Source organism: Desulforhabdus amnigena, from assembly GCF_027925305.1.
Classification (GTDB): domain Bacteria; phylum Desulfobacterota; class Syntrophobacteria; order Syntrophobacterales; family Syntrophobacteraceae; genus Desulforhabdus; species Desulforhabdus amnigena.
In genome coordinates this window covers 1,601,442-1,659,112 of the sequence record NZ_BSDR01000001.1, presented here as the reverse complement: position 1 = coordinate 1,659,112, position 57,671 = coordinate 1,601,442, and the positions used below count along the sequence as shown (strand labels likewise).

At 51.8% G+C, this 57,671-nt stretch carries 50 protein-coding genes and 2 pseudogenes (2 of these 52 cut by a window edge); 34 read left to right on the top strand and 18 right to left on the bottom strand.

What is annotated here, in order from left to right:
• The 18 genes from QMG16_RS07145 to QMG16_RS07065 form a co-directional block, all read left to right on the top strand.
• Window positions 1-456, top strand: the final stretch of a protein-coding gene (locus QMG16_RS07145) for a hypothetical protein (RefSeq protein WP_281793285.1). Its footprint begins 624 nt before the window's first position; the window shows 456 of its 1,080 coding nt (coding positions 625-1,080); its start codon lies off the left edge, out of view; the stop codon is at window positions 454-456.
• A gap of 617 nt (window positions 457-1,073) precedes the next feature.
• Entirely contained in the window at window positions 1,074-1,934 is an 861-nt protein-coding gene (locus tag QMG16_RS07140; protein WP_281793284.1) for an HDOD domain-containing protein, read from the top strand.
• Window positions 1,935-1,947: 13 nt separating this feature from the next.
• A complete protein-coding gene (locus QMG16_RS07135) occupies window positions 1,948-4,068 on the top strand; it encodes a PAS domain-containing hybrid sensor histidine kinase/response regulator (protein ID WP_281793283.1) in 2,121 nt (706 codons plus the stop codon).
• A 90-nt stretch (window positions 4,069-4,158) separates the two neighbouring features.
• Complete coding sequence (locus QMG16_RS19560) at window positions 4,159-4,338, top strand: hypothetical protein (protein ID WP_373878722.1); 180 nt, start codon at window positions 4,159-4,161, stop codon at window positions 4,336-4,338.
• A 1,008-nt stretch (window positions 4,339-5,346) separates the two neighbouring features.
• On the top strand, window positions 5,347-6,522 hold the full coding sequence (locus tag QMG16_RS07130) for a retron St85 family RNA-directed DNA polymerase (protein WP_281793282.1): 1,176 nt from the start codon (window positions 5,347-5,349) through the stop codon (window positions 6,520-6,522).
• A complete protein-coding gene (locus QMG16_RS07125) occupies window positions 6,510-7,268 on the top strand; it encodes a 5'-methylthioadenosine/adenosylhomocysteine nucleosidase (RefSeq protein ID WP_281793281.1) in 759 nt (252 codons plus the stop codon). The genes QMG16_RS07130 and QMG16_RS07125 overlap by 13 nt, the downstream gene beginning before the upstream one ends.
• A complete protein-coding gene (locus QMG16_RS07120; RefSeq protein ID WP_281793280.1) occupies window positions 7,268-8,650 on the top strand; it encodes a tetratricopeptide repeat protein in 1,383 nt (460 codons plus the stop codon). The genes QMG16_RS07125 and QMG16_RS07120 overlap by 1 nt, the downstream gene beginning before the upstream one ends.
• Complete coding sequence (locus QMG16_RS07115; protein WP_281793279.1) at window positions 8,647-13,179, top strand: RHS repeat-associated core domain-containing protein; 4,533 nt, start codon at window positions 8,647-8,649, stop codon at window positions 13,177-13,179. The genes QMG16_RS07120 and QMG16_RS07115 overlap by 4 nt, the downstream gene beginning before the upstream one ends.
• Window positions 13,180-13,194: 15 nt before the next feature.
• Window positions 13,195-13,548 (top strand): hypothetical protein, encoded by a 354-nt coding sequence (locus QMG16_RS07110; protein WP_281793278.1) that lies wholly within the window; start codon window positions 13,195-13,197, stop codon window positions 13,546-13,548.
• A 552-nt stretch (window positions 13,549-14,100) separates the two neighbouring features.
• Window positions 14,101-14,391 carry a hypothetical protein gene (locus tag QMG16_RS07105; RefSeq protein ID WP_281793277.1) on the top strand — a complete coding sequence of 97 codons (291 nt, stop codon included), beginning with the start codon at window positions 14,101-14,103 and terminating at the stop codon, window positions 14,389-14,391.
• A gap of 815 nt (window positions 14,392-15,206) precedes the next feature.
• A complete protein-coding gene (locus QMG16_RS07100; RefSeq protein WP_281793276.1) occupies window positions 15,207-16,484 on the top strand; it encodes a bifunctional folylpolyglutamate synthase/dihydrofolate synthase in 1,278 nt (425 codons plus the stop codon).
• 197 nt (window positions 16,485-16,681) lie between these two features.
• On the top strand, window positions 16,682-18,802 hold the full coding sequence (locus QMG16_RS07095) for an LPS-assembly protein LptD (RefSeq protein ID WP_281793275.1): 2,121 nt from the start codon (window positions 16,682-16,684) through the stop codon (window positions 18,800-18,802).
• Window positions 18,803-19,234: 432 nt separating this feature from the next.
• Window positions 19,235-19,663 (top strand): 50S ribosomal protein L13, encoded by a 429-nt coding sequence (rplM, locus tag QMG16_RS07090; RefSeq protein WP_281793274.1) that lies wholly within the window; start codon window positions 19,235-19,237, stop codon window positions 19,661-19,663.
• A 31-nt stretch (window positions 19,664-19,694) separates the two neighbouring features.
• Entirely contained in the window at window positions 19,695-20,087 is a 393-nt protein-coding gene (gene rpsI / locus QMG16_RS07085) for a 30S ribosomal protein S9 (protein ID WP_281793273.1), read from the top strand.
• Window positions 20,088-20,290: 203 nt separating this feature from the next.
• Window positions 20,291-21,328 carry an N-acetyl-gamma-glutamyl-phosphate reductase gene (gene argC, locus QMG16_RS07080; RefSeq protein WP_281793272.1) on the top strand — a complete coding sequence of 346 codons (1,038 nt, stop codon included), beginning with the start codon at window positions 20,291-20,293 and terminating at the stop codon, window positions 21,326-21,328.
• A 74-nt stretch (window positions 21,329-21,402) separates the two neighbouring features.
• Entirely contained in the window at window positions 21,403-22,182 is a 780-nt protein-coding gene (gene truA, locus QMG16_RS07075; RefSeq protein WP_281793271.1) for a tRNA pseudouridine(38-40) synthase TruA, read from the top strand.
• Window positions 22,183-22,201: 19 nt separating this feature from the next.
• Window positions 22,202-23,398 (top strand): pyridoxal phosphate-dependent aminotransferase, encoded by a 1,197-nt coding sequence (locus tag QMG16_RS07070; protein WP_281793270.1) that lies wholly within the window; start codon window positions 22,202-22,204, stop codon window positions 23,396-23,398.
• Between the two features lie 335 nt (window positions 23,399-23,733).
• On the top strand, window positions 23,734-25,647 hold the full coding sequence (locus QMG16_RS07065) for a S8 family serine peptidase (RefSeq protein ID WP_281793269.1): 1,914 nt from the start codon (window positions 23,734-23,736) through the stop codon (window positions 25,645-25,647).
• A 251-nt stretch (window positions 25,648-25,898) separates the two neighbouring features.
• Here QMG16_RS07065 and QMG16_RS07060 read toward each other — a convergent pair whose 3' ends face one another.
• Window positions 25,899-28,829 (bottom strand): insulinase family protein, encoded by a 2,931-nt coding sequence (locus QMG16_RS07060; RefSeq protein ID WP_281793268.1) that lies wholly within the window; start codon window positions 28,827-28,829, stop codon window positions 25,899-25,901.
• Window positions 28,830-29,398: 569 nt separating this feature from the next.
• On the opposite strand from QMG16_RS07060, the gene QMG16_RS07055 reads away from it, so the two are divergent.
• A complete protein-coding gene (locus tag QMG16_RS07055; RefSeq protein ID WP_281793267.1) occupies window positions 29,399-30,163 on the top strand; it encodes an MBL fold metallo-hydrolase in 765 nt (254 codons plus the stop codon).
• Between the two features lie 292 nt (window positions 30,164-30,455).
• Here QMG16_RS07055 and QMG16_RS07050 read toward each other — a convergent pair whose 3' ends face one another.
• The 3 genes from QMG16_RS07050 to QMG16_RS07040 all read right to left on the bottom strand — a co-directional run bounded on the left by QMG16_RS07050 (window position 30,456) and on the right by QMG16_RS07040 (window position 33,549).
• Window positions 30,456-30,803 (bottom strand): PAS domain-containing protein, encoded by a 348-nt coding sequence (locus tag QMG16_RS07050; RefSeq protein ID WP_281793266.1) that lies wholly within the window; start codon window positions 30,801-30,803, stop codon window positions 30,456-30,458.
• 22 nt (window positions 30,804-30,825) lie between these two features.
• On the bottom strand, window positions 30,826-32,511 hold the full coding sequence (gene ettA / locus QMG16_RS07045; protein WP_281793265.1) for an energy-dependent translational throttle protein EttA: 1,686 nt from the start codon (window positions 32,509-32,511) through the stop codon (window positions 30,826-30,828).
• A gap of 450 nt (window positions 32,512-32,961) precedes the next feature.
• On the bottom strand, window positions 32,962-33,549 hold the full coding sequence (locus QMG16_RS07040; protein ID WP_281793264.1) for a PilZ domain-containing protein: 588 nt from the start codon (window positions 33,547-33,549) through the stop codon (window positions 32,962-32,964).
• Window positions 33,550-33,956: 407 nt separating this feature from the next.
• Here QMG16_RS07040 and QMG16_RS07035 point away from each other — a divergent pair, with 407 nt between their 5' ends.
• The 8 genes from QMG16_RS07035 to QMG16_RS07000 all read left to right on the top strand — a co-directional run bounded on the left by QMG16_RS07035 (window position 33,957) and on the right by QMG16_RS07000 (window position 41,379).
• On the top strand, window positions 33,957-34,157 hold the full coding sequence (locus QMG16_RS07035) for a hypothetical protein (protein ID WP_281793263.1): 201 nt from the start codon (window positions 33,957-33,959) through the stop codon (window positions 34,155-34,157).
• 21 nt (window positions 34,158-34,178) lie between these two features.
• Entirely contained in the window at window positions 34,179-34,925 is a 747-nt protein-coding gene (locus QMG16_RS07030) for a histone deacetylase family protein (RefSeq protein ID WP_281793262.1), read from the top strand.
• Window positions 34,926-34,955: 30 nt separating this feature from the next.
• Window positions 34,956-35,798 carry a rhodanese-like domain-containing protein gene (locus QMG16_RS07025; RefSeq protein WP_281793261.1) on the top strand — a complete coding sequence of 281 codons (843 nt, stop codon included), beginning with the start codon at window positions 34,956-34,958 and terminating at the stop codon, window positions 35,796-35,798.
• Window positions 35,799-35,864: 66 nt separating this feature from the next.
• On the top strand, window positions 35,865-36,284 hold the full coding sequence (locus QMG16_RS07020) for an NFACT RNA binding domain-containing protein (RefSeq protein ID WP_309298895.1): 420 nt from the start codon (window positions 35,865-35,867) through the stop codon (window positions 36,282-36,284).
• A gap of 305 nt (window positions 36,285-36,589) precedes the next feature.
• Entirely contained in the window at window positions 36,590-37,141 is a 552-nt protein-coding gene (locus QMG16_RS07015; RefSeq protein ID WP_281793260.1) for a glycine cleavage system transcriptional repressor, read from the top strand.
• A gap of 9 nt (window positions 37,142-37,150) precedes the next feature.
• Window positions 37,151-38,524, top strand: coding sequence for a PFL family protein (locus QMG16_RS07010; RefSeq protein ID WP_281793259.1), 1,374 nt, complete (start codon window positions 37,151-37,153; stop codon window positions 38,522-38,524).
• Window positions 38,525-38,621: 97 nt separating this feature from the next.
• Complete coding sequence (locus tag QMG16_RS07005; RefSeq protein WP_281793258.1) at window positions 38,622-40,427, top strand: glycosyltransferase family 39 protein; 1,806 nt, start codon at window positions 38,622-38,624, stop codon at window positions 40,425-40,427.
• Window positions 40,390-41,379, top strand: a complete 990-nt coding sequence (locus QMG16_RS07000; protein ID WP_281793257.1) for a glycosyltransferase family 2 protein — start codon at window positions 40,390-40,392, stop codon at window positions 41,377-41,379. The genes QMG16_RS07005 and QMG16_RS07000 overlap by 38 nt, the downstream gene beginning before the upstream one ends.
• A gap of 26 nt (window positions 41,380-41,405) precedes the next feature.
• On the opposite strand, the gene QMG16_RS06995 is transcribed toward QMG16_RS07000, so the two are convergent.
• The 4 genes from QMG16_RS06995 to QMG16_RS19555 form a co-directional block, all read right to left on the bottom strand.
• On the bottom strand, window positions 41,406-42,377 hold the full coding sequence (locus QMG16_RS06995) for a lysylphosphatidylglycerol synthase transmembrane domain-containing protein (protein ID WP_281793256.1): 972 nt from the start codon (window positions 42,375-42,377) through the stop codon (window positions 41,406-41,408).
• Between the two features lie 85 nt (window positions 42,378-42,462).
• Window positions 42,463-44,112, bottom strand: coding sequence for an AGE family epimerase/isomerase (locus QMG16_RS06990; protein WP_281793255.1), 1,650 nt, complete (start codon window positions 44,110-44,112; stop codon window positions 42,463-42,465).
• 386 nt (window positions 44,113-44,498) lie between these two features.
• The gene (locus tag QMG16_RS06980; RefSeq protein ID WP_281793254.1) at window positions 44,499-44,711 is read right to left on the bottom strand and encodes a hypothetical protein; all 213 of its coding nucleotides are present in this window, start codon (window positions 44,709-44,711) and stop codon (window positions 44,499-44,501) included.
• Window positions 44,609-44,908: a site-specific integrase gene (locus QMG16_RS19555; RefSeq protein WP_373878721.1), complete on the bottom strand. Its 300-nt coding sequence runs from the start codon at window positions 44,906-44,908 to the stop codon at window positions 44,609-44,611. The genes QMG16_RS06980 and QMG16_RS19555 overlap by 103 nt, the downstream gene beginning before the upstream one ends.
• A gap of 193 nt (window positions 44,909-45,101) precedes the next feature.
• On the opposite strand from QMG16_RS19555, the pseudogene QMG16_RS19550 reads away from it, so the two are divergent.
• The 6 genes and pseudogenes from QMG16_RS19550 to QMG16_RS06955 all read left to right on the top strand — a co-directional run.
• Window positions 45,102-45,353 (top strand): annotated as a pseudogene (locus QMG16_RS19550) (hypothetical protein); the annotation flags it as partial.
• 605 nt (window positions 45,354-45,958) lie between these two features.
• Window positions 45,959-46,390: an IS200/IS605 family transposase gene (gene tnpA / locus QMG16_RS06975; protein ID WP_281793253.1), complete on the top strand. Its 432-nt coding sequence runs from the start codon at window positions 45,959-45,961 to the stop codon at window positions 46,388-46,390.
• 223 nt (window positions 46,391-46,613) lie between these two features.
• Window positions 46,614-47,354, top strand: a complete 741-nt coding sequence (locus tag QMG16_RS06970; RefSeq protein ID WP_281793252.1) for a class I SAM-dependent methyltransferase — start codon at window positions 46,614-46,616, stop codon at window positions 47,352-47,354.
• A 284-nt stretch (window positions 47,355-47,638) separates the two neighbouring features.
• Window positions 47,639-48,457 carry a protein NO VEIN domain-containing protein gene (locus QMG16_RS06965; protein ID WP_281793251.1) on the top strand — a complete coding sequence of 273 codons (819 nt, stop codon included), beginning with the start codon at window positions 47,639-47,641 and terminating at the stop codon, window positions 48,455-48,457.
• Between the two features lie 381 nt (window positions 48,458-48,838).
• Window positions 48,839-50,286 (top strand): annotated as a pseudogene (locus tag QMG16_RS06960) (IS3 family transposase).
• A gap of 98 nt (window positions 50,287-50,384) precedes the next feature.
• Window positions 50,385-50,747: a hypothetical protein gene (locus QMG16_RS06955; RefSeq protein ID WP_281793250.1), complete on the top strand. Its 363-nt coding sequence runs from the start codon at window positions 50,385-50,387 to the stop codon at window positions 50,745-50,747.
• 131 nt (window positions 50,748-50,878) lie between these two features.
• On the opposite strand, the gene QMG16_RS06950 is transcribed toward QMG16_RS06955, so the two are convergent.
• Both QMG16_RS06950 and QMG16_RS06945 read right to left on the bottom strand, forming a co-directional pair.
• On the bottom strand, window positions 50,879-51,133 hold the full coding sequence (locus tag QMG16_RS06950; RefSeq protein WP_281793249.1) for a Txe/YoeB family addiction module toxin: 255 nt from the start codon (window positions 51,131-51,133) through the stop codon (window positions 50,879-50,881).
• Window positions 51,130-51,381 carry a type II toxin-antitoxin system Phd/YefM family antitoxin gene (locus tag QMG16_RS06945; RefSeq protein ID WP_281793248.1) on the bottom strand — a complete coding sequence of 84 codons (252 nt, stop codon included), beginning with the start codon at window positions 51,379-51,381 and terminating at the stop codon, window positions 51,130-51,132. Before QMG16_RS06945 ends, QMG16_RS06950 begins: the two co-directional genes overlap by 4 nt.
• 267 nt (window positions 51,382-51,648) lie before the next feature.
• On the opposite strand from QMG16_RS06945, the gene QMG16_RS06940 reads away from it, so the two are divergent.
• The gene (locus tag QMG16_RS06940; RefSeq protein ID WP_281793247.1) at window positions 51,649-52,104 is read left to right on the top strand and encodes a hypothetical protein; all 456 of its coding nucleotides are present in this window, start codon (window positions 51,649-51,651) and stop codon (window positions 52,102-52,104) included.
• Between the two features lie 81 nt (window positions 52,105-52,185).
• Here QMG16_RS06940 and QMG16_RS06935 read toward each other — a convergent pair whose 3' ends face one another.
• The 8 genes from QMG16_RS06935 to bioA all read right to left on the bottom strand — a co-directional run.
• On the bottom strand, window positions 52,186-53,373 hold the full coding sequence (locus QMG16_RS06935) for an aminotransferase class I/II-fold pyridoxal phosphate-dependent enzyme (protein WP_281793246.1): 1,188 nt from the start codon (window positions 53,371-53,373) through the stop codon (window positions 52,186-52,188).
• Window positions 53,360-53,857, bottom strand: a complete 498-nt coding sequence (locus QMG16_RS06930; RefSeq protein WP_281793245.1) for a hypothetical protein — start codon at window positions 53,855-53,857, stop codon at window positions 53,360-53,362. Before QMG16_RS06930 ends, QMG16_RS06935 begins: the two co-directional genes overlap by 14 nt.
• Window positions 53,854-55,086, bottom strand: a complete 1,233-nt coding sequence (locus QMG16_RS06925; protein ID WP_281793244.1) for a beta-ketoacyl-[acyl-carrier-protein] synthase family protein — start codon at window positions 55,084-55,086, stop codon at window positions 53,854-53,856. Before QMG16_RS06925 ends, QMG16_RS06930 begins: the two co-directional genes overlap by 4 nt.
• Window positions 55,083-55,739 carry a nitroreductase family protein gene (locus tag QMG16_RS06920; RefSeq protein ID WP_281793243.1) on the bottom strand — a complete coding sequence of 219 codons (657 nt, stop codon included), beginning with the start codon at window positions 55,737-55,739 and terminating at the stop codon, window positions 55,083-55,085. The genes QMG16_RS06925 and QMG16_RS06920 overlap by 4 nt, the downstream gene beginning before the upstream one ends.
• The gene (locus tag QMG16_RS06915) at window positions 55,736-56,152 is read right to left on the bottom strand and encodes an acyl carrier protein (protein ID WP_281793242.1); all 417 of its coding nucleotides are present in this window, start codon (window positions 56,150-56,152) and stop codon (window positions 55,736-55,738) included. Before QMG16_RS06915 ends, QMG16_RS06920 begins: the two co-directional genes overlap by 4 nt.
• 77 nt (window positions 56,153-56,229) lie before the next feature.
• Complete coding sequence (locus QMG16_RS06910) at window positions 56,230-56,958, bottom strand: SDR family NAD(P)-dependent oxidoreductase (protein WP_281793241.1); 729 nt, start codon at window positions 56,956-56,958, stop codon at window positions 56,230-56,232.
• Window positions 56,955-57,293 (bottom strand): ApeI family dehydratase, encoded by a 339-nt coding sequence (locus tag QMG16_RS06905; protein ID WP_281793240.1) that lies wholly within the window; start codon window positions 57,291-57,293, stop codon window positions 56,955-56,957. Before QMG16_RS06905 ends, QMG16_RS06910 begins: the two co-directional genes overlap by 4 nt.
• Before the next feature lie 276 nt (window positions 57,294-57,569).
• Window positions 57,570-57,671, bottom strand: the final stretch of a protein-coding gene (gene bioA, locus QMG16_RS06900) for an adenosylmethionine--8-amino-7-oxononanoate transaminase (RefSeq protein ID WP_281793239.1). Its footprint extends 1,248 nt past the window's final position; only the last 102 of its 1,350 coding nucleotides appear in the window; its start codon lies beyond the right edge, outside the window; it ends in the stop codon at window positions 57,570-57,572.

The window sequence follows — 57,671 nt, the reverse complement described above, 5'->3', positions numbered from 1 at the left end:
AGGGAGCTTGCCGACTTTTTCAGCAGCATGGAGCGCCGTCTGCACCGGGACGTGAAGAACACCCGCGAATACTACGAAGCCCTGAAAAGCGAAATGGAGGCGAGTCTTGCCCACCCCAACCTCACGGACATGCAGCGTCGGGAGAGGACGGAGAAGATCCGGGAGCTTCCCCTGGAGATGGAGCGCAAGATCCGGGACCTGGAACAGAAGTACCAGGTGCAGGTGAATGTGACCGCAAGGGCTGCCACACGCTTGCTCGTAGACGTTGTGCAGCTCATGGTGGAGGTCAAACATCGCAAACTGCGCCGTCAGATCCGCCTCATCTGGAATCCTGTCACCTACCGCATGGACCCCCTCGTATGCGAACGCTGCGGTGCGACAATCACCACGATCCATCTCGAAGAAAAAGGAAGCGAGATAGAATTGCTCTGCTTTCCCTGCAGCAGGAAGAAATAGGGCGAAAGAAATATCCAAATTTCTTTTTTTTCCATCAAAACCGCATACATTTTTATCGCTTTCCGGATCACTTTGTGCTACTTCGTTTCAACTGAAAGCAAGAATTATTTCCTGCCATTCGGGATAAAATCTCGTTCCTAAATTTTTTGCAATAAGTCAAAAAAATCTCTCCTCTTCATGCCGCCTTGGATGAAGTAGAGATTTCTCGATCAGGGAGAGTCTATCGGCTGGTTCCGGTTGTGCTTCTGCGACCGAATCCCGTTTCCCTGGAATCGCTGTGGTCCGCATGGAGTGGTGCTGTTCCGCATCCTCCATGTCTCCGTGGTTAATGTGACAATATTGCAATAAATCTCACCAAATCGTTCAAGGGTGATGGAATAAGTGCCGACTAATAGCCTACAAAAGTGGATAAGCCTTCATATGAACTTCCATGACCGGGATAGTCACAACAAAAAATGGAAAGGCAAAGAGACATAAGGCAATAGGGAGAGCAGGAAACGCTCTTGGAAAGCGATGTTATTACGGGCTATGAGCTATGAACCATGAGCTTTTTTTCATATGAAACGGATATCCGGTTGATTTGCTCCCGCCAATAACCATCAGAGGAAAAAGTTGGAATGGCCTTACCTCAATTGGACGAAAAGGAAATTCGATATCGAATTTTTCAAATCAACGATTTTCCCCCCATGCCCATTTCATTGGAACGCCTTTTGGAAGTCATACAGAATGAAGTCGCTTCCATTAAGGAACTTGAGAGTATCGTTCAGTATGATCAGACCTTATCGGCCAAAATAATGCGTATTGCCAATTCCAGCTACTACGGGTTTAGAGGAAAGATCTCTACACTTGCAAGGGCGATGGTGTTGATGGGGTTTGAAGAGGTTCGATCCATTTGCCTTTGTACGCTCCTCAGGGAAATGATTTCAGGAAAGATGCCGCTGAAGGCGCGCGAGAGAGAGACCTTCTGGAAACATGCGCTCGTTGTTGGTCGTGTCGCGGCATTGATTTCGCAGAAAAGGCCCTGGATCAGTAAGGCGGAGGCTTATACTCTCGGGCTTCTCCACGACCTTGGTCAGGTGATCATGGCCGCCTACCTGAGTGACCATTATCATTTTATTCTGAAACTTTCCAAAATGAGAAATATCCCCATGTGGTGCGCCGAGTCCGCCTATGAAGTGACACATACTGTCGTAGGGCGATGGCTGGCTGTGAAGTGGGGATTGCCCGAAGTGTTTCAAAGAGTATTGGAATTTCACCATGCCCCAGAAGGCGCTCCTTCTTATAAATCTGAAGTCAAAATGATTTATCTGGCGGATGTTTTGAGCAACTCTAGGGAATATCCGGAATTTCTGAATGACGATGTCACTCTTTTCTATTGCAGTGACTTGTGTGTGACCGAAGAAGAATGGGAAGAGTATCGAGAGGAGCTGGACGCCATTTGGTCGGAAGTGGATCAGATATGGAACTTATTGAAATAAGCGGAGAGGACCGATGGATTGCTTGCCTAAGGGTGTGATCGAGATGGGGCTGAAAAGATTTGAATCCCTGCGAGAGGACATGACTCAGATACTCGGGATGATCCAACGTTTTGAAGAAGTATTGTCGGGTGAGCAAGGCCTGGAGAGCACGTGCAGGGGATTTGCGCAGGTCATTATCGAGGAAAGCAGTTTTGAAAATTGCTCCATTCTTGTTTGGGATCACAAAAAGGGCGCTCTCTCTACGGCGGGTGGGTTCAGCCTGGAAGATCTGCTGGATGAGAAACCTCCTTCGAATGGAGATGGGCATTTGACTTGTGCTCTGCTGGAGGATCTGGCCGAGAAGACCTACTCCACACAGAAGGCGGTTTTTATCGAGGAGGTAAAAGATTCATTTCTTGTCGGGACGAACCTCATTTTCAGGCCTGTCAGCGTTGCGTGCCTGCCTCTGCTGGAGGTGGGCGTAATGACCTTGAGCACCCGGCATCCTACCCATTTTTCAACCCCCTTCAAGCGCAACTGGGAAATATTGAGCAGATTGATCGGACATATTCTACTGGGAGTTTGTCACAGGGGCGGATTGCGGAGCGAGGGTGCCGTCGTTCAGGAACCGCCACCGCCGATAAGACTTGTGGAACGTACTGTTTCAAAGGATGGATTCCCGTTGGAGAGGAGTTCGATGCTGGAGCGGGCCATCCATTTGGCTCCCCAGGGGATATGCCTTCTGGATCCCGAGGGGTCTGTCGTACAAATCAATGCGAGCCTTCAAAGGTTGCATGGAGAAAGCGCTACGGAAATCATCGGGCGCTCACCCGCCGTTCTCTTCCAGGACTCCTCCATTTGGGGGAAGATACTCAAGAAAATGGAAGGGTCTGAACAGGAAGAATTGACAGATATTTCTTTGATTAATTGCGAGGGGAAAGTCTACCTGGCCGATGTTCACCTGGTTCGATTGTCCGATGATCAAGGTGCGGTGAATGGGTATCTCCTGATGATCACCGATATGACCAAGAAAAAGGCCTTTGCCGAAAAGATCCTGCAAACGGAGAAGCTGGTCGCTTTGGGAACCATGGCGGGAGGTGTGGCCCACGACTTCAATAACCTCCTGATGGCCGTTTTAGGACATATCCAGCTGCTCCTGCTCCATACCACGGATGGAGACGTACGCTCTCGCCTGCAAAATATAGAAAAGGCGGTGCATGACGGTTCTCATACCATCAGAAGGTTGCAGAAATTTACCGAAAGAGACCGGGAAACGCGCGGAGCGTTGAATGCAGTGGATGTGGCTGAAGCCGTTCAGGATGTGGTGGAATTAACGCGGCCCAAGTGGAAGAACGGCATGGAGAAATATGGACATACCGTTCAGTTCCAGATGGAGCTGGAGACGAACTGTGTTGCCGCCATTCATGCATCGGATTTACGGGAAGTCCTGACGAATCTTGTTTTTAATGCCATCGATGCTCTGCCGGAAGGCGGTACGATCACCCTGCGCTGTAAATCGGTCAAGGATTCGGTGGTGATAGAGGTGGCCGACAACGGCATCGGGATGAGCAAGGAAGTGGTCTCAAAAATCTTTGATCCTTACTACACCACAAAGGGAGTCGGAAACTCAGGGCTGGGGCTGAGTGTGTCATGGAGCCTGGTGGTCCGATGTGGTGGAGAGATTCAAGTGAAAAGCAAGCCCGGCAAGGGGACGGTTTTCATCATCACCCTTCCCAAAGGGGAGACAGCCAGGAAGGTCATTTCCGATTCGAAAAGAAACGGCACCGACCGTTCTCACCGGATACTGGTCCTGGATGATGATCAGGAAATTTTGGGAATCCTTCGCGATATGATTCGACTCAAGGGGCACAAGGTCACTGCCACCGATGACGGAAAGAAGGCGCTTGAACTCATTCAAGAGCAGGATTTTGATCTCGTCCTGACGGACCTCGGCATGCCGGAAATCAGTGGGTGGGAGGTCGCCCGGGAGGTGAAATCAAAAAATCCCCAAGTCCCCGTCATTCTGATCACGGGCTGGGGAACTCAATACGAAGATGAAGATCTCTCGGATCGGGGCGTCGACCTGGTGCTTTCAAAACCTTTCAGCTGGGAAAGATTATTGGATGCCATCGGCAAGATGCTCAGCCTTTCTTGACGCAATTTCGCAACAACAGGGGTCAGCCCTTGACATAGGACAAAATCAAAAAGTGGGCCCCTACGCGGTCAGAAAAACGTTGGGGAACCCATCGATATCGCCACAGACAATGTCTATTCGGAAGAAACGGATTTCGCATCCATCGCCTTGGGAATCCATTCCCGGCTGAATCTCACCTTCCAGCGCACCTACAACAGCCGGATCGATTACTGCGGCCCCCCTCGGCTACGGCTGGACACACAATTTCGACATGTCGATAATTTCCGGTAATCCTGTTGGAATAGCACATAATTTCATGGGTGTCCCCTCTTATGGTGGTCTCTAATAGTCCTGCGAGCACAGTCAATTTGTTGGCCGTGTCATCCAGGGAATGCACCACGCCATTGCAATCTTTGGGGCTTACAAGTTCAGCTTCAATGCTGCATTGTTCCAGCATTCGACTCTTTTTTTTTGCATCAGTACCTCAAAAATTCCTAAAGAAAACTTTCGAATCGGACGATACAACTGTTCAACTGATGCGCTTTTCAGGCAAATCCGGCTTGATGCAAGAGGAAGCAACATCATAAGAGATTGGGATCATTTTGAGACGAAGAACTTTCATAAAGGTTTCCGGGGCTGTCATTGCAGGCGTGCTGCTTCCCGTCATGCCGTCCAGTGGAAGTTCGACCTGCCCGAGGTGCAAATCGCTGAGCCTTCTTCCGGCTGGATGTTCCAGCTGTGGATACGGAATGACGGAGGAGATGGGTTGCCGCGACTGTACAGAGGGATTTCGCTGTCTTCAAATACCGTTTCCCAATCCCGAGTTTACGATCAAAACGGATAAACCTTTTTTGGCTTTGGAGAGCCTCATTTTCTAGGGCATCCTTCTTAGACAGCCTCAGGCTGGGATAGTGTTACGCTATCCGCGCAATTTGAAACAATCAGGCCGACCGCGTGATCGCGGTCGGCAACGGGTGATTCCGGTAAGAAGGATCCCTGGACCTCTCCTCCCACTGAAGCTGGAGCGAAGAGTCATTGTTCGTAAAAAGCTGAAAATACCGACCGCGTCGCATTTCAGGCCAATCCGCTGATTTTGCACGTCAATGATCATCAAACGTTCAGGGAACGGTCTTCAAGCAAAATCCATTATGCCAAATGTGACCTTGTCGAGTCATCGGAAACGGCATCCCCGTGAAAAGCGTTCCTGGGTTCCGGGTTTTATTCGGGAAAGCCTCAAACAGAAACCGATCTCATCCATTTTAAAAACAATGACATACTATAAGAATTGGAGGCCGGGCAGTGGAATGTTCCCATGAAGAATTCGTTTCAAACCTGGTCGAGATCAACCAACGGGCCGGCACTGCCCCTGAACTGATCGACCTCCTTGGCGCTTACACCCGGTTGTGTCTCAAGCGCTCAAAAGAGATAGAATTTTACAGCGACAGTCTCACCCTTTCGACAAACAAGGCCGCCATCAGGAAATTCATCTCCCAAAATCGGCATATCGATCCGAGAAGCCTCTCCTTCCTGGTTTCCTACGCGGAAATGATGCTAGATCGGAACCTTCCCTTCATATTCAACATCGCGCACCTGGCCCGGTTCCTGGATCTCGACAAGGAAAACCTGCTCCGCCTCATTCAAAACAAGGAAAGCTATTACCACTCGTTCTACATACCCAAAAGCCATGGCGGCAAAAGGCATATTTGCGCTCCCAAAGCCGAATTGAAGGCAATACAAAAAGGGATACTCACCGAGATCCTTGAAAAGGTCTTCGTTCACCCTTGTGCAAATGGTTTTCGAAGGGGAAGATCCATCGTGAGCAACGCCCAAAACCATGTGGGACAAGAGATAATCATCAAAATGGATATCAAGGATTTTTTCCCTTCCATAACATTTGCCAGGGTGAAAGGGGTGTATCTGGACCTTGGTTACCCTGAAGGGACGGCTGAGGCATTGACGGAACTATCGACCTACAAAGGGCGACTGCCCATGGGCGCACCTACGAGCCCTTACCTGTCGAATATCGTGAGTTCAAGAATGGATAGAAGGTTTGCCGGCCTCGCCCAAAAGATGGATTTCCATTATTCGAGATATGCCGACGACCTCGCCTTTTCTTCCAATGACCCGACCTTCAACAGATGGATTCCATTTTTCAGGCACATCATCGAAGACGAAGGATTCGAGGTGAACGAGAAAAAGGTGGCCATTGCCAGAAAGGGAGGACGGCAAAAGCTGACCGGCGTAGTTGTGAACAGGAAGATAAATACGCAAAGAGACGAATACAAACGCCTCCGGGCCGTTATTCACAATTGCTTGAATGGAGACATCCAGGAACAGATGAAAAGATGGGGGGTATCGGAACTCGATCGATTCAAGAACTCGCTTCGGGGCAGGATAAGTTTTGTAAGAATGGTGAACAGGGAAAAAGGGAATAAACTTCTCAGCGGTTTCGAGCGGATTTCATGGCCGGCTTGAGATCCTCCGCTGTCATCTTCGCGATCATTTTAACTTTATGGGTGCCACGCCTCGCCTCCGCGGACATAGGCCTGATCTGCACCCTTCAGGGAGAACTGCAGGAAGCCCTGGGCCACATGAAAACAGAACAAAGATTCCATGAGGCTGAAAGGGATTTCTACAGGGGGATTATGGAGGGCAAGAGAGTCGTCCTGGTACGCTCTCCCATGGGAAAGGTGAACAATGCCATCACAGCGCAGCTTCTGGCGAGCCGGTTCCATGTGGATAGGATCGTATCCATTGGTTTTGCAGGCGCAATCGATCCATCCCTTGAAGTTGGAAGCGTGGTCGTCTCAGAAAGGACCCTTCAGCATGATTTCGGAGTCACCAAGCCCTATGGGGACGTATGGGAACTCCCACCGACACTGGGAAAGCCTGCGGAAGCCGAAGCCGGGGGCTGGGCATCTTCCAGGGGATACGCCTACGGTACGATTTTGACCGGCGATCGATTCGTTGCAGCGAAGGAAAAGAGGGATTGGCTGAGAAAGAAATTCAGTGCATCGGCAGTGGACATGGGCGCTGCCGCAATTCAAGAAGTATGCATACAAAATGGCATTCCATGCCTCTTCATCAGGATCATTTCCGACAAGGCCGGCAGCGATGCGCGGGACCACTTCGATCGGTCGGCTCAAAGTGTAAACTACAAGAGTGTTGAAGTTTTAAAGGAATTCCTTGGGCATTCAAACCTTCCCCGAAGGAGCCGGTGATGCAGGTGAAAATCACTTTGTTTTTTATCCTGTTTGTTCTCATTTTTTCAGGCTTTTCCTCTGCTCAAGCGCATCCATTAGATGAAGCCCGACAGGCTGAAAAATCCGGTGATTTTGACCGGGCCCTGCAGATCTACGGAGAAATGTTGAAAAGGTCTTCCAATGATCCAAACCAGACAAAATCCGTTTTGAAGGTTTATGACCGGATGCTCAAGATCCACGCAATGAGAAAGGAAGCTCCGAAGATAAAAGAGGTGCTGACCCATTTGAGGGCAAATTGTCGGGAAGAATCTCTTGAATTGAAAGACCAGGAAAAGCTCTCCCTCATCTATTCCAGGTATGGGGAAACCGGTGAAGCGCTCAAAATCCAATGGAAAATCATCGATGCTCCCTACTCGTCCCTTCAAACCAAGGCCGTACTGAGAACGTACGGCCGCCTCCTGAAATACTACACGGACAAAAAGAACCCCAGCGCCGCAACAGATCTTCTCAGCCGCATGGCCTGCCTGCCCGTAAGCGATTTTGACGACAGGGATATCTACAGATACGCCATGCTCCACCTCAAATACGGCGACAGAGAGGAATCTTTCAAGATCCTCAAAGGCATCGTGCAGGATCACCCAGATTCGACTTCCTCCCAACGCGCTCTTTTCGTTCTGGCAAAAGAGGCTCAGAGGGCCAGGGATTACTCCGGGGCTATCAACTACTATGGGATGTATATTAAGAGATATCCGAAAAACACCTACTTTGTTCAAAAGGCCTGCCAGAGGATAGTGGACTGTTATGTTTCGCAGAAAGACAAAACGCTGTCCAAGGAATTCATGAAACAGGCCGCCGACTGGGTGAACGGCGTTTCCGATTACCGCAGTCAACTGGATCTCGCCAGAGATCTGAAATTCAAGGGAATGGATCAGATGGCCGAAGCCGTGTTCCATACGGGGCATGCCGCTGCGATGCAGGTCATAGACAACCAGCCCCAATCAGAGGAAGCCCTCAAGGCCTACCTCGAAATCACCAGGACGGCTCATGAACTCGAGCAGTACACAATCGCAGAGAATGCTGCACAGGCAATGCTCAACGATTTCAATGAACAGGGTGACGAAAGCGACGCAGGCAAGAGCATGAGATACATGAAATCGCAGGCGTATCTCTGGCTTGCCAAGATCTACAAGGAAAATGAGCAGTATCATGATGCTGCGGTAATGCTTGAAAATTTCCTGCGACTCTACCCGAAAAACAAGGACACGGATTACGCCCTCTCTGAACTCAGCCTGGTATATGAAAAGATGGGAAATATGAAAAAGGCGAGTGAAGTCTTTGCAAAGGTGCAATCTCAATTCTGGAAAGAGGCGACGGAAAAAAGACTGGCCGATCCCAGATGAAAAAAAACATTTTTCTGAGCCTTGCTTTGATCCTTTTGATTCATCCGAATACCCTCTTTGGTTGGGGGGACTGTACCGTAGATATCTTGGGTTCCAAGACGGTTCCCGTGGGAGAAACCATACTGCTGGAGGCGGCCGCATCCCCTGCGGGGGGAGAGTGCTCGTGGTCGCAAACCCCGGGACTCAACGGCGCGGGATGCACCGCCTCCTTCACTGGGCTCCAGGAAGGAATATTCTGGGTCACGGCCACCTACAAAAAAGAACCTTCCGAATTCAGATGCAGCGACAGAACGAGGATCACCGTCGTGGATGCCTGCCAGGATAGAGACGGTGACGGATATGATGAGAAGACTGATGACTGTCCACAAGGTAACGACTGCGACGATGAAAACCCCGGAGTTCATCCCGGAGCACAAGAAATCTGCGATGGCAGAGACAATAATTGCAACGAGGAACCGGATGAAGGCCTGAGCGAGGATGCGGACGGGGACGGCCATTATGCACCCGGTTCCTGCAGAACGCCCTGCGAGGACTGCGATGACAACGATCCGCACACTTACCCCGGAGCTCCGGAAATATGCGACGGGCGCGACAACGACTGCGATCAGGCCATAGACGAGTCGGATTGTAGGCAGGACGAGAACATCGGCCCCGGCCCTCAGAAGGGAGACGGGCCTCCCCGCGGTCAGAACAACGCCGGGGAACCCATCGATATCGCCACAGGCAATGTCTATTCGGAAGAAACGGATTTCGCATCCGTCGCCGTGGGAATCCATTCCCGGCTGAATCTCACCTTCCAACGCACCTACAACAGCCGGACCGGCTATTGCGGCCCCCTCGGGCACGGCTGGACACACAATTTCAACATGTCGATAATTCCCGGCAATCCCGTTGGAGTGAGGCGGGAAGGCGGGGGGATCATCTATTTCCATGAAGAAGCAGACGGGACGTTTACACCTCCAAAAGGGGTTCACAATACCCTCACCAGGGAGGACGGCCTCTTTCGGTTCCATACCATCGAACAGATCACCTACACATTCGGCCTGGACGGGAAACTTCTAGAAATCAGAGACGCCCCCGGCAATAAGCTCACCATGCAATTCGAGGCGGGCAGGCTCGCTTCGGTCACGGACGACTTCGGCAGATCTATCCGTTTCGAATATGACGGCGTGCGAATCAGGAAAGTAACCGACCCCGGAGGCGGAGAATACCTCTACACTTACGATGATCCTCTCGACCCGAATCCCAATCTCATTTCCGTGAGCTATCCTTCAGGGGGCAATCCCTCTGTGAGACGGTATTTATATGAAGATACACACGACAGCCACAACCTCACCGGAGTCGTGGATGAAAATGGCAGCCGCTGGCTTACCTTCGGGTACGACAATGAAGACCGGGCCATTTGGGTGGACTCACCGGGCAGGGCAAATCACATCGATGTGGACTACTCCGGCGGCGATAAGATCCTCGTTACGAACGCTCTGGGCAAAAAATCCGTGTACACCCGGGAAACCGCAGACGGCATGGCCTATATAACCCGCATTGAAGAAGCTTCGGAAAATGGAGGGCGCTGTTCCACCTGCGGCCCTTACGGAATCTTTCAATATGGGGAAGATCATAAGCTTGTCGGCGTGAGCGATGCGGGCGGGCATCACACCACCTATACTTACGATGAGTCGGGCAACATCCTCTCCGAAACGGAGGCAAAGGATAGTGAAGTCGAGCGGACCACCAGCTACACATATCACGGTGTTTTTCGAAAACCCCTGACGGTCACTGTCAGCGGAGTGGATACTCCCGGCAAGAACAAAGTCACGGAATTTCGTTACGACGATGCGGGCAACGTGATCCAAAAGACTGAGAAGGGCTATGCGAACGGCCGGCTGCAGGTCAGGACAAGCACTTTTGAATACAACGAAAGAGGACAGATCACCACGATAGACGGCCCGAGAACCGACGTCGAGGACATCACCCGGCTGACCTATTATCCCAATGAAGCCTCTTACGGCAGCAAGAGGGGAAGGCTGCATGAGATCATAACCCCCTCTGGGATCACCGAGTTTCTCGATTATGACCCTTGCGGCCATCTTTTGAAGCTGAGGGACCCAAACGGAGTCGTATCCTCGTACTCTTATTCCCCCGGGGGCAGGCTCGAATCGAGAGAAATCGACGGCCGGACTTATCACTACTCCTATGATGGGGTGGGGCAACTGATCCGAAGCCGGGACTCCGAAGGCCGTACTCTTCTTTTTCGCTATGAGGGGGCACACCGGCTGAAGGAAATTGAAGATCCCCTGGGAAATCGAATCCGCTTCACGTTGGATGCCGAAGGCAACCGGGTCGGGGAGGAGATTTTGGATCCCGGCGGGGTTGTGGTCAGGAAAGTCTCCATGGAATACGACCGGCGGAACCGGCTGGAGCGGCTGCGGCATCCGGACGGAACCTTCCGGCATTTCATTTACGATCCCAATGGAAATCCGACAGCTCTCACGGATGAAAACGGGCGGGAAACCCGTTACGAATACGACGGCCTCGATCGGCTTTTGAAGTCCGTGGAGTATTTCAACGAAGGCGCGGCCATTACTCAATACCACTACGACCTTCATGACAATCTCATCGGCGTCACCGACGCGGAAGGCCATGTCACCACCTATGATCACGATGATTTCAGGGACCTGCTGACCGCCGTCTCACCGGACACGGGAAAAACCGTCTATCGCTACGACGAGGCGGGAAACATGGTTTCAAAAACGGACGCCAAAGGGGTCACGGTTCGCTACGAGTATGATGCTCTCGACCGGCTCACCAAAATCGACTATCCCAACGATCCCGATGTGATCTATTCGTACGACGAGGGATCGAACGGCAGGGGACGGATGACGGGAATGCGGGACGGGAGCGGAACGTATTCGTTCGGCTACGATTCCCTCGGCAATCTTATTCGCGAAGAAAAAACCATAGGCAATGTCACTTACACTACCGAATACCGCTACGACGGATCGGGGCTGATCACCGGACTCACCTACCCGGGCGGCAGAACAATCGACTACGATCTGGACGAAGCGGGAAGGGTGAGGATGGTCACCAGCCGGGACCGGGAAATGAACGTACTGGCCGACAACATCTCCTACCGCCCCTTTGGCCCGATGACGGCCCTTACCTATGGCAACGGCCTCGATTTTTCATTGAACTACGACCTGCGCTACCGGCTCAGAAAGATGAATATGGTCGGCACGCTGGATTTTTCTTACGATTACGACGGCGCCGGCAGCATTCAATCGATCACCGACCACATGGAACCCGGTGGAAGTCAGACCTTCAGCTACGACGGGCTCAAGCGGCTGGCCTATACCGAGGGGGCCTACGGCCCCATCGGCTATGCTTATGACAGGGTGGGCAACCGGATGACAGAACGTGAAGGGGAAAATACCGATGCCTACCTCTACACCCCGGGGACCAACCGCCTGAGCTCCATCACCGGAGCCAATCCCTTGAACATTTCTCACGACGCCAACGGCAATATCGTTTCCATGGGGAACAGGACCTTCACCTACGGGGAGAACAACCGGCTGATCGAAGCATCGGAAAACCGAAAAGTGACCGGCCGCTATGTCTACAACGGTTTCGGCCTGCGAACGATCAAGGGTTCCACCCATTATCACTATGATCTTGAAGGCCGCCTGATGGCGGAGACGAATGCAAAAAACGGCAGGACGCTACGCGAATACATTTACGTGAACAGCACGTTGCTTGCGGTCATGGAGAAGGGAAAAGCGCTCTATGTGCACACGGATCACCTGGGCACTCCCATCAAGGCAACCGATGAGAGGGGGAACCTGGTCTGGGACGCGGCATACAAGCCCTTCGGTGAAGGAGTGGAAGATCGGCATTCGGCCCCAAAGGGCAAAACACTCCCCATGAACCTGCGATTTCCCGGCCAGTATTACGATGAAGAAACCGGGCTGCATTATAACTGGAACCGATACTACGATCCCAAATTGGGGAGATATCTGACGCCGGATCCGATTGGATTGGCGGGGGGGATAAACCCATATGTGTATGCCCAAAATGATCCAATTAACGCGGTTGATCCACTCGGCCTCTTTGTTCTGGGCAGCTACGACAGATCTACTGGTCAGCTATCCATTACCGATTTGGACAAGGGCAACAGTGTGACCATACTAGCTGAGTCTGGTGGGAAACCTTTTGGTGATCCAATTCCTTACGGAACGTATAACATTCTTGAACGGCAGGGCCGTTTAGACTTTTATCGACTCGATAAGGAGGATGTCAGCCCGTATGACGATGTCGACGATGCTACTGGTAGGAGCCACTTCAGATTACATCATCCTGGCAGAACAATTGGCTGCATTGCAGCTAAGGATTGGGAAGGATGGAAAAAAGTCAATAACTTAATCAAGAACACTCAGCACACGGACAAGGTCCCTGATAACTTCAAGCCTTGGTGGAAATTCTGGCCTACTGCATCAGGGCAGCTTACTCGTTACGGGACACTCAGAGTATATTAAAAGGGGTGTCAGCATATGGGTAAGAGAACTCGATCTGTAGAATTGATTGGCACGCTCCTGGTTGTGACGGCGGCATTCGTCCAGTGGGCTGTCTTGTTGGAGCAGACTTGGGCTGTTATTTGGGCTTGGTATAAATTCTATGGATATGGTGGAGGCGGCCATATCACAGTTGGGAAAGACACACAGCTTCTCTTCTATATGCTGTCCAGCCTAACGGCCTTCATTGGATTGATTATTTCACGCTTGCCTAATAATGATGCTACGTCCTGTATCCAAAAGCGGCTAAGTCGCATTGGATCTTTTGCTCTAGTGACCGGTATGCTTTTCTGGACCACGATTTTGATGAGTCCATTAGTTGTGTTCCGGTAGCCACAAGCCGGTGGGGGTCAGCCCTTGACATAGGACAAAATCACAAAGCAAAAGTGATTGCGCAAGAAAGCAATCTACCCAAATCCCTACAGTTCCCGTCATTCTGATCATGGGCTGGGGAACTCAATACGAAGATGAAGATCTTTCGGATCGGGGCGTCGACCTGGTGCTTTCAAAACCTTTCAGCTGGGAAAGACTATTGGATGCCATCGGCAAGATGCTCAGCCTTTCTTGACGCAATTTCACAACAACCAGCATTCGACTCTTTTTTGCATCAGAACCTAAAAAACTCCTAGGTTCTGTTGACATTTCAGATTGGAACGTTCTCGTAGAGATCGAATCCATAAGGCATTGCACCGGAAAGGACCGCTTCGAGGCAGATCAAGCATCTATCTGAAAATGTGGAACTTTCAGCAAATGTCAACAGAACCTAAAGGTACAGCTGTTAAAGTTGGACTCAAAGAAGGTAACATTTGGAGAACAATCGAGAAACCTATATTAAATTGGAGAAATATTTCAATAAGATACATTCCGTAGATTAATGAGGTCTACATGTCAAGAAAGAAAACTTTTGACGATGGCAGTTATGTCGAATGGGTTGATAGAGAGACTTTAAAATACACAAGTGGAGATTTTTCTGTGCTTGTATGGGTAGATTTTGAACCGGGTCTTTTCTCAGGTGGAAGAATTATAAAAGCTTCATCCATTAAAAATTGGGATGCTAAACCTGCTGGTTCACCAGCAACAATTGATGAAGATATCAAACAAGATATTATTAATAAAATACAACAATATTACAAATCATTTAAGAAAAAATATCGTGTAGAAAAAAGCTCGGATTAAAGTGAATGGCATCGACAAATCGTTACTCATTCCGCTCTTGTCCTTCGTGGAACGATGGCTACTGCAGTTCGTCCTGTTTTGTCATCTCCGTTTCAATACGTTGCAGGTCCGAGAAGAGTGGCACCCCAACCCCAGTGGGGGCAGACTGGTGGAGGCATTGAATATCGCATTGGAGGGTTCTGATGGTTCTCTTGAAAGTATTGACTGCATTGGCTCGCTTGATTGGTTGGTCGCCAGTTGGCAAATCTGTTTTACTTAAAATAGACGATGCATCGGAGACAATGCTGAACAAACGCCAATTTGCCGAAAGACTGTGGTCCTGAATCCAGATGGAACCGCAATGATTGAACTTGAAACGCCGCTTGCCCTAAAAAACGTTATCATAACACGTGTGTTGGCCGTGCCACGACATCAAAGCTATGATTTTTATTGTCTAAGCCGGTGGGGGTCAGTCCTTGACATAGGACAAAATCACAAAGCAAAAGTGATTGCGCAAGAAAGCAATCTACCCAAATCCCTACAGTTCCCGTCATTCTGATCATGGGCTGGGGAACTCAATACGAAGATGAAGATCTTTCGGATCGGGGCGTCGACCCGGTGCTTTCAAAACCTTTCAGCTGGGAAAGACTATTGGACGCCATCGGCAAGATGCTCAGCCTTTCTTGACGGAATTTGGATGATCATTCTCTAATCCCCTTCCACAATATATTCTCCATTTTTTATATTGCAGAACTGTGGTAATAAAGACCGACTGTTCTGTTGTTTGCCCTTTCGCTGAAAGCTTCCAAGGGGAAAATATAAGGGAGAATGTGGCCTTGTCCGGTTACCATGAATCCATTGATTATCTGTACGGTCTCCAAAAGTATGGCATCAAGTTTGGTCTGAATTGTACTGAAAACATACTGAACCGCCTGGGAAATCCTCACCAGCGTCTTCGCTGTATTCATATCGGTGGGACGAATGGAAAGGGATCCACGGCTGCCATGTTGTCGAGCATTTTAAGGGAACACGGGCTGCGGGTGGGGTTGTACACTTCCCCGCACCTGGTGCGCTTTACGGAACGATTCCGCATCAACGATGTAGAAGTATCCCAGAAACGTATCCTGGATGTTTTTGCCAAGGTGCGGCGGATTCTGGACGATCAGGAACCTCCCACCTTTTTCGAAGTCGTGACCGCCATGGCTTTTCTCTATTTCATGGAGGAAGGAGTAGATTGGGCCATCGTGGAAGTGGGGATGGGGGGGAGGCTGGATGCAACGAATGTCATCACGCCCAAAGTGAGCATTGTCACCAATGTTTCCTCCGACCATCAGGAGTTTCTGGGAAACACTCTGGGATCCATTGCCCGGGAGAAGGCCGGAATCATCAAGGATCGCGTTCCCGTGGTGACCGGCGCACAGCAGGCGATCGTGCAGGGAATTCTCAAGGCGACCTGTCTCAGGCATCATGCGGAACTGCTTTGCTTGGGCAGGGATTTTCGTGTGAGGCGTAATGCCGATGGGTCTTTTCAGTATATGGGATTGAAGCGGCGTTGGCCTTCTTTGAAAATGAATCTGACGGGTCTGCATCAGTTCGGGAACGCCGCGCTTTGTCTTGCCGCCCTTGAAGTACTGGAAAGAGAGGGCGATCTTTCCCTCGTTCCCGATGCCGTCCAGAAAGGATTGCTCCATATCCATTGGCCGGCCAGGCTTGAAGTTCTTCAAGAAAACCCGCTCATAGTTCTGGACGGCGCGCACAATCCTCAGGGGGCCGAGTCTTTGAGAGAGGCTCTCAAGCGGTGTTTTCCGCACCGGCGCCTGCATCTTGTCCTCGGAATTATGGCAGATAAGGATATTCAGGGGATTTTCCGCAGACTGCTGCCCCTGGCGGAAACGGTCATCTTCACACAGCCCAGGTATGCCCGGGCCGCACGTGCCGAAGATCTGAAGAATCTCGCCCTGCCCTATGTTAAAGAGCATTATGTCATACCCGATGTCGCCTCCGCCATTGAGAAGGCCAGAGAACTGGCTGGGCCGGAAGATATGATTTGCATTACTGGTTCGCTCTATTTTGCCGGTGAGGTGAAAGAGTTGTTTGGAGAACCGACCCTGTAGAAGGTGTAGCGGAAGGTGCAATGGATATCTAACGATTCGAAAGAGGGAAGATGTTCTGCATAAGATGTCACCGCGTTTTCAGGATCTTCGTCGCGTTTTTATCTGTATGCTGCATCTCTTGCTTTCCGCTTGCCGATTCGGAGGGGTTTGCTGAGACGACGGGTACGATGAAGATCGGCCTGGATCAGGGTGCATTTATGGATTCAAAACAGGGTCCATGGAATATCAGTGCCGCAAAAATTTCCTATGACCAGGAAAAGCAGGTATATGAAGCGGAAGGGGACGTTCGAATCTCCTCCGGCGACCGTTCGATCGAAGCCGATTGGGCTCTGCTGGATACGGAAAAACAGGTGGCTGACCTGCGGGGCCATGTGCGGTTGCGTTATGGAAAGGATTGGCTGGAAGGCGAACACGTCCTTTGGAACCTGAAAGAGGAAACGGGGACGGTGGATGAGGGAATGGTTTTTTTTTCGGAAAATCATTTTTATGTGCATGGGCAATCCATCAACAAGACAGGACCGATGGAATATGCGTTGAAGCAGGGTTTCATCACCAGTTGTGATCCATACAAACCCGACTGGAAGCTCCGGTACGGTGAAATGAAAGTGAACCTGGAAGGAATAGCTTGGGCGCGGGATACGTCGTTCTGGGTTCGCAATGTGCCGCTTCTCTATACGCCTTTTGTTGCACTTCCCGTCCAGCAGAAGAGACAATCCGGGTTCCTGCTTCCGTGGGCAGGGTTTTCGGAATTGAATGGGATGGAGCTGGAAGTCCCCTTTTACTGGGCCTTTCGGGAGGATATGGATGCGACTTTTTACGGGCGCTACATGACCAAGCGGGGATGGATGAGCGGTTTGGAATATCGCGTGGCAAGTCCCAGATGGGGGGAGGGAATCTGGCTTTTCAATTATCTTTCCGATGAAGCGGACAAGTCTCACCTTGAGGCGCAAGGCTATCCGTTTCAGACGGCGGATCGTTATTGGGTTCGTTCCCGCCACTCCTTTGAACTTCCCTATGAAATTCGAGGACGCCTGGATCTGGATCTTGTCAGTGACAGCAACTACTTGAAGGAGTTTGAAAAGGGATCCTCTTCGTTTGACTTTTCAGACAATATGTTTCGTGAGTTTTTTGGGCGGGGCATACTCAACGACGAGACGATCCTGGCCCGCGAGTCCAGCCTTTATATGGACCAAAGGCATGAATCCGCGCTTTTGGGTCTCGATGTACGGTATTGGGATCAACTGGACCGCTCCTTGAATGAGTTCACTCTCCAGAAACTGCCTTCCCTCTCGTTTTCAGTGATTCCCAGCCGCTTTTTGGGAACTCCCCTCTTTTACTCACTGGATAGTTCCTGGGTGAACTACTGGCGCCAGGAAGGGGACCGGGGAAACCGCTTCGATGTTTTCCCCCGTATTTCTTACCCTATGCACTGGAAATCCTATCTGGATATCGAACCGTCTGTGGGGGTCCGGGCCAATTCTTATTCGGTGAGCTGGCAGGAAGATGACCGTAATTCATGGCAGGGAAGACTGCTTTCCGATGTGCGTTTGGAAATGAGCAGCCGTCTGAACCGGGTTTACGCCTTCAATATGGGGAATGTGGTTGCCATGCAACATTCCATTCGGCCGGAAGTGGTGTATGAGTATGTCCCAAAGGGCCTTGGGCAGGACGATATTCCCCAGTTCGATCCACTCGATGCGGATCAGACCTTCAACGAGATTCGCTATGGCGTGACCAACTTTTTCACGAGCAAGTCCGTCCTCAGGGATGCCGATGGCAATCAGGCGACGACCTATCATGAGTTTGCGCGCCTTCAGTTGTTTCATGCTTTCAATTTCCAACCTTCGGAGCCCAACCTGAATTTTGACTTTGAGAGAGGGGAAGGGGCTTCTTCCGTTGGCATGAGGTTGGATTTGATGCCTCAAAAGTATGTCATGCTGACCTATGATACGGATTTTTATTCCACCGTGAGCAGTCAGGCCAATCATGATCTCATCATGACGCTCGACAGCGGCCGGGGGCATTTGTTTCGAGTGGATTATCAATTCAGAAAAGATTATCCCATCGATGAGCTCATAACGGAATTCAGTGTGAAAATCATGCCCAATGTATATGTAAATACATATCATGATTATTCCTTCGACAAGGATGAGCTGTACAAGCAGGGATACGGAATCAAATACATACAGGGATGTTGGGGACTTGGTCTCACATATGAAAAAGAGGAGGAAGATCAGCGGGTTGCTCTTTCCATTAATTTACTGGGCCTGGGTTCTTTCGGGGGAACATATGCCTACAGTTCTCAGAACTCATTTTAATGTGGCATCGTCACATTAACCACGGAGACACAGAGGATACGGAGAACGACCTTCAAATAAAATCTCGGTGTTCTCTGTGTCTCCGTGGTTAGATGAAATCCGACAATGTCGAGTTAAATAACCGATCGGAAGATATCTCTAACATTCCTGGTCCTTACTGATCATGTCATTCCGGCATGTTTCCAGCCGGGATCCAGCCATGCGGCAAATTCTCTGGATACTGGCTTTCACCGGTATGACGGTATGAGAATGTTGAGAAGGTTTTGTTCAGGTGTTTGGAGCCATGTTTACCGTTCCGATTCCTCCAGAGGATTAAGGAATCAATGGGGAGAAGTGTTGAAATCTTTACGAACTCCCTTGACAAGGCACGGAAGATTTTTTATACAACGATGCTTCGGGTTTGACATTTTTCTTAGAGGTGGAGAGTAATAAATGAAAACAATCAGCGCAAAATTTGAAGCAGATCAGCGAAAATGGATTCTGGTGGATGCCGAGGATCAGGTGCTGGGGCGGCTTGCCACTCAGATCGCCATGCGGCTGAGGGGAAAACATTTGCCTCATTTCACACCACATGTGGACTTGGGTGACTTTGTGGTGGTGATCAACGCTGAAAAGGTGCAATTAACCGGCAATAAATGGGATAAGAAAATTTATTACCGCCACACTGGATATATGGGTGGTGTAAAGGCTACGACTGCTCGCAAGCTCAATCAGGAAAAGCCTGAAAGGCTCATCCGCATGGCTGTTTGGGGTATGCTCCCCAAAAACCGCTTGGGACGTCAGTTGATCAAAAAGCTCAAGATTTATAGTGGCGTGGAACATCCCCACGAAGCCCAGCAGCCGGAGAGAATGGCGTTGTAAGGTGCAGTAAGCAGATGAGGAGATGGTAACGATGGCGGAACAGCGTTTCAGTGCAACAGGAAAACGAAAGACAGCGGTTGCTCGGGTATGGTTGCAGCCCGGGTCGGGGGTTGTTGTTATCAACAAGAAACCCATGGACAGTTATGTCGACCGGGAAACCAGCAAAATGGTTATTTTTCAGCCCCTGGTTCTGACGGGAACCTATGGGAAGCTCGATGTCTCTGTGAATGTTCAGGGAGGCGGTGGTTCCGGGCAGGCTGGAGCGATTCGGCACGGTATTTCAAAAGCCCTTCTGGAGTACAATCCGGAGTTTCGTGAAGTTTTAAAACGTGCGGGCTTTCTCACGCGTGACTCCCGGGTCAAGGAAAGAAAGAAGTACGGGAAGCGCAGTGCACGTGCACGATTCCAGTATTCCAAACGTTAAGATTATCTTCATCCTGTACCGGATTGAGGATGAATGACATCTGCATGCATTCCACATGGGGTCGGAGTGTTTACGTCCTGATCCGCAGGCAGAATATCTTGAAGTGCATTCCGTGGCGGTTTGGTGCTTTATGCCGCACAACCAATATTAGGGGCGTTGCGCCTGGGGCGTGGTGCCCCTACATTTATTGAGCGAGGGCTATCATGGTGCGTGTCGCCATTGCCGGCGCGTCCGGTTATACGGGTTTTGAACTCATTCGGATTCTCAGTCAGCACCCCCAGGCTGAACTTAACATGATCACGTCGCGCGGACAGGCAGGTCAAAGGTTGGACGCATTTTACCCCGCGTTCAGAGGCCATTGTTCTCTCACCTTTGAATATCCGGACCCGGACAAGTTGGCATCGGAAGCAGATTTGGTCTTCACCGCCCTGCCGCATCAGGCCGCCATGGATTTGGTTCCGGAACTCCTGAAGCGGAACCTGAAGGTCGTGGATCTGAGTGCCGACTACCGTTTTCGCGACGCCGGCGTATATGAATCATGGTATCAAAAACACAAGACTCCCGAATTGCTTCCTGGGGCGATTTACGGCCTTCCCGAGCTCTACAGGGAACATATCAAGACTGCAAGGCTTGTCGGGAACCCTGGTTGCTATCCGACCAGCATCATTTTAGCCACAGCTCCATTGCTTTCAAAAGCGCTCATTGACCCCGGGACATTGATCGCCGATTCCAAATCCGGAGTATCGGGGGCGGGGCGTGGTGCTTCTCTGGGAGTTCATTTCTGTGAAGTGAATGAAGGTTTTAAGGCCTACAAGGTGGGAGAGCATCGGCATACACCGGAAATCGAACAGGAACTGAGTTTCCTGGCGGGACAGAAAATAAATATCACTTTCACACCTCATCTGGTTCCCATGACCCGGGGGATACTCAGCACCGTCTATTCAAGCCTTCAGGATGGGGTCACACCTGCAATGGTGGACGAAGCATTCCATTCTTTTTATGCAAACGCGCCCTTTGTAAGACTTTGCGGGTCCAAAGCATTTCCCGATACGCTTCAGGTGCGTGGCAGCAATTATTGTGACTTGGGGTGGAGGGTGGATGAACGCACGAGGCGGGTGGTAGTGGTTTCCGTGATCGATAACCTGACGCGCGGTGCCTCCGGCCAGGCCGTATGCAACATGAATTTGATGAGTGGGCTGCCCGAAGAATCGGGACTGGATACGGCCCCTTGGCAACCCTGAAAAAGGGGAAGGCCTGGACGGGAAAGCGAGCGTTTTGACCTGGAGAAGCGACTTAGCAGTCAGAGTTTTGTCTCATGAGCCATGAACATCGGCCAAAGCGCAATTTCAAGCTTGTTTTGGAGTATGATGGTTCCCAGTACCATGGATGGCAACGGCAGCAGGGAGTGCTGACCATCCAGGAGGTGTTGGAATCCCAGCTGGAAGTGATGCTGGGGGGGGCTATAGGGGTCAGAGCTTCCGGCAGAACGGATGCCGGAGTGCATGCCAGAGGACAGGTAGTCAATTTTTATAGCCGGACCGCTCTCAGGGTTGAAGAAATTCATCGTGGGCTCAACAGCTTGCTGCCGCCCGATATCGTTGTCCTCCATGTAGAAGAAGTGCCCGATTCTTTCCATGCGCGGTTTTCAGCTGTAAGCAAAACCTATGAATATCACATCCTGAACCGGGTGGTGCCTTCGGCTTTGGAGAGGGGGTTTGCATGGCACATTCGCAGGACTCTCAGCGTGGAGCCCGTTTTGGAATGCCTGGAAATGTTAAGGGGTTGTCATGATTTTTCCGCATTCATGGGAGCTGGATCTTCCGTGAATTCGACGGAAAGGCACATCTACCGGGCAGAACTGGAACATCGCGCAGCCGATCTTTTGGTGTTTGTCTTTGAGGCCAACGGCTTTCTGAGACATATGGTGCGAAACCTTGTGGGGACTCTGGTCGAAGTGGGGGTAGGGAAACGGACACCTCATGAATTTTCAAGCATCATGGTAAGCCGGAATCGATGCCGGGCGGGGATGACCGCTCCGGCACACGGATTGTATTTGATTGCTGTCCACTATGAAAGTGATGACAGGTCCTTATAAACGTAGAGGGGTTAAAAGAATGAAACTGGCTCAACGGGTTGCCCGAATCCAGCCGTCAGCAACTTTAGCGATCAACGCCAAGGCAAGGAGATTGAAAAAACAGGGCGTGCATATCGTCAATTTTGGAGTGGGCGAACCCGACTTCGATACTCCTCTCCACATTCAGGAAGCCGCGATCAATGCCATAAAAGACGGGCAGACCCGCTATACACCGGTGAGTGGAATTGATGAACTGAAAGACGCTATTTGCTATGTGATCCGGAACGATTATGGCCTCTCCTATGCGAGGGAAAACGTCCTGGTTTCCTGCGGAGGAAAACATGCCATTTACAATCTGCTCCAGGCGCTGCTGGACCCGGGCGACGAGGTGATCATTCCTTCCCCTTACTGGGTTTCGTACCCCGAGATGGTGTCTCTTATAGGGGGGAAGCCCGTAACGGTCCCCTGTGCCGAAGAGTACGGGTTCAAGCTGCATCCCGACGCTCTGGAAAGTGCCATCACTCCCAGGACCCGCCTCTTGATCATCAACAGTCCCTCCAATCCCACAGGCGTACACTACAGCCGGTCCGAACTGGCCGGCCTCGCTGAGGTTCTCTTGAAACACGAGGATGTGGCCGTCATCACGGATGATATCTATTACCGAATTCTCTTCGACGGCCATGAATGGTGCAACCTGGCAATGGTCAGCGAAGCGCTGCGGGATCGCACTTTCATTATCAATGGCGTGAGTAAAACCTACTGCATGACGGGTTGGCGCATTGGCTATGTGGTGGGGAATGCCGATGTGATCCGGGCAGCTACCAAGATTCAGAGCCAGTCCACCAGCAATCCGACTTCCATTTCTCAGTGGGCCAGCGTTGCTGCTATGCGAGGAGATCAGTCCGTTGTGCAGGAGATGGTTAAGGTCTTTGAACAACGCTGTCGCTATGTGCTGGAATGCCTGTCAAAATTACCTGGAGTCACCTGCCCGACCCCGGCCGGTGCATTCTACGTTTTTCCAAATTTCAGCCATTATTACGAGAAAAAAGTCGGGGACCGCAGCATAAAAAATTCCCTCGATCTGGCCGACTATCTCATGGAGATCGCCCATGTGGCCGTAGTTCCCGGCAGTGCTTTCGGAGAAGATCACTGCCTGCGTCTGTCTTACGCCCTTTCCATGGAAGATTTGCAGGAAGGATTTGCGCGTGTGGCCAGGGCACTGGAGAATCTTTCATGATTCCCCGGGCTCAAAAGCGCTGTCACGCGAGGAATATGTCAGGCATGGCCTGACGATCTCATCTCTGCTGCTCGAGGACCCATGCCGCTTATGCGGGCATGGGTTTTTCTTTTTGCAGACAACAGGGCATTTATGGGAAAAAGGGTGTCCTTGTCCTCATTTCCTTCGAGACCGATGAAAAGGTCTGCAGCTTAAGAGAGTGAGTCGCTCATGAAATCCCCATTTACCACGGAGGCAGAGACCACACAGGAATTCCGAAATCTTCTCCGTGCTCTCCGTGTCACCGTGGAATGGGATATTGGAATCCGCCAACTCCCTTAAGGAGAGAGATGAAAATGTCATGGTTTGCATGGGTGATGACTTTTTTTGTTTTGTTCCTGGTGCCGGCGGTGAATGCTGCGGTTCTCAATCCTGATGTGGCTTCCAGTTTAAAATCCAGGAGGCCGGATGAAAAGATTTCGGTGATCGTCACTCTTGCCGACCAGGCTGTAATCGGCCAGTTCAGTGAAATGCCACGAAGGCTTCGAAGGGCAGCCATCATCAAATCTCTTAAAGAAAAGGCGGAGCATTCGCAAATGCCCTTACGCACCTTCTTGCAAAATCGGGGCATCAAGAAATCCATTCAGTTGTGGCTGATCAATGGGATGGCTCTCACTGCAGGAGCGGATGTCATTCGCGAACTGGCGAACGATCCTCGCGTTGATGAAATCAGAATGGATGCCGTGATTCCTTTGGCCCATGTCACATATACCGCCACAACGGTGGCGGAGTGGAATATCGATCGGATTCACGCCAGGGATTTGTGGGACCTTGGTTTTGAAGGACAGAAAATAACGGTTGCGACTATGGACTCCGGTGTGGATGGAAGTCATCCGGATCTGGCCGGGTGCTGGCGCGGAGGAAGCAACAGCTGGTTTGATCCCTATGGTCGATACGCCCAGCCCCATGATTCCGATGGCCACGGAACGCTGGTTACGGGCATCCTCGTAGGGGGAAATGGTGGTGGAACGGCTATCGGTGTGGCTCCAAAAGCGAACTGGATTGCTGTCAAGATATTTGATGACGACGGAAACGCCAGAGCCAGCGCCATCCATCAGGGCTTCCAATGGCTTTTGGATCCGGACGGCAATCCTGATACGGATGATGCCCCGGACGTTTTAAACAATTCCTGGGGCTTTTCCAAGGCGGAGGACTTATGCATCAAGGAATACGAGTCTGACATTCATGCTTTGAAGGCGTCGGGAATCGCAGTGGTGTTTTCGGCAGGAAACGATGGTCCCCAGCCCGCAACGAGTTCGGCTCCGGCCAATAATGCCGGCATTCTTTCTGTGGGCGCCATCGATAGATCGAATCATCTCTCCGATTTCAGCAGCCGTGGTCCTTCCTCCTGTGATGGCTCCATCTATCCCCGGGTGGTGGCCCCGGGATCTGCCATCACATCTTCAGACCTCTCTCTTGGCGGGATTCCGGGATCGTATGCCGTTGTATCCGGAACTTCATTTTCGGCTCCCCATGTGGCTGGAGCCATGGCCTTGCTCCTGAGCGCATTCCCCGGTTTGCCGGTTCAGACCCTGGAGCAGGCGTTGACTTTTTCTTCGACCGATTTGGGAAGCAGTGGACCTGACAACAAGTATGGTTACGGACTGATTCATGCGCTCAACGCTTATTATTTCGTCAAGTCGAAGACGGTAACCACGACTCTTTACTCGCAGGCGGACCGGGATGGTTGGGTAAGGGAGTCTTCCGAGGGTTCTCTTAGAGGAGGGGCCATCAGGAAAAATGGCAGTTTGCGCGTTGGAGACGATGCGGCCAATCGTCAACTCAAGAGTATCCTTTCCTTCGATACCAGCGATATCCCGGAGAATGCGGTGGTCACCTCCGCCAAGCTCATCCTGACGCGGATGAAAGCATCGAAAACCGATCCCTTTGAAACTTTCAGAACCTGCTTTGTAGATGTCGCTTCAGGTACTTTCGGTTCAGCGGGACTTGAAAAGAGTGATTTCCAGGCGGAGGCGGCGGTGCGGCGTGCCGCCCGTTTGACTCGCCCGAAGAAAAATGGTTTTCGTTCCAAAGGGTTGTTCAATGAGGAAGGGCTTCGGGCGATCAACAAGGGAGGTTTGATACAGTTGCGAGTCCACTTTTTACCCGCCACGGATAAGGGTTCTGCTCATGATTTCATACAATTTCACGGGGATGACGCTTCATCAGCCGAAGCTCCTCGGTTGAAGGTAACCTATGTCGTACCCTGACCACCTGTACGTATCATCCTGACCGGGCAATCGATTGCCGTTCTCTTCAGGATACGTGGAGTACACGGCTGGCATAATGAAAATCGGAGGATGGCAGTAAAACTTTTTCATCCCATTCTTATCCGCAGATCACGCAAATTTTCGCAGATAAAAAAACCTTTTATCTTGGGTTGGTAGAAGACTGTTCAGCCTGTGCAATCTACGTAATATGCGGATCGATTTAGCCTGATTTTCACCTCACCATTACACGGCTATAGTACTTTCAATAGGTTGAGCCATCCAGGGCGTTCGGAATCGGTTTCTTCCATCGCAGACTGGGAGCCCAGCACCTTCACAATGCCTCTTTTCTTCACCTCGTCGAGTATATCGGCGAAGGCCCTGAAGTCCGCGGCGGTGGTCGACAGCACTTCATCCCGGATCTTCTGGCGGATTTCGTCTGTATCGCCCGTGATGTGGCGCAGCATGGACATGTACCCCTTGGCGTCGGGCAGATAGTATGAGTCCATGTTTCCGATGGCTCCAATGATGCCCTTGGTGAGCTCGTCTTCGTTCAGATCCGCATGGCGCAGGAATTCCGAAGCCTGATCGAAATTATTGAGGGTTTTCAAGAGATTGGGATCGCGATAGGAAACGAAGGTGAACATCCCCGAATGCCGGTCGAAAAGGCAGAAAGCCCCATAGGCGCCGCCCTGAACCCGGATGCGTTCCCACAGCCAGGACGTCCTCAGATATCCCGTTATCACTTGAGTCGAGCCATGAAAACGGTAACCCAGATCGTAAAGGTTGGCGCCTTTTCCGACGTAGTTCACCTGGGCGGGGATCATCAGCCCTTCGAATTCGGGCGGGTGTTCCGGTGCCCATTCGACTTCGGAGGAGGCAGCAGCGGGGAGGGTCTCCATAAAGTTTGCCAGTTGCGGTTCAAACCGCGAAAAATTCGATGCATCGAGAGTCACATTGAAAAGCATCTCATTGCGGTTGACCAAAATGCGCCGGATTTCCTCGAGGGTGTGGAGCACGCCCGGCCAGTCCGAATCCACCTGGCGGGCAAGTTGGCGGATGAAAAACAGGTAGCTGATCCCGCTCATCTGTTCCGCAGCCCAATCCGCTTCGCCGAAGTGAGAACGCAATCGGATATTGACGATCTGATGCCCATTGGGGACTAGCTTCTGTTCCTGCCTGGCCTTCTCCTCCATGACCATTTGTCGAAAGCGTTCGCGATTGTCCAGTTGCCCCCTGAGGAGCACATCCTGCAAAATGTTCAGAAGATCTTCTGTTTGCGTCAGCATGCTTTTGCCCCGCAGTATCATGCAGGTTCTGGCCTTCTTGCTGTCCTGGACCGCTGAGGTGAAGACTTCGGTTCTGAGCCCGCCGGTTTTGGCGCTGATCCGCTGGCTAAGCGCCACGAAATCTTCTTTTTCCGTGCCCATTTCCACCAGGCTGCGGCCAAAGAGGGGGATGTACGGCAGATACTTCTGGGGGAGTGTGTGCAAATTGAAAGCGATATCCAGGTAAACGATGCCGCTGGTGAAAATGTCGTGAAAGAGAATTTCCCTGCCGTTTTTTTGCAGGACTGTCTTGGGAATCACCTTGTTTCGCTTTTCGAGATCGGAAATCTTGAGCGTCGGGATCGTGGCCAGGGCTTCGGGTGGATCCGGAGTCTCCTGCAGCCTTTGCAGTGCGTGTGTGTTTTCAACGACGTTCTTCAATTGTTCGGATGTCATGGATTCCCGAATGGCTGCAAGCCGGGCGCGTTCGTCTGCCTCTTCCTTTTCCGCCAGCTTGGGGTCGGGGGTCAGAACCAGCGTGGTGCGGTGAGAATTGTTCAGAAAATATTCCTCGATAAGCTTTTCGAAATAGGGAGCGCCGGACTTCAAACGGGATTTTACCGCGGCGAGGGGAGCTTCAAAGGCCAGCAAGGAGAAAGGATTGCCGTCATAAAGCCATGTGGTAAGGGACCGAAGCATCAGAACGAGGCCCCTTGGGAAGCTTCCCGTGTTGTTTTCTCGGAGGCGAAATTCGATGGTATTGAGTGCGGCCTCGATCGTTTGGCGATCAATGCCGTCTTTTGCCATCCTTGACAGAGTGTCCAGGATCAGAGCTTCGATGCGGTCTGCATTCTCAATGGCAATCCCCTTTAGCCCCGTAGAGAAATACATCTGGCGCAGATCGCTTTCCAGCCCGACACCGGCCAGGTCGTCGCCGAGGCCCGAGTCGATGAGTGCTTTACGCAGAGGGGAACCCGGCATTCCTAGAAGGACGTACTGCAGGATCTGAAAGCTGAGATTCAATTCCGGGTCCGTCGTCTCGGGGAGCAGCCAGTTGACGGTAATCATTCCCTTGGAAGCGGCTTCACCGCCGGCGGAATCCTCTCTACCGGAGGCGAAAGAACGAACGATGCGTCGAGGAGCGTCGAAAGGCCGCTGTAGTTGAACCTGGGAGTCGGGGGCGATCTTCTGAAACTCCTTGAGATATTCGTTCACCAAACGCAGCCGTTCGTCCGGATCGTCGTCCCCGCAAAAGAAAATGCGGGCATTGGACGGGTGGTAATATTTTTCATGAAATTCCTTGAATTGTTCGAAGGTGAGATTGGGAATCTCCTTCGGGTTTCCACCTGAATCCAACCCGTAGGTATTATCGGGAAAAATGGATTGCTGAGAAAATTCGGCGAGCACATTGTCCGGTGAGGAGTAGGCCCCCTTCATTTCATTGTAGACGACGCCTTTATAGGTAAGAGGAAGGTCGGGGTTTTCCAGTTCCAGGTGCCAGCCTTCCTGCTGAAGAACGAAGGGGGTGATCCTCGGATAAAAGACCGCGTCCAGATAGACGTCCACGAGATTATAAAAATCCTGAACATTCTGGCTGGCTACGGGATAGCAGGTTTTGTCGGGATAGGTGAAGGCGTTCAGAAATGTCTTGAGCGAACCTTTCAGAAGCTCCACAAAAGGCTCTTTGACAGGGTACTTGCGTGAACCGCAAAGTACGGAATGTTCCAGTATGTGCGCCACACCGGTAGAGTCTTTTGGGGGAGTGCGGAAGCTGATTCCAAAGACTTTGTTTTCATCGTCATTTGAAAGAGAAAGGAGTTCCGCTCCCGTTTGGATGTGGCGATAAAGTCTGGCCCGAGTTTTCAACTCTTCTATGTTTTCTTCACGCACCAGTTCAAAGCCGTGAGTGATGGTCATCTATTCCTCCAACCGTTTGAGTGATTGTTCAAAAATGAGTTCAGAAGCCGTTGGATTTCCATGCGAAGCCGGGATACTGTCCTGCATCCCGGCTGAGGTGTCTGAAGGAAAAGGGGGTATATGAGGAGTTTAGGAATGATTTGATTTTTTATAGCCCCGATCCTTTTCAACTCTGTCCTTCCAAAGGCATTACGATTTTATTATTCTATAGATCGATGACGGTTTCAAGGCTTCATGCCCTCTCTCCAGCAATTCTCATTATGAAAAGTGGACACCTTCCATGCTCTTCTCGAGGGCAAAATTCCTGGAGTAAAGTCACCCTCCTTATGAGGAGGGATTAAGAAACTATCTCAAAACGATCCGAATACCCTCGATCGTCATTCCGGTGAAAACCGGATCCAGGCATTCCCGGCAGGGCTGGACACTGGCTTCGCCAAGGTGGCAGTGTGAGCGAATTTTGTGATAATTTTTAAAAGGGGATGTCTGAAGTGACAACACCGTGAAGGCCGTCAAAAATGAGAATTGCTGCTCTCATTTGAAATTTTTACAGCCATGAAAGGAACGATAGCATGAGGGTTGTTTTTTTGGGAGTCGGCGAAGCTTGTGACGAAAGATACGCCAATACCTCCATTTGGTTACGGACGGAAACGGACGGTCTGCAACGCTCTGTTTTGCTGGACTGCGGATTCACCGTGCCTTCGCTTTACTGGCGGCAGACGACGAACCCGGATGATCTGGATGCCCTTTGGATTTCACACTTTCATGGAGACCATTTTTTCGGGGTACCGGCTCTGCTCCTGAGATTCTGGGAAACAAAGCGCGAAAAGCCTTTGACGATTTTGGGGCAGTCGGGAGTCGAAGATATGGTACGCCGGACCATGGAACTTGCTTATCCCCATTTCCTGCAAAAACTCATGTATCCCCTGGAGTTCATCACAGCGGAACCGACTCGTGAAATCCTTGCCGTGGGACTCAAATGGCAATTTGCACTCAACGGCCACGGTCAGAGGGACCTGGCAGTACGCATAGAAGATGGAGCGCATTCCGTTTTCTATAGCGGCGATGGTCTGCCGACTCCTGAAACGGCTGCGCTGGCGGAGGGATGCGACCTCGTGATTCACGAGGCCTTCCGCATGGAGGGGGTGACCCCCGGACATGGGACTGTGAGGGAATGCATCGATTTTTCCCGCCGAGCCCGCGCTGCATCCCTCGCCCTCGTGCATCTGCAGCGCGACGAAAGAAAAGAGCGTTTCTCGGACATCCTGAATCTGCTGAAGGGGATCGAGGATATTCAGGTATTGCTCCCGGAACCGGGGGATGAATTGAATCTGTAGCCGTGCTTGCAGGCTGCCTCGCATTACTCCTTTCAGACTAATATGACATTGTCATATTCACCTCACAGATATGGAGAATACAAGGATTTCATCTGAAAGTCTTTCTCCGTGGTTCGGATGAAATCCGACAATTTCAAGTTAGAAACCTATCCGGAAACCTCCTGTGGACCTTGGCCCCCCCTTAATCCCCCTCGAGAGGGGGATTTGAACCTTCGAGAGCAATTTTATGCTTAACCTGACGTCAATCTGCCTGTTTCTGATGGAAATCTTCTGTGCTTTCTCTGAAAATGGTTCAGGTGTTGTCCCTTACGAAATGGGGAATCTGGGCGGGGATTTTTAAAGAGAATTCCACAAAGCCGCGGTATTCGCCATTTTCATACCATGGAACCTGATGGATGAATTTCTTTACACCGTTTTTTTCGATGGTGTAGGTGTTTTCCCTTTGTGTGGCCAGGAGTTTCTTGAGTTTTGACCTTGCGGGTTCCGGGTGGCAGTCCAGCAGATTGGTGCCGATGAGCTTTTCCCCTCCATTTTTCTTGAAGGCTTCTATTGCCGCATCGTTCATCTCCAGAATGATGCCTTCGGAGTCGCAAACGGTGATGGTACCCGGAAATTCTTTTACCCATTCGTGATTTGACATGATGCCCTCGTTCATGATTGACCTAATCTCTCGTCATCTGGCGGTATTTGATGCGGTGAGGCTGTTCGGCGGCAGCGCCCAGGCGCGCCTTACGGTCGGCTTCGTATTCGGAATAATTCCCATCAAACCAAACTACTTTGCTGTCGCCTTCAAAGGCCAGGATGTGAGTGGCGATTCTATCCAGAAACCAGCGATCGTGGCTGATCACAACGGCGCATCCGGCGAAGTTCTCGAGGGCTTCTTCCAATGCCCGCATAGTGTTTACGTCCAGATCGTTGGTCGGTTCGTCCAGAAGGAGCACATTGGCGCCGGACTTGAGCATTCGAGCCAGATGGACCCGGTTGCGTTCCCCACCCGACAACATGCCTACCTTCTTCTGCTGATCGGCTCCGGAGAAGTTGAACCGGGCTGCATAGGCGCGGGCATTGACCTGCCTGCTTCCGAGCTGAATGGTGTCTTCGCCGTCCGCGATCGCTTCCCAGGTGCTTTTTTCCGGATTGAGCGCCTCGCGGCTTTGATCCACATAAGCGAGTTTCACTGAATCGCCGATCCGGAAAGTTCCTGAATCGGGCTGCTCCTGGCCGGTGATCATACGAAAAAGAGTGGTCTTGCCGGCGCCGTTGGGGCCGATGACCCCTACAATACCTCCGGGAGGGAGGTTGAAAGTCAATCCTTCCATGAGGAGCGTATTTCCGAATGCCTTGCTGACGTTTTCCACTTCGATGACCATTTTCCCCAGCCGCGGCCCAGGGGGGATGTAGATTTCAAGGTCCTTGGAACGTTTTTCGCCTTCCTGTCCGAGAAGTTCCTCATAGGACTTGATGCGCGCCTTGGCCTTGGCGTGGCGGCCCTTCGGGGACATTCGAATCCATTCGAGTTCGCGTTTCAGAGTCTTCTGACGCTCGCTTTCGACTTTTTCCTCCTGTTGCAGGCGGGCTTGCTTCTGTTCCAGCCAGGAAGAATAGTTGCCCTGCCAGGGGATCCCCTGACCCCGGTCGAGTTCGAGAATCCATCCGGCGACATTGTCCAGGAAATACCGGTCGTGGGTCACGGCAATGATGGTTCCTTCGTACCGCTGAAGGTGGTGTTCCAGCCACGCCACCGATTCGGCGTCCAGGTGGTTGGTGGGTTCGTCCAGGAGCAGAATGTCCGGCTTTTTCAGGAGAAGCCGGCAGAGGGCGACTCGTCTCTTTTCCCCACCCGAAAGGACTTTTACAGGAGTATCTCCGGGAGGACAACGCAAGGCATCCATAGCCATTTCAAGACGGGAATCCAAATCCCACGCATCGAGAGCGTCGAGTTTTTCCTGCACTTCACCCTGCTTCTGAATGAGCCTGTCCATTTCCTCATCGGACATGGGTTCGGCAAATTTTTCGTTGATGAGGTTGTATTCTTTCATCAGGTCAACGGTTTCCTGGACACCCTCTTCGACGATTTCCCTGACGGTTCTGGATGGGTCGAGCTGTGGTTCCTGCTCCAGGTAACCTACTGTATAGCCCGGCGAGATCACGGTTTTTCCGTTGAATTCCTTGTCGACTCCCGCAAGAATCCGAAGCAGGGAACTCTTTCCTGAACCATTGAGTCCGAGAACGCCGATCTTGGCGCCATAAAAATAGGACAGGTAGATGTCTTTAAGGACCGGTTTCTTATCGTAATACTTGCTCACTCCAATCATGGAGTAGATGACCTTGTTTGGTTCGTTGCTCATGGGATCTGAAATCCTCCTCGGTGATGATGCATTTGAAATGAACCTGAATGAACCTTATGGGCTTTTGAATGAATAGCGAAAAGAATTCAAACCCGCCAGGCATAAAATCAGTCTGCTAAAATAACAAAAATATCAAATCATGGCACCCTGTCCGACGCCGTTTCTTTCCAGGGTGTGTCAGGAAAAACGCCTGCGGTTGATGATTGGCCGCGCAACGGCGACTCGTCATTTCGATCGCTTCGTGAATCAAAGACGGTCTGAAAGTCAATGCCGCGTATCTGTTTTGCGTCGAATAGTCAAGGAGATATTCCCGGAGGTTGGTCTTCTTGGAAACGGGAGACGACTTGCTCTTTTGTCAATCATCGCTTGGGGTTTCAATCTATAGTTTGAGGGAAAGAAGGAATCACGGGATCTGTAACTTAGCCAGGGACATGCTCCTTCCCTGTGCCGTCACATGCATTCCAGGTCTCGTGTTCTGATGATTTCTCTCTGCCGCTTGAGAGTGTATTGAAAAATTTTATCTCTTATTTCTTCGTCCATTTCGCAGAAGCGTACGGCCACTTCGTACTCGTTTGGGGAGATTTCTTTATTCCTCATGACCTTACCATACACTGCAATCCACAATGGAACATTCGTTGGGAGATATATTCCGATTTCAACGAAATCCCCAATTTCAAAACGCTCAGATGCCTTGGTTCTCAGGCCCGAAGCGCTGAGAGAGACCACTTGCCGTTCCACCTTATTCAATCCCTCCCTCTCCAGACAGAATTGATCCAGTATAAGATTCAACTTGGTGTTGATCTCTACAAGCATTTTCCATATTTTGGGATTCACTGAGTCTTGCAGCATGTCGTCATAGGCTGTCGATGCATCCGATCCCGAGCGAAAACCGGAAATTATTCTTGCTTTCATGCAGGAGCAGTCGCCCGAAACCTTCTTGAGGGTCACTGGCAAGAAATCGTCCACGCGGAAGTGGTGCCGTTTTTCTCCTTGTCGTGCGTTCTCAACAGGCGTGTTTGGTCTGTCATCCTTTGGCATCGTATCATCCTTTCAGCGCAATCATTGGGGAACAGGCTATCGCCCTTTCTCCCTCATTTTTTCTTGACATTGTCGGATTTCATCCGAATCACGGAGACACAGAGGGCACAGAGAAGGACCTTCAAAAGAAATCTTTGTGCTCTCCGTGTCTCTGCGGTTAATGTGACAATGTCGCATTGTCTATGTAATATGAAAGAATCGGGAAACTCGCAATATCTTTCTCCTCGGTTCATGTCCACAATGACTGCGATAGATCTTCATTCTTGCAAGTTTTGTATTCTCCTCTAAAATCTTGTATTTGCCCTTTAAGATCATTAACCTTACTCATGCGATTCAATCTTATGGCTGCGAAAAATTAGAGTTTCCAACATTTGGATCATTGGATCAAATGAAAGGGGGGAGATGGAATGAATTCGCAAAATGTCACAGAAGTGGTTGTTGTAGATATTAAAATGAAATTCTGGTCCATGGTGATATTTATGGTGAAGTGGGTGATCGCGTCCATTCCGGCCTTCATCGTCTTGGCTTTGATCGGTACATTGATCATGGCATTCTTTCAAGGCTTTTTTGGAATGGGAACCATGTGGTGGCAAGGCCGGATGCATTGAAGATCTTCAAAAGGAGGGGATATGCAGGTCATAACACACCAGGATTTCCTTGAAGAATATACGATGGATCCTGCGGCGGCGCCGGGGCGGATTGAATGCATCTTGAAAGCCGTCGAGGGGGAAGTCGTCTTTGAAGAAGCCTTCCCCGCAGGATATGACGACATTCTTGCTGTTCATACGAAAGGGCATGTGCAGAGTGTGGAGCGCAGAAGATTGTACAACATCGCTGCATTGGCTGCAGGCGGGGCCGTTCAGGCCGCAGAGAAGGGACTCTCGGAACCCTGTTTCGCCCTGGTGCGTCCTCCGGGGCACCATGCATCGGCGGACAGTTCCTGGGGATTCTGCTATTTCAACAATATGGCCATTGCCCTGGAACATCTGAAACGAAACGGCCTCATAAAGACTGCCCATATCCTGGACTTCGACATGCATTACGGCGACGGCACTGTTTCCATTTTAGAGCATAAGGGTTATGTGACTATTCATAATCCCGATTCGGATGACCGGCTGATCTACCTCGATGAAGTTGCAAGAAAGCTTGCGTCGGTAGAGGTGGATATCATCGGCGTGTCCGCCGGGTTCGACAATCATGTGGAAGATTGGGGGCGGGTACTGCTTACGGAAGACTACCGGACCATGGGGCGCATGGTTCTGGAACGATGCAGGAAGCTGGGCGCGGGGTGTTTTGCGGTCCTCGAAGGGGGGTACAATCACGAAGTGCTCGGGCAGAATGTGCTCGCTTTTTTGAAAGGCCTCAAAGGTGATTGATGTCCGCTTCGGGAAATGAGGAGAAATGGAATGCAGAGGAGAAAAGATCCAGACCGCCCCGGCAGCATGTTTCCCGATGATGCCAGGGAATTCATGGAAAAAAACAAGGAGGGGACATACATCCTGCTGGATGTGCGCCAGCCTGTCGAGTATGAAGAAGCCCATCTTCCCGGCGCCAGGTTGATGCCTTTGCCCAGCCTGGCGGATTCACTGGATGCACTGGATCCCACGAAGCCGATCCTTGTCTATTGCGCCGTGGGTGGAAGGAGCCAAATGGCGGCGCAGATGCTGGTTCACCAGGGGTTCAAGGACGTCTACCACTTGCAGGGAGGGATCGATGCCTGGGAGGATGCCACTGCCGTGGGGCCTGTGGAGTTTCATTTGAAGTTCGTGCGGGGAGATGAGACGCCTGAAGAGATCGTCAAGCTGGCCTACCGCATGGAGGAAGGGCTGAAAAAGTTTCATGAGGCCGTGAGATCGAGAACGGACGATCCGGTGTTCTCCGATCTTCTGAGTGGTCTCATCAAAGCCGAAGAAAGCCACGAAAGGACACTGCTTGGACTGCTGCCCACAGAGGAAGAGAGGGAAATGGTACTGAAGGCTCTTTCTGAAAATGCGGACAAGGACCTGATGGAAGGGGGCATGAACATTGCCGACTTCATGAAAGAGAATGAAAAGTTCCTACAGTCCGTTTCCGGGTACCTGGAACTGGCCATGATGATCGAGACTCAGGCATTGGATCTCTACCTGAGAATGGCCAATGAATGCGCCAATGCGGAAACGAAAAATGTCCTCCTTCACATCGGCGATGAAGAGAAGGCGCATCTCTCGCTTCTGGCCGGTGCTCTGGAGGAAAAATGGCAGTCCCGATGATCCAACCCGTCGCCGCCCTTTTGCAAGGGATTTCAGGGCGCCGGAAGATTGCTGAAAAATAAGATCATGCAGAATATGGAAAAAAATTTCAAACCCAGGGGACCTCAGGTTCATGAGTATGAACTCCCCGGAGGTTGGGTTGTGATGGCTGGAAAAACCGATGAGGACAACGACCGGCTGAGCATCAAAGTTGCCAAACCTGACGATTGGTGGTTTCATGTGCGCGGTATGCCTGGAAGCCATGTGATCCTGAGGGCAAAGCCCGGAGAGGAGCCGGACCGGGAGACACTCAAGAGGGCTGCCGCCATTGCAGCGTATCACAGTAAGGCGCGCGCGGGGGGAGTTGTGGCCGTTTCCTGCACGCGGGCCCGCTATGTCACCAAGCCGGCGGGAGCCAAGCCGGGGATGGTGCAGATCCGCAGGGAGACCCTCATCAAAGTCAGGCCGGGCTTGCCTGAAGGCGGGCAATCTATGGATGCGGAATGATTCCTCGCACCAAGAGCCATGAGCCATGAGCTATGAGCCATGAGCTATGAGCCATGAGCTATGAGCCATGAGCTATGAGCCATGAGCTATGAGCCATGAGCTATGAGCCATGAGCTATGAGCCATGAGCTATGAGCCATGAGCTATGAGCCATGAGCTATGAGCCATGAGCTATGAGCCATGAGCTATGAGCCATGAGCTATGAGCCATGAGCTATGAGCCATGAGCTATGAGCCATGAGCTATGAGCCATGAGCTATGAGCTTTTTTATACGGATATGGAGGGCCGATTGAGGCAATACATCATATGAAAAAAATAATTATTACCGTATTGGGGTGTGACAGGCCGGGGATTGTGGCGGCGGTGTCTCAAGTCCTGTTCGAACATGAATGCAATATCGAGGATATCAGCCAGACCATTTTGCAGACGGAGTTTGCGGGGATTTTTATCGCCACTTTCCCTGGCGGGATGAAGCAGGAAGAGTTGCTCGCCAGCCTGGAAAAGAGGCTCAAACCCATGGGACTTTCAGTTTTCCTGAAGGAAATGCAGACAGTGGAGGTCGAAACCGTTCCTCCGAAGGAGCCTTTTGTCATCACGACCCTGGGGCCGGACCGCCTCGGTTTGGTGGCGGGCATAACCAGTTTGCTGAGCGAGTTCGGCATCAATATAACCCATCTCCAGGCTGCCTTCCGTGGAGGGGAAGATCCCCGGCGCAATGTCATGATCTATGAGGTCGACATCCCCGTTGAAACGGATCAGAATGCTTTTCGAGCCGCCCTGTTCGAACGCGCAAAAGAGCTCGGCCTCGATGTCAGTCTGCAGCATAGAGATATTTTCGAAGAAATTCACCGGGTATAGGGAATCACCATGCTTACAGATCGGGAAGTACTTTCCACTTTTGAGATGCTCAAGAATGAACACCTGGACGTACGCACCGTTACGTTGGGGATCAGCCTTTTTGATTGTGCCGACCGGGACCTGAAACGCTTCAAGAAAAATATTCACGACAAAATTTCCCGTCTTGCGCGCAACCTGGTCGTGACGTGTGACGAGGTCGGTGTAAGATACGGGATACCCATTGTGAACAAGCGCATTTCCGTGAGTCCTGTCGCCGTGGCTGCCTGTCCGTTTTCAGCCGGGCAGATGGTTGAGATCGCTCAGACTCTGGATGATACGGCCAGAGAAATCGGCATCGATTTCATCGGGGGCTTCAGTGCCCTCGTGGAAAAAGGGATGACCACGGGAGACCGTGCCCTCATCGAAGCCATTCCGGAAGCTCTCACGGCAACCGAGCGTGTCTGCGCCTCGGTGAATGTGGCTTCCACGCATGCCGGCATCAACATGGATGCGGTCTATCTCATGGGACAGACCATCAAGCGGGCCGCACATCTCACTGAAAAAGCGGATGGCATTGCGTGTGCCAAACTCTGCGTTTTTGCCAACATCCCCCAGGATGTCCCTTTCATGGCGGGAGCCTACCTGGGGGTCGGCGAACCGGATGCCGTGATTAATGTGGGAGTCAGCGGTCCCGGCGTCGTGCGGAAAGCCATTGATCGGGCCCGTGCAGTCAATCCCAAACTGGATCTGGGGGAGCTTTCAGAAATCATCAAACGCACGGCCTTCAAAGTCACGCGGGTAGGGGAGATCATCGGCAGGCAGGTGGCCAGAAAGCTCGGTGTTCCCTTCGGAGTTGTCGATCTCTCCCTGGCTCCGACACCCAACGTGGGCGACAGCGTGGGGGAGATCTTTCAGAGCCTGGGCCTGAAGTCCATCGGGGTACCCGGTTCGACGGCCGTGCTTGCCATGCTCAATGATGCGGTGAAAAAGGGTGGGGCCTTTGCCAGTTCCTATGTGGGCGGGTTGAGCGGGGCCTTCATTCCAGTGAGTGAGGATTTGAACATTGCGGAAGCCGCGCGCAAGGGCCATTTGACCCTGGAAAAGCTGGAAGCCATGACCAGCGTGTGCTCTGTGGGATTAGACATGGTGGCCCTTCCCGGCGAAGTATCGGCAGAAACCATTGCCGCCATCATTGCCGACGAAATGGCGATCGGTGTCATCAACAAGAAGACCACAGCCACCCGTCTCATTCCCGTACCGGGCAAGAAAGCCGGAGAAAAAGCCTTTTTCGGTGGACTGCTCGGAGAAGCGACGATCATCAAGGTGGCCGACAACGGTGGATCACGGGAATTCATGTCCCTTGGAGGGCGCATCCCGGCACCCATGCAAAGCCTGGTCAATTGAGAGGATCGTGAATCGGGCCGGCTTTCCTTCTTTATTGGGAGGGCGGCCCTGAACCTTGAAAAGCATGTCCCCGGATACCTATTTCACAGAGAATCCCATGTCTGAGGTGTATCGAACCTTTTCCGGTAAGACGAACGAACCTGGAAGTCACTTGGCCTCCTGTGTCGCAGTGCGCCGGTTTTCCGAGATTCACGCCCGAAAAACGCTTTTGATACTCATCGGCTTTCTGCTCTTGACTTACATGGTGCATGGATTTGGAAAGGCATTCGATGAAGATGAATTTCAGTCGATGCTTCTGGGGATCAACATCGCTCAGGGCAAATTGCTTTATACCGAAATGTGGGACAACCACGGACCTCTGCTCAGTTTGATCCTTGCCGGGATGTACCGCCTTGTGCCGTGGCAGTCGCATTGGGTGATGCTCCTGGGGCGTCTTCTCATCCTTTTGTGTCTTCTGGGAACGCTTTACATCTATTATCGCCTCGCAGAAGAAATCTTTCCCCAATCATCGTTTTTCCCTGAACTGGCATGCTTCTTTCTCCTGCTCTCGGAATTGACCGCGCTGGCTGCCGTCGAAATACGTCCCGACAACCCCATGAATCTCATCTGGACAAGTTCTTTGCTCGTGTGGTTCCGGGCCTGGAATTCTCGAAAAGTGCCGTTTTTTTTTTGGAGCGGACTTCTGCTGGGTTGTGCCTTCTGGTGTTCTCTCAAGGCTCTGGTGCTTGGAGGCGCTGTCGGCGCCATGTTTGTGACGGGTATGATCCTTGAGAAGAGAATCCTGTGGAAACCTCTTCTGACTTTCGGAGTTGGAACGGTCTTTGCCCCTCTTGGGATGGTTCTGTTTTTGGCCGCCCAGGGTAACCTGGAAGCCTTTTGGACGACGTATGTTCTGCAGAATGCGGACCGTCTCCATGAGTCTTTTTTCATTGCCTTTTTTCTTGTTCCCTATTGGGCGCCCCTTGGTGGCTCCTTTCTATATTTCAGTCTTTTTTATGCAGCCCGAAAGGTTTTTCGGAAAGAAACGGTGCCCGAGAGAATCCTTCTGCTGCTGGCATGCTCGTTTTTCTTGCTGATCCAGTACTGTTTTCTTCTACCCACGCATCACGAACAGAGTACTTTGCCGTTTCTCATGACGGGTACCCTCGTTCAGGCATGGGTGTTTCTCCTCCTTTTCCAACGCTTCGAGACTGCACGTTATTCCATTTTCCGCAGGCTCCAGCCGGGTCGAGCCCATGTTGCGGCTCTCGTTTTGTTTCTTCTTGTCTCCACCGCCGGCTTGCACCAGTGGTTTTGGATCAAATCCGTGGAAAAAATCAAATGGGCGGATGGCCTTCTGGAACGAATCGATCCGGGAGAATATGTGTTCGACGGAATCGGCCTTCCTTTGTTTCGCTCTCATCCCTTTTACTATGTTTCATGGGTGAATGCGCTCAGGGCCCGCTTGAGGGATCATTCCCTGGGAATCGATGTCCCTGCCGAGCTGGACCGAAAGGATGTCCGGTACGTGCTTCGGGATTTCCGTGTTGAGTCCATGGGGGCTTCGGTGGATGCGTTCATCCGAACCAATTATCATCCTCTGAACGATAATCTGTTATGGGCTGCGGGAAAGGTCGTACCAGAGGAAAAACACCAGGAGCATCAGAAGGTGGATATCAGGATTGCCGGTAAATATTACTGGCGGTCTTCTGAGGGAGAACTTTTCATCGGCGGTAAGCCTGCCTCCAACCCGGTGGAACTCGGAGACGGCAGCTATGTCGTCCGTTGGAAGGGAGAGGGTGATTTGATCCTGTCCGTTGCACCGCCTGAGCAATGGGCCGGGGTAGACACGGAGCGGAGCTTTCGACTCCTGAAACGTGAAGGCTATGAAAAAGCTGATCATTCAAATTCCATGCTACAATGAAGAACAGACTCTGGGGATCACTCTTTCCTCCCTGCCGCGGGATGTCCCCGGTGTGGACAAGGTGGAATGGCTCGTGATCGATGATGGTTCCAGGGATAGAACGGTCGAAGTTGCCAGGGAGCATGGAGTCGACCACATTGTCCGGCATCCCCGGAACCTGGGGCTTGCCCGGGCGTTCATGAAGGGGATCGATGCCTCCCTGTTGGCTGGAGCGGATGTCATTGTCAACACCGATGCCGACAATCAATACAACGCTGAAGACATTCGGAAACTCATTGCCCCCATACTTGAGGGTGAGGCGGAACTGGTCATTGGAGACCGCCCCATTGGCGACATCGAGGACTTCTCGATTCTCAAAAAAACGTTGCAGCGCATGGGAAGCTGGGTGGTGAGGAAAGTGAGCGGCACATCGGTGCAGGATGCTCCCAGCGGATTCAGGGCCATCAGCCGCAGTGCGGCTCGGCGCCTGATCGTTTTCGATTCATACACATACACGCTGGAAACCATTATTCAAGCGGGCAAGCAGGGGATTGCGGTCGTTTCCGTACCGATCCGTACGAATGGAAAGTTGAGGGAATCGCGCCTGGTGCGAAGCATCCCCTCCTATGTCGCCCGCTCCATCCAGACCATTTTGAGGATTTATATCATCTATTCACCCTTCAAGTTCTTTATGACTCTGAGCGGAATGTCGTTTCTTTTAAGTATTGGTTTTTTCTGTATTTTTTTATATTTTTTCGCTATGGGAAGGGAAGATACACACATCCCTACTCTCCTGACGAGCGGTTTGTTCTTTCTGTTTGCCCTCTTCCTGTTGATCCTGGGAATTCTCGCCGATCTTCTGGCTATCAACCGCAAGCTCCTTGAAGACATCCGCCGGCGCCTGTTCCGTTTGGAGGAGAATCATCCGGCTTCGGAACGGGGATTGTCTGAGGCGCTTGAAGAGATGGAATGAAACGGATAGCGAAAAAGGTGTGAACCTCATTTCCCGGTTGCCGGATCATCCCTTTCCTCCTTCGGTTTGTCGTTGCGGAAGAAGGCCGTGATTTCCCAAAGCACTACGGGAAGGCTGATGAGAGAGAGCAGCCAGTAGGCGAAAAGTGTATACCCCAACCCCACCAGGGTGGCTTCTTCCATGGGCATTTTCGAAGCGAGAAGGAGCACAAAAGCGGAATCGCGCGTACCGATTCCGCTCAGCGTGACGGGTACGAGACCGGCAAGGATGGCGAGCGGAAAGACTCCGTAGGCATACCCCCAGGATAGACCCGTATTCAAAGCGGAAGCCAGGCAACAGACGAGGAAACCGGCAATGGACCAGCTGCAGAGAGATCCCACAACGGTCTGAAGGACGGCGCCCGGCTTTTTGACCCAACTTTTGAACACTCCGAGAAGGGCTTTCAGCTTTTCGTGAACCTTTGGAGGCAGGGGCAGCTTGTGAAAAGGCAGAAACAACATGCAACCAAACAAAGCCATCATGCTTCCCAGCAATACCGCACCCGTCCAAAGTCCCCATACCGCTCCGCTGATAAAATAGCCCAGTATCCCCAGCACGCCGAGGATTGAAAAATCCACGGCCCGCTCCAGAATGACGGTGCCGATCCCCCGTGAAAGCCCCCCCTGTTTTCGCAGATAAACCGCCTTGGCTCCATCCCCCGCTTTGGAAGGAAGAAAGCTGTTGAGCACATTCGCCATCAAGACGGCGCGCAGGGCGGATGTATATCCGAATTTGAGGTTTTCCTGTGCCCGCAGGACACCTATCCATCTGAAGACCGTGCAAAAGGGGATACAGCATGTAGCTGCCAGTGCTGCGGCCAGCCAGGCCCAGTTGGCGCGCTGCAGGATCATGGCGGCACGGTTGAGGTCGATTCGCAGGAGAAGGTGAGCCACGAGCACAAAAGAAAAGCAGACGCACGCCAGCCCGAAAAATCTTTTTTTCAACTGCCTGGATGCCATATGTTTTTTTCTCGTCGGTAGAACGGCAACGGTCCCCCGGTATCCGAAGGGATCTCCTGCCCTGTTGTCGGTGCAGCACCCGTTTTCAAAGGTTCTGTTCAGCTTTTATCATGCGTCTCCAGCAGGAGCCCCCCCGACGCATCTCCTTCAGCAAGGGATCGGGCGCATAAATCCAGGGGCAGCGAAGGACGGATTCCTGGTACACGTTGCTTGCAGCGACATAAATGGAGGTGGCGTCACTTCCCGCCGCCATGCGCAGCACGGGAAGCGCGTCGGGCAGATTGTCCGTGATGTGTATGCCATCCTGACGGAATTCAATTTTTCGGTTGAAGCGGTATGGCGTGCGTTTTTTGCCCGTTATGAGGATTTTCTGCAAGAGAAATCGAAGCACATCGGGGAAAAATCGTCCAAAGGTCAGGTTGATGGCCCGGAAGAGAATGAGTTTGAGCGGGCTGGCCAGTTTCCTGGAACTCACGGAGAACACCCCTTCCACTTCAAAACATCCTTCTTCCGGTGAAGCCTTCACGCGATGCCGCTCGTCCATGAGGTGAGTGACGATAATCGTGCCGTCATCGCATTGCGCAATCAGTCCCGTATCGCTGCCGAGGCATCCGTCCAGGGAATAAACCTTGGTGACACCCCCCTTTTTCAGATTGGACACCGCATAGTACCGGTTCTTCTTGCAGATGACCATACCCGCGTCGGGCAGCCAGTGCAGGAAGTCGCCTCTTTCATTGAGGGGGGTGGGCCGTTCGGGATGAAAGTCGTTGTAGGACTGGAGCCATCCATAGACCAGGTGACAACAGAGACGGGCATCGTCCATGTGATAGCGTTTTCCCGCTGCAGCACCACGCAGAAAGGCGTCATTCAGTTGGGCGGCCTTTTCAGTGAAAGGGGCCAGGATTTCAAAGCCATGGGGATAGTAATGGTAAGTATTGCGGCTGCCGTATTCTCCGCCGTACGATCCGTCGGGATGCATGAAATACCAGGCAAATTCCACGGCTTTTATTAGAGGCGCGATGACGGAATCGTCGCCGCTTTTCTGATAGTACTTCCCGAGAAAATCAATGGTGCAGGTGTGGTATCCCGGATCTGCCCCTTCGTATTCCTGGAACCATCCTTCCTCTGGATGCTGCCATGACAGGGCCAGGGATACGCGATCCTGGGCCAGCCGCCGGTGCCTGTCTTCTCCCGTGATCTGATAGACGGTGTAAGCCGCCAGAGCTGCAAGGGCCTGGTGGTTTGAAAGCTTGCCCGCCTCATTGTGCTTTGCCAGGTAATCGCACCGTTTCCTGAAAAAATCCACCAGCCGCTCATCCTCCAATTCCAGCAGCCGATAAGCCTCGGCACAGGCGTAAGTGGAGAAGACCAGGGCTCCCATGGCCCTTTCGTACGGAAAATAGTCGTCGCATGTGCCGTCTTTCCTGGAACTCTTCAGGGCAAAGTAGATGCCCGCCTGAGCGATGTCACGCATCCGTTCCCATCCATGGTACTTGTTCCCGGGATAGTCATTCTTATAAAGAAGGGCAAATGGAAGGACGAATTCCTGGCTCATTCCGCATGGAAAATCCAGCGTGCGGTAATGCCAGTATTCACGGTCAAAGCAGCCGTAGGTGGGGCTGAACGGATTGCGGTCCACCAGCTGAGTCAAGAGAGGGATGTAAGAGAGGGCCAATTGGGCGAACAGATCCCTCGACGGAAAATCCTCGGATTTTTTGGGGAACGAATTGTCCATGCCGTCTCCTGTTATGTAGAAAAAAAGACTCATGGTTCATAGCTCATGAGAACATCGCTTTTCAAGAGCGTTTTCCGCTTTCCCCCTATTGCCTTGTATCTCTTTGCTTTCTTTAATAGAGCAAAAGGCAAGTACGCCTCGCCGTATCCCTGCTGTAAATCTCTCTCATGAATGAATTTTAATCTTTTCAAATGCTCCTCTAATGAAGGCTGCAACTGTGCCGGGAGCATGGTCCGCCGGTCTTTCATTCCCTTTCCTTCTCGTACGATCAACTGATTTCGCCCAAAATCCACATCTTTCACTCTCAGAGAGTGTCTGAAAATTCCTCTGCCTGGGAGCCGAACCTGCTTCGATTCCCCCTCAAGGGGGAATTTTAAGACAGCCTCTCAGCCAAGCACATTCCATGAGTCCAAGACCACACCCATACAGAGCAACCCGGCCATCAATCCATGAACACCCTGCATTGCCGAGAGGACACGACTCACTTCCGCCTGAGTCATGACCACTGGCAGATTCTGTGGCTTCTTGCCCCTTTCCATGGATCCAAGATTGCGCACTTCCATGCGAAGGACGTGTTTGTTGAGATAACAAGGGCGCATAGAGCTTGATTCCGTGTGCTGGAAGCAAGACGGCGGTCCGTGGTAAGATAAAAAATATATTGTGCAATTTTCTCTTCTTTCATATCGTTGGGGTGGCATACCCCGTGAAAGATGAAGTCTTTGATCCACTTGACATGGGCCGCTTCTGTCCGAATGGAGTAATGCTTTTTGCCGATTGCATCCCGCACCTGATCCATGAGTTTCATAACAATCTCCATTTCCGCATTTCTAAGTTTTTTATTTTTAAACAGCATTGACAAATTGCATTAAATATCGGCATTTGGAGATCGTAAGTTGACAGTTTTCCGTAAAATAAAACGGAAAATACGCTGGATAATCAATCTGTATAATCAATGTTGGCTTCTTTGGAGACAAGTTTGAACTTCATCTCTCGTTCCTAGTGTCGGGGCTCAGGGTGGTGATGTGGAGGCGATGGTTAAAGCTGGCCAAACTCCAGACGGGCGGGGCTTGATAATCAATTCTTCGAGGGCTGTACTTTATGCGGACAGGGGGGAAGATTTTTCAGGGGCGGCTAGGGCGGTCGCAGCGGCGCTTCGAAACCAAATTAATGCCTGTAGAGGCCAACAATGCCTTCTAGCCGACGTCTCCACCGCCGCTTCGCTTCGTCAAGGCCGCGGCTGAAGGCGGGCGTTCTCGCCGCCTGCGGCGTCTCAAACCAATGTTCGAGCGGAAATCGCCTTCGGCGGCTCCGCCCCCATTCCCGTCCGTTAGCTCCACGCTGGTATTCGTTGGAGCCCCTTTATACACAGCGTCATGAATAACTGCGCATCGAGTCTCATTTTGGTGAAGGCAGATCTGCTCTGGTAGCCGTTTTAACACCTGCATTTTGCGCATCAACTTCATCCGCTGTGTATAGTTGTAATAGCCGTACAGTCGACAGCCCGTGTCAGGGTGAACTATTGACCTTCATGTTGATCAGCAAACGTAATTGATCTCAAATCACTTGTGTGTATAATCCGTTTTTCGAAGGAAAAAATAAAAGGTGTATAATCCGGAATCGGCTTTAGGATTCATTATAATTTCGACCTGTTAAAAATTCAGTGCCCGGATTAGACACCTGATTTGGTGTATTTGTCGGAATTTTTTGATTCAATATTTGGTGTCTAATTAATTTTGGGTAAACCCCCGGCTCTGCCGGGCGACTCCCAGAGTTTGACATTTCCGGGAGTATACGAAAGCTTCCCTCCTGTGAACCGCTCAAAGTTTACAGAAAGGAAAGCTTTCGTATGGACGAATACCAAAGCCTAAGCCACACGGCGTGGGACTGCAAGTACCATGTGGTATGGATTCCCAAATACCGAAGGAAGACCCTCTATGAAGAGCTCCGAAAGCATTTGGGGCAGATATTCAGAGAGCTTGCGATGCAGCGTGAGAGCAAGATAGTGGAAGGTCATCTGCTGGTGGACCATGTCCACATGCTCATCAGCATTCCACCCAAGTACAGCGTTGCCCAAGTGGTGGGTTTCATCAAGGGCAAAAGTGCCATCCACATTGCAAGGAGCTTCCTTGGTCAGAGGAAGAATTTCACTGGCCACAATTTCTGGGCGCGCGGATACTTCGTGTCCACGGTGGGTAAAGATGAGAAGATGATCCGCGAATATATCAAAAAGCAGGAAACCGAGGATCGCAGACTCGATCAACTGCATATGTTCAAGTAGCCGCCACCTTTAGGTGGCCAATGGTTTACAACCGCTTTGAGCGGTCCATATTTTCAAGCCTCCGGCTTTGCCGGAGGTATTTGACTAGAACCCAAATGTCAACAGAACCTAGCCACCAGATATCGCAATAGATGGAAATTTTTTCAAGATATAAGAGTGATAGCATGGAAAATTTTCCACCTATTGAGAATGTTAGGCGAAAAACACACACAAAGGATACCTGATGAATAGCAAAGAAATATTCTATCCCGAGGCAAAATTCGGCGGATTCACAGATATTGATGGAACGGTGGCGTTTTTTAACAGAGTCAATTCGCTTCTTGAATCATCCTTTACCGTTCTGGATGTAGGTTGCGGAAGGGGCGCATATGGTGAAGATTCAGTGCCACTTCGGAAAAATCTAAGGATTATTAAAGGAAAAGTTGCCAAGGTTGTCGGAATAGACGTTGATAAAAAAGCTCAAGACAATCCGTTTCTCGATGAGTTTCATCTCATACAAGGTGACGCATGGCCGATTAACGACAACTCGATCGACCTAATCATATGCGATAATGTCTTGGAACACATTGATGATCCAGATAAGTTCTTTGCTGAAATTGGCCGTGTCCTAAAGAATGGCGGATTTTTGTGCATAAGGACTCCAAATCGATGGAGCTACATTGCGCTAGGGGCGACACTAATTCCTAATAGGTATCACTCATCAGTGACGTCTATTGTCCAGGATGGCAGGAAAGAGGAGGATGTCTTCCCAACTGTTTACAAATGCAATAGTGTCGCTAAGCTAAAACGCATTATGAAGAAGAGCGGCTTTGAGTGCGTAGTGTACGGGTACGAAGCTGAACCTAGCTATCTCTCCTTTTCAAAGGTCGCCTATCTTTTCGGTGTTCTTCATCAACGATTTGCTCCTAGGTTTCTAAAGCCAGCGATATTCGCCTTTGGAAAGATTAAGAAAGAAATCGCCTAACAAGGCAAATGCACTCGGACAGCAAAAAGCGCCGCTCGTTCCTCGCTCTGCTTTTTTGCTGCCGGTGATTTGCGACGTTCGCGCCGCCTCCGGCGGCGCGAATGGGGAGTTGCGCGACTCTCACGATGGTTCTCGCCGCCTGCGGCGTCTCGAACCAACGTTCGAGCGGAAACCGCCTTCGGCGGCTCCGCCCCCATTGGCACTCGGGCCTGCAATAAATTGCAGCCCTCGTGGCCAAGGGGGTTCCGCTCAACTCCCCATTATGCATTTCAGCAGGAGAGTTTATGAGTTGGCATAATTTTGTTCCAGGACAGCGTGTAGCTCGCGATGAAGTGATTCAAGTCTGTAATGCCTATATTCGTTCTGGAAAAGTCAAGAATCCTCAGAATAAGATTTCGTATTTGGAGGAATTCAGGAACAGTCCACACGATGTCATAGTATATACACCTCAAGGAAGTGGTTGGGGCAACTCCCCTCTAAATCCCAACAACTGGCGTGGAACCGACGGTAGTTTCATCTGGGAGAGAAAAGTCATTCCCAAACGAACTCAGACAGACACAGAAGGCAACCACAACATGCCTCCGGTCGGTTTGTCAGATCAAGGGATTTTGTCACCGACTCAGGTAAAGCTGGACTCAGGCTCAGAATCCTTGCAGCCAGATGCTACTCTCAGCCAGGTAGCTGAACCTGAAGGTGATGTTCTTGAAGACATACCTTCGGAAGACCAAGTGTCCGGTGCAGGATTTGGCAGTCCAGAAATCAATAAAGCGGTAGAAGCATCCGCTGTGCAACACGTAATTCAGCTATACGAGAGTTCAGGATGGACGGTCATCTCCGTAGAGACCGAGAAATGTGGGTTTGATCTGGTCTGCAAAAAGGAGTCTCGTGAGGAACATGTGGAGGTAAAAGGCACGAGAGGAACCGAACAGAGCTTCATCATCACTGCGGGAGAGGTGAGAAAAGCAAAAGAGGATTCCTTGTTTGTACTTTGCCTCGTCAACTCTGCTTTGTCAGACAACCCCTTTGTCTCCAAGTACTCAAGATCAGAATTGGCGAGTCATTTTAGACTCGAAGCTTTAGCATATAAAGCGGTCCCGAAATAGTCCCTTGCATAACCTACAAGGATAGAGGGGAGCAATAGAGGGGTGGGATGCTTTTCCCCACCCCTCTATTGTTCCCCTCTATCCATTGTTCAAGAAGCCCGGACTGGCATGGATTCTGGTATAGGGTATTGGTTCGATTTGCAGGAGAGTCGATTGACTGGAAGCAATGAAAGGTTCACAGTTTCCAGCCAATTTGGGGGAAGATAAGCAAGCAGATTGCCGTGATTGTGGTCAAGCCAGACTCATTCAGCGCATCAGAGCCCTCTGTGCCAATATGCTTGAGACATCCTCCCCCAAATAAATTAAAGTAGAGGGTGGAGGAAGAGACTAATCATGGAAAAAGGTTCAAATATGGAAAAGCGGTTGGTCAAGGTGAGTGCCCTGGAGGCGGAATCGGGGGAGCAGAGCGAGCCCGATGGAGCTGTAAGGGCACTCGGGCGGCCGGATCCCGAAGTGTTGGAGAATCCGACACGCCGTAAGTTCACGGCCGAATACAAACTGAATATCCTTGGTCTAGCCGACGCTTGTAAGACCCCCGGTAGTCTTGGTGCCTTGCTGCGCCGCGAAGGATTGTATCACTCAAACCTCGCCACCTGGCGACGGCAACGGAATGCGGGCACCCTGGAGGCTTTGGAGCCAAGAAAACGGGGACCCAAAGCCAAAGAACCCGATCCTCTGGTGATCGAGATGGGCAGACTGCGCCAGGAAAACGAACGGCTTCAAAAACGCCTCAAGCAGGCGGAGCTCATCATCGATGCTCAAAAAAAAATCTCTCAGATATTGGGCATAACACTCGAAACCCAGGTGCAGAGCGGGAAAGACTGATGGATGCCACAGAAGCGCTCGCCCTTGAAATAGGCACCCGCCGTGCCTGTGAAGCCCTCGTGGTTCCGAGGGCCAGCCTGTATCGGCGGAGAGCCGGGAGCAAAATGAAGGCTGCGGAGTGCGGCGGGAAATCTCCTTCGCCGCGTGCTCTGCAACCAGAAGAAAAGCAGGCGGTGCTCGATATCCTGCACTCGGAGCGCTTTGTCGACAAGGCTCCTCATGAAGTCTATGCGACCTTGCTCGATGAGGGAAAATACCACTGCTCCATCCGCACCATGTACCGGATCCTTGAAGATCAAAAGGAGGTGAAAGAACGCAGAAACCAGTTGCGCCATCCTGTTTATGAAAAACCCGAGCTTCTGGCAACGGGACCCAACCAGGTCTGATCCTGGGACATCACGAAGCTTCTTGGTCCCGGCAAATGGACCTACTTCTATCTCTATGTGATTATTGACATCTTCAGCCGATACGTCGTCGGATGGATGGTGGCAACCCATGAATCGGCGCAGCTCGCAAAACGCTTCATTCAGGAAACCTGTTCCAAACAGGGGATAGTTCCGGGACAGTTGACGATTCATGCAGACAGAGGATCTTCAATGAAATCGAAACCCGTGGCCTTTCTGCTCGCAGACCTTGGGATCACCAAGACTCACAGCAGACCCTATACCAGTGATGATAACCCTTACTCCGAATCCCAGTTCAAAACGCTCAAGTATAGACCTGATTTTCCCGAATGCTTTGGAGCCATCCAGGATGCACGCAGTTTCTGCCAGGATTTCTTTCCCTGGTACAACCAGGAGCACCGTCATACGGGGATCAGCCTGCTCACCCCCGAGATGGTTCACTTTGGAAATGCCCCTGAAGTCTTACAAGCCAGAGAACGGGTCTTGATCCGCGCATACCAGGATCACCCAGAAAGATTCGTCAACAAGGTGCCGACTCCAAAGCCTTTACCGACAGCGGCTTGGATCAATCCCCCCAAGCTTGTAACGACTGATGGATAGTTACAATAAATTTTGCTCAAGGGTGTCTCAAAGTTATTGACACATTCCGCAGCAACCGAAATCATCACCACCCACAAATCCGAGCAAAGGAGAAACAAATGGCTGAACAACTTCGTTCCGCAACGGCGCTTGTCAACTCAGTACTCTCTAATCCTGCGACAATCGAAGAACTTAAAGTCGATCCAGAGGGTATATTGCGCAAGTTCGAGGCACAGGTAACACAACAACTGCCACCTCCCAGTTCCAAGATTATCGATGCAATTTGGCTAATCATTGTCATCGCATTTGCATTTTCGCTCATTTACTCGGTCTGGGTTCTTGGTGCAGGAGTCTCCACTGAACTCAAAAAGGATGTGGTTTACGCTACTAAGAGTGACACCATGCTAACCATCGTAACCACGGTAGTGGGCTTCCTTGCAGGACTTCTTGCTCCTAGTCCCGTTGGAAAGAAGAATGCCTAACGAGCGTATGCGGCCGGACACCGAACCACGCCGGGAATTTACGGTAGCGTTTCCTGTAGTTCCTTGGCGGCATAGTTCGGTGCCGCTTCGGCGCGGCCGGTCAGCTGTTTGTTATGAGCATGAAGCCATCGCTAATAGTGGTATCTAAGCTGTGCAAGATGGAGGGAGTCCTGATCGATTTTGTAGACAATCCGGTGTTCATCGGTTACGCGTCGGGACCAATATCCGGATAGACCATGCCTGAGGGGCTCAGGCTTGCCGGTCCCCTCAAAGGGTGAGTGCTGTATTTCCTTGATCAGCTTGTTTATGCGCTCGAGAATCTTTCGATCAGTCCGTTGCCAGTAGAGGTAATCTTCCCAGGCATGTTCAGAGAAAATGATCCTCACTCGATCAACTCCCTCTCAGTACCACCACCGGATTCAAGCTCAGCAATGGACTCCAGAAGCCTTCTCGCGTTTTTCGGGCTTCTTAGAAGATAAGCGGTCTCTTCAAGGGCTTGGTAGTCTTCAAGGGAGATCATCACGACCGAACGCTGGCTTTTGCGTGTAATGATGATCGGGGAATGGTCATCGCAGACCTTGTCCATGGTTTTAGCAAGGTTACCTCGGGCTTGTGAGTAGGTTATTGCGTTCATCTATGGTACTCCTTTAAAAGAGGTTTGTACTATATATTGTACAATATGGGCCGGCTTATAACAAGTGGTTCGAGCCGGGCACCAAACCACTCGGTGCTTGCCTGCTCAGAGTTTAGCCCTTTACCATGTCCTCCCTATTAGGGGAGGCGGTTGATATATCTCATGAACCCGGGGCTTCGTCTTACAGGATTCACGTACAGGGACTTAATCCCGCCTCCCGTGCGGCCAGATGACAGTTATTGATAATAAAATGTGAGGAGTCGCGTCATGGCTGAAAAGAAGACCACAAGCAAGCGTAAAGTTTCCTCGAAGGTAGCAGGACAAAAGACCGCCCCCCGTTGTGGGCTGTGTGGTAAGAAAGGCAAATTGACAAAGACCGAGTGCTGCAACCAGTGGATCTGTGATGACGAGGACCAGTATGTTCTCTTTTCTTATGCGCGCAACAGTTGCCACAGAAATCATAGCAATTATACACTCTGCGCTTATCACTACAATGAGGGGCACGAAGGGGATTGGCGAGAGTGCAAAAAATGTCGGGAAGCTTTCGAGACTGAAATGTACGTCTGGTATGGTACCAACGAGTACAATTTTGTGAAGCTGCAGAATCCCCCGGAATTTGAGCCCACGCGATGTGCAAAGTGCAACGCAGTCATCAAACTCAGTGAGGATGCCTACTCCATAAAGGGCGGAAAATACTACTGTGAGCGATGTATAGCGCTTTGATACGACTATTCATGGCAAGCAACTGACGAAGTACTGCCTGAAGGATTCAAAGCTTCATGATTGTCTGCTCTGCTTGCAGGATTAAAAAGAGAGGGGCAGTTGGCGTAATAGGGGGGAGCAGTCGTCCTCCTCAAAAAGGTGCGGATGCTCCCTTTTCAGTTTCTGGAGTTCTTCCAGAAGGAAATCCAGGTCGGCTCGATCCAGCGTGCCATTTAGAGAGACGCGCAGCAGGATTTCCTTCGGGGGAACGGTGGGGGCGCGCACGGCATAGAGGGCGATGCCTCTTTCCCCGAGGCGTCTGCTGATTTCCACGGCTTCCTCGGCTCCCTTGCAGTAGATGGCCAGGATGTGTGCGTCTCCCGAGACGCGAAAGCCCGAGGATGTCAGCTGCGTGCGCAAATAGTTCGCGAGAGCCGCCAATTTTTCACGCTCTTCGTCCATTCCCGCCACAAGATCGATGGCGTCGGTTCCCACCGCCGCGTAGACTTCAGGCAGAGCCGTCGTGAAGATGAATGAACGGCACCGGTTGACCAGAAACGTATGAACCGGAGCGGAACAGAGAATGAATCCGCCGACGCACCCGAAGGCCTTGCCAAAGGTCCCGATGGTGATGTCGGCTCCGGCCGCTTTGCCGAAAATCGCTTTCCCTCGAGATTTGACCGCTCCGAGGGAGTGGGCTTCGTCTACGATCAGAAACCCCCTTTGACCCGCTTCTTCGATGACTCCTCGATTGCAGACATGCCCCGTCATGCTGAAAAGGGATTCAGTGATGGTCGCCATTTCGCGGCCTTTGAAACGCTCAGACAGATGCCGGTAGTGCTCTGCGTCGTTGTGTTTGAAGCTCTTGATCTCGCATTTTCCGCCCATGCTTTGCATGAGTCCGTCCACGACGCTGGCGTGGACTCGCTTGTCAATGAGCACCACATCCGCCAGTTCCCTGAGAGCCGAACATAGGCCGTAATTGGCCATGAAACCGGACGTGAAGACCAGGGCTGCTTCGTATTCGAAATGATCCGCGAGTTTTTCTTCCAGGATGCGGTGTGCCCTGGTATTGCCGAAGACGAGGCGGGAACTGCCCCCGCCGGTTCCGCACCGGGAAGCGTGCTTTGTCAGGGAAGGCCGAAGCAGGCCCCTGCGGACGATTCCCAGGTAGTCATTGGATGCCAGGTTGAGGCGCAGATGGACATCATCCGGGGGGAGGCGCCGGAAAACGCCTTTGGTCTGAAAGTCACGGCAAAGCTTTTGCGCTCGTTCTTCAATGGATTTCATGGAATCTTTCTCCGTTGGTGTTCAGAAAAGTCTGCTGCTCCAACCGATCGAGGTAGTCCTGCCAGTACCGGCGCCGCCCGTCCGTATCCCGGCCGCCGAGTTCGGCAGTGCAGATCAGAAGATCGAAATCGGCGAGAAGAGTGCCGTTAAAAGACTCGACCTTTCCCTGGTAGCGGGTCAAATCGGGTGTGCCTGAAATCCGCCGGGCGAGAGTCCGCACCGTCGAAAGGGGCGAGACGGTGAAGAAGGGTTCATGAAAGGCCATGTGCCTGACTTTTCCCAGGAAGGAATCCCGAGTTCCCCGGTGTTGCGCGCGGTTCATGAGACCGCAGCTCTGGGCTGCGATTTCCAGGAGCAGGGAGGAAAATCCGAACCGGTTCAAAAGATCTTTTCTGGAGCTCAGGTCCGTGAGGGTGACGATACGCTCTTCGGATGCGTATTCCAGGATTCGGTCCACAAATCGAAAGGGGCCGGGCCGGCTCATGGTTCCCACCTCTTGACGACGAGTGCGCAGTTCTCACCGCCGAAACCGAAAGAATTGGAGAGGATGGTCCGAAGCGGCATGGAGCGGTTTTTCCGTACCAGTTCAATGCCTTCTTCAACGGTTTTCCCAACCGTGTTTACCGTGGGGGTCGCTTCTCCACGCCGGAGCATGGCAAGGCAGGCAGCCAGTTCGAGCGCTCCCGCCGCTGCCGAAAGATGGCCGAACTGGGATTTATTGGAAGTCACGGGCACGGGGAACGGAAAAACCCGGCGTATGGCCGCCGCTTCAGCGGCATCGTTTTTGAGGGTTCCCGTGCCATGGGCATCGATCAGGTCGATTTCTCCAGGGGCCATTCGAGCCATTCGGAGCGCTTTTTTCATGGCCGTTTCCATGCCGAGTCCGCCGGGTTCCGGGTCGGTCAGCCGAAAACCGTCGGAGCTGGACCCATAACCCACCAGTTCGGCCAGGATGGGAGTGTTCAGGGTTTGAGCCGTATCCGCATCCATGAGGAGGAAAGCAGCTGCACCCTCGCCCGGCACGAACCCATCCCGCTCTTTACAGAAGGGCAGAACACGGGGTTCGGGGGAAGGGGAGAGGGCTCCGAGCATTTTGTAAGCCTGCAGTCCGCCCCGGTTGAGGCGGCTGTCGCTGCCTCCGCAGAGGACGCAGTCCAGGTCCCCGTTGCGGATCTTGAGGAAGGCTTCGCCGATAGCATGGGAAGCGGCGGCGCAGGCCGTGAGGTAAGTCAGGGTTTCCCCCCGGATTCCAAGGGCGCATGAAATGGCGGACGCCGTCATATTGGGAAGATAGAGGAGCATCCAGGCTGCGGAAACTCCATGATGGCTCTTTGGCTGGTCGGCGGGTTCCACTGAAAAGGTTGCTTCGGGAATCGCGCTTAAATCGAAGTTGGGCCCCGCTCCCCAGAAAAGGTTCATTTCCTGAGGGTCGATGGATGCGGGTTGCAGGTTCTTCAGGCATTCGAAAGCGGCCACGACCGCCATGTCCGTTGCCCGGTTGTAGTAGCGCCGGTACTTGAAGGCACGTCCCTTCTGCCGGTAAAAGGCATCGAGGGCCGCATCGTCCACTCTGGCACCCGCAGGGTAGGGCAGTTCTTTTGCCAAGGGTTCGAACCAGTCCCTCTCAAGAAAAATGTTCCGTTGAAACTCCTCCCAGGTGGAACCCACCGGAGCGAGGACTCCCGCCGACACAATGACCACTCGCCGCTTCATCGTTGCAATACCTTCACGTAACGCTGTGCGGGAATGGCTTTCGGTTTCTTCCGTCCTTTCCCTGCCGCGCGTCCCAGAGCGACGAGACAGCGCAAAGTGAGATGCGGTGGTGCTCTAAAGATGTGGTCAAAAAGCTCCGGAAACAATTCCACTGGAGCCGAAAGGATGCAATGGCCGATGTTTGATTCCGTGCAAAGGAGTCCGATATTCTGAAGGACGGTTCCGAGAGAAATGAGGTTTGCGGCTTCACTTTTGGCATCGGAAAAAAGGGCGTCCAGCGCGCTTTTCCTGTCGTTGGTGTAGCAGAGCAGGAGGGCGGCGGCGTTCTCCAGAAAAATGCTGTAACGTTCGTAGTAGGAGATCACTTTGTTTCTAGATGCATCTCCACATGATTTCACGTGAAGTTCAAGAAAGGACGACCTGAGTTCCTGCGCCAGCTCTTCCAGGGCTTTCCGCTCTTCGGCGATGACGAAATAGAACGGATTGCGTCCCGACGGGGAGGGAGCGTGCAAAGCGGTTTCAACGATGCGCTGAACGCTGCCCGCGGGGAGCGGTTCTCCCGTGAAAAAGCGTTCGGAGTAGCGGCTGCAAATGAGATATTCCAGATGCGTTGAAGTGCGCATATCTTCGCTCGGAGTTGTTTTGGCATTCATGGTCGGTTTGTCTCGAATGTATGAGCTGTAGTACTTCCCTGGCTGGTATTTCCGGTTTTGAAGTCCAGATATCTCACCAGGTGGCCGACCTTGAGCACATTGCCCCTGGGTGCTTCTTCCATCAACCTCCGGAGTTCCTCCCGAGGCAGGTGCGGATATGCAGCGGTGAGGATATCCAGGAGTCGACCGCCCTTCGCACTGCTCATCATGGGGCGGAATTCGGAAAGAAACAGGGTTTTTTCGTCGATATCCAGTTTGTATTCCTGGGATAGTGTCATGGAGAGTTCCAGAAAATCGATGGATTCAAATCCCAGGTCCTCCACCAGGCGAGTCGTTGGAGTCACTTCATTCTCGTCGCAGTTGATCAGCTCTGAAATGGTCTTTTGCAAAGTCTTCAAAACGGCTTCAGACATAAATCCTCCGGTAAATGGTTCACAGGGGTTGCGCATCCATACGCCTTGATGCGTTGTTGTATCGATTGGTATCCTGTTTATTTCACTGCGAGGGAAAGCCCTCCATCCACGACAATCTGCGAACCGGTCAGGTAATCGCTATATTCTCCCAGGAAGAGCATCACCGCTTCGGCAACTTCCTCCGATGTTCCCGCACGCCCCACAGGTACGACCTTCTTCAGGTCCTTTTGTGCCAGAAACTCGGAGGAAAAATCCGTTCGAACGTAGCCGGGGGTAACCCAGTTGCAGGTGATGCCTTTGCGCGCAAATTCAACGGCACAGCCCTTCAGGAAGGCTTCGAGCCCCGCTTTGGCCGATGCGTAGACTGCTTGCCCTGGAGCAGGGAAGCGGGCTGCGGTGGAAGAGATGCCCACGATGCGCCCGAACCGTCGCAGCAGCATGGGGGCGACGATCCAGCGGATGAGGTGCATGTGGAAAGTCATGTTGACCCGCAGCTGTTCCTCCATCGACGCATCCTCCTGGCGGAGGACAAGAGCTTCGTGAAGCGTTCCCGCTGCGCAAACGAGGACATCCGGCACCCGCTCCATTCCCTGGAAAGATTCGCTGATGGCACCCATGCTTTCCCGGGGATTGGAAAAATCAGCGGCAAGATGATGGAGCAGTGAATGTTCAAAAGCCGAGGGCTGCCTCGATGCGTAATAGACTTCCACCCCCTGATCCATGAGACGCCGGGCAATGGCGAGTCCGATTCCACGGCTTCCACCGGTGATGAGAGCACGCTGGATTTTCGGGTGCAGGGAAATCATGACCGTCCGTACTGCAGCAGGGCGGAGGAGAGCGTTTGCCCATCCTGCCGGGCCAGGCAGGAAAAGATGACGCGGTCATCGTCTACGCCCATATGAGAGATTTCCACTTCCACCCAGCCCGGGCGACCAAAACGGATGAAACGCGCGTTGCGGATTCCTGCAAGGACCAGGAGCGGCTTTTCTTGAGGCATGAGCCTGTCACGGATGGCTTTCTGAAAGCAATCGAGCACCAGAGAACCCGGAATCACGGGCCGGCCGGGAAAGTGGTCTTCAAATAAGGGGTCCGACGGATCGAAGTGGAAACATTCGTTCACTTGGGGGTATATTTCATTCATGTTCCCGATTTTCCAACCTTTTGAATACATGCGCAACTTCAGACACGAGCCCTTTAAGGGAGTGAGCCGCTCTTGAAATCCCCATTCACCACGGAGGCACAGAGATCACGGAGGAATCCCATAAAAATTCCAAAATCTTCTCCGTGCCCTCTGTGCCTCTGTGGTGAATAACGGGTATTAGAATCCGCCAACTCCCTGGGGGCACCCATCAGCCATGAGCCATCACCCATCACCCATCAGCCATGAGCCATCAGCCATGAGCCATCAGCCATGAGCCTATTTCCCGAGAACCTTTCCAATAGATTCGCAGGCGATGTCTGCGAGAGTCTCCAGTTCGTTGGGTTTGATCGTGAGAGGCGGGAAAAAATAGACCACATT

What these genes read in the sequence shown, in the direction of transcription:
- QMG16_RS07140 (WP_281793284.1), top strand. Translation starts at nt 1,074, where the DNA reads ATGGCCTTACCTCAATTGGACGAAAAGGAAATTCGATATCGAATTTTT.
- QMG16_RS07135 (WP_281793283.1), top strand. Translation starts at nt 1,948, where the DNA reads ATGGATTGCTTGCCTAAGGGTGTGATCGAGATGGGGCTGAAAAGATTT.
- QMG16_RS07125 (WP_281793281.1), top strand. Translation starts at nt 6,510, where the DNA reads ATGGCCGGCTTGAGATCCTCCGCTGTCATCTTCGCGATCATTTTAACT.
- QMG16_RS07120 (WP_281793280.1), top strand. Translation starts at nt 7,268, where the DNA reads ATGCAGGTGAAAATCACTTTGTTTTTTATCCTGTTTGTTCTCATTTTT.
- QMG16_RS07115 (WP_281793279.1), top strand. Translation starts at nt 8,647, where the DNA reads ATGAAAAAAAACATTTTTCTGAGCCTTGCTTTGATCCTTTTGATTCAT.
- QMG16_RS07110 (WP_281793278.1), top strand. Translation starts at nt 13,195, where the DNA reads ATGGGTAAGAGAACTCGATCTGTAGAATTGATTGGCACGCTCCTGGTT.
- QMG16_RS07105 (WP_281793277.1), top strand. Translation starts at nt 14,101, where the DNA reads ATGTCAAGAAAGAAAACTTTTGACGATGGCAGTTATGTCGAATGGGTT.
- QMG16_RS07095 (WP_281793275.1), top strand. Translation starts at nt 16,682, where the DNA reads ATGGATTCAAAACAGGGTCCATGGAATATCAGTGCCGCAAAAATTTCC.
- rplM (WP_281793274.1), top strand. Translation starts at nt 19,235, where the DNA reads ATGAAAACAATCAGCGCAAAATTTGAAGCAGATCAGCGAAAATGGATT.
- rpsI (WP_281793273.1), top strand. Translation starts at nt 19,695, where the DNA reads ATGGCGGAACAGCGTTTCAGTGCAACAGGAAAACGAAAGACAGCGGTT.
- argC (WP_281793272.1), top strand. Translation starts at nt 20,291, where the DNA reads ATGGTGCGTGTCGCCATTGCCGGCGCGTCCGGTTATACGGGTTTTGAA.
- truA (WP_281793271.1), top strand. Translation starts at nt 21,403, where the DNA reads ATGAGCCATGAACATCGGCCAAAGCGCAATTTCAAGCTTGTTTTGGAG.
- QMG16_RS07070 (WP_281793270.1), top strand. Translation starts at nt 22,202, where the DNA reads ATGAAACTGGCTCAACGGGTTGCCCGAATCCAGCCGTCAGCAACTTTA.
- QMG16_RS07065 (WP_281793269.1), top strand. Translation starts at nt 23,734, where the DNA reads ATGTCATGGTTTGCATGGGTGATGACTTTTTTTGTTTTGTTCCTGGTG.
- QMG16_RS07060 (WP_281793268.1), bottom strand. Translation starts at nt 28,829, where the DNA reads ATGACCATCACTCACGGCTTTGAACTGGTGCGTGAAGAAAACATAGAA.
- QMG16_RS07055 (WP_281793267.1), top strand. Translation starts at nt 29,399, where the DNA reads ATGAGGGTTGTTTTTTTGGGAGTCGGCGAAGCTTGTGACGAAAGATAC.
- QMG16_RS07050 (WP_281793266.1), bottom strand. Translation starts at nt 30,803, where the DNA reads ATGTCAAATCACGAATGGGTAAAAGAATTTCCGGGTACCATCACCGTT.
- ettA (WP_281793265.1), bottom strand. Translation starts at nt 32,511, where the DNA reads ATGAGCAACGAACCAAACAAGGTCATCTACTCCATGATTGGAGTGAGC.
- QMG16_RS07040 (WP_281793264.1), bottom strand. Translation starts at nt 33,549, where the DNA reads ATGCCAAAGGATGACAGACCAAACACGCCTGTTGAGAACGCACGACAA.
- QMG16_RS07035 (WP_281793263.1), top strand. Translation starts at nt 33,957, where the DNA reads ATGAATTCGCAAAATGTCACAGAAGTGGTTGTTGTAGATATTAAAATG.
- QMG16_RS07030 (WP_281793262.1), top strand. Translation starts at nt 34,179, where the DNA reads ATGCAGGTCATAACACACCAGGATTTCCTTGAAGAATATACGATGGAT.
- QMG16_RS07025 (WP_281793261.1), top strand. Translation starts at nt 34,956, where the DNA reads ATGCAGAGGAGAAAAGATCCAGACCGCCCCGGCAGCATGTTTCCCGAT.
- QMG16_RS07020 (WP_309298895.1), top strand. Translation starts at nt 35,865, where the DNA reads ATGCAGAATATGGAAAAAAATTTCAAACCCAGGGGACCTCAGGTTCAT.
- QMG16_RS07015 (WP_281793260.1), top strand. Translation starts at nt 36,590, where the DNA reads ATGAAAAAAATAATTATTACCGTATTGGGGTGTGACAGGCCGGGGATT.
- QMG16_RS07010 (WP_281793259.1), top strand. Translation starts at nt 37,151, where the DNA reads ATGCTTACAGATCGGGAAGTACTTTCCACTTTTGAGATGCTCAAGAAT.
- QMG16_RS07005 (WP_281793258.1), top strand. Translation starts at nt 38,622, where the DNA reads ATGTCTGAGGTGTATCGAACCTTTTCCGGTAAGACGAACGAACCTGGA.
- QMG16_RS07000 (WP_281793257.1), top strand. Translation starts at nt 40,390, where the DNA reads ATGAAAAAGCTGATCATTCAAATTCCATGCTACAATGAAGAACAGACT.
- QMG16_RS06995 (WP_281793256.1), bottom strand. Translation starts at nt 42,377, where the DNA reads ATGGCATCCAGGCAGTTGAAAAAAAGATTTTTCGGGCTGGCGTGCGTC.
- QMG16_RS06990 (WP_281793255.1), bottom strand. Translation starts at nt 44,112, where the DNA reads ATGGACAATTCGTTCCCCAAAAAATCCGAGGATTTTCCGTCGAGGGAT.
- QMG16_RS06980 (WP_281793254.1), bottom strand. Translation starts at nt 44,711, where the DNA reads ATGCGCCCTTGTTATCTCAACAAACACGTCCTTCGCATGGAAGTGCGC.
- QMG16_RS19555 (WP_373878721.1), bottom strand. Translation starts at nt 44,908, where the DNA reads ATGGATCAGGTGCGGGATGCAATCGGCAAAAAGCATTACTCCATTCGG.
- tnpA (WP_281793253.1), top strand. Translation starts at nt 45,959, where the DNA reads ATGGACGAATACCAAAGCCTAAGCCACACGGCGTGGGACTGCAAGTAC.
- QMG16_RS06970 (WP_281793252.1), top strand. Translation starts at nt 46,614, where the DNA reads ATGAATAGCAAAGAAATATTCTATCCCGAGGCAAAATTCGGCGGATTC.
- QMG16_RS06965 (WP_281793251.1), top strand. Translation starts at nt 47,639, where the DNA reads ATGAGTTGGCATAATTTTGTTCCAGGACAGCGTGTAGCTCGCGATGAA.
- QMG16_RS06955 (WP_281793250.1), top strand. Translation starts at nt 50,385, where the DNA reads ATGGCTGAACAACTTCGTTCCGCAACGGCGCTTGTCAACTCAGTACTC.
- QMG16_RS06945 (WP_281793248.1), bottom strand. Translation starts at nt 51,381, where the DNA reads ATGAACGCAATAACCTACTCACAAGCCCGAGGTAACCTTGCTAAAACC.
- QMG16_RS06940 (WP_281793247.1), top strand. Translation starts at nt 51,649, where the DNA reads ATGGCTGAAAAGAAGACCACAAGCAAGCGTAAAGTTTCCTCGAAGGTA.
- QMG16_RS06935 (WP_281793246.1), bottom strand. Translation starts at nt 53,373, where the DNA reads ATGAAATCCATTGAAGAACGAGCGCAAAAGCTTTGCCGTGACTTTCAG.
- QMG16_RS06930 (WP_281793245.1), bottom strand. Translation starts at nt 53,857, where the DNA reads ATGAGCCGGCCCGGCCCCTTTCGATTTGTGGACCGAATCCTGGAATAC.
- QMG16_RS06925 (WP_281793244.1), bottom strand. Translation starts at nt 55,086, where the DNA reads ATGAAGCGGCGAGTGGTCATTGTGTCGGCGGGAGTCCTCGCTCCGGTG.
- QMG16_RS06920 (WP_281793243.1), bottom strand. Translation starts at nt 55,739, where the DNA reads ATGAATGCCAAAACAACTCCGAGCGAAGATATGCGCACTTCAACGCAT.
- QMG16_RS06915 (WP_281793242.1), bottom strand. Translation starts at nt 56,152, where the DNA reads ATGTCTGAAGCCGTTTTGAAGACTTTGCAAAAGACCATTTCAGAGCTG.
- QMG16_RS06910 (WP_281793241.1), bottom strand. Translation starts at nt 56,958, where the DNA reads ATGATTTCCCTGCACCCGAAAATCCAGCGTGCTCTCATCACCGGTGGA.
- QMG16_RS06905 (WP_281793240.1), bottom strand. Translation starts at nt 57,293, where the DNA reads ATGAATGAAATATACCCCCAAGTGAACGAATGTTTCCACTTCGATCCG.